Genomic DNA, 43,347 nt, shown 5'->3' with positions numbered 1-43,347 from the left:
GACTCGCCACAAATCACCCACCGACAAAACCCGGCGAACCATCAAAACAACTAACTCCAAGACCTCCCAAAACTCACCCTCACCACTCTCGGCCGCAACCCGCAGCTCTCGCCATTCGACTGCTTCTTCGAGCGCGAGCTCAGTCCACATCGACTCAGGCCCCGCACTCACAGCATCCGCGTGCCCATTGACCGACTGAAACAGAGATACTCCACATGACTCAGCGAACGATCGTCCACTCTGGCGCGAGCTACATGCAGCACGTCGTCGAACTGAAACAGGATTTCATCCACCCCCACTCCTGACGCCTGCAAACAGGCAGCTTGACGATCGGGTTCTACGCTGAGCAGGTCCAACACGGCGAGAGTCCACCGCCGAAAGTCGGCCAGCTTTCGCTCCCCGGTCATCGAATGATCCGTCCCAGATCTCCTTCACGTCCCACGACTCTCCAGTAGGCACCCTCGCCATGATGGCCACCGCCAGCATTCCACCTGAGCATCCGCCCGGTCGGGTCTCCTCGACCCGCGTATTCGCGAATCACCCACCCACCGCATTCTTGCCACGCCCCAGACCTTCTTCACCCATCCTGACTTACCCGCAAAGAACGGTGGATGTCGCTACCGTGGTATCACGTGCAGCCAGTACCAGGTCCGAGCGGGATGGCACGGGTGGTGGGCACTCCGACTCGAAGTCTCAACGTCCACTGTCACGCCTCTGTCGAGCCGTACCGCGCGTGTGCCGACCGGTGACGGCATCATGAGCCAGCCGTGGCACGAAACCGACGCCCCCGGCAGACGTCGCTGCCGCGTCAGTCGCCCACACGGGTCCGGACTCTCCCACCGTCCAGCGGGACGCCCTGATCGGCCGACGCGCCTCGTGGCTGGGAAGGGAGTTTCGCGGCCGGACTCGCAGGATGCCCTTGCGGCGACACCGCGGAGCGCGGGCTCTGCAGTGACGCCTCCGACCCCTGCTGTTGCCGCAGGCGGCCGGCGAGGTGCGCCAGGGCGTGCCAGCGGCGTTCGCTCACCAGCACCATCTCCGTGGCGATCATCGTCAGGGAGAAGAACGGCAGCCCCATCAGGACCGCGATGCCGCCGTGCAATCCGATCCCGCCGAGAACGGCGAGTCCTCTGGTCGTGCGGTTCAGCAGAAGGAAGGGGAAGGCGATCTGGAAGAACACCGTTCCGTAGGTGAGAGCAGTGATCAGCGAGGCGTGCGGGTAGAGGAGCTCAGACAGCCCCGGCCATGGTGAGAATTCGGCGACCCGGAGCGTGTAGTACAGCGCGGTGCCGTTCTGCCACATGGACCCCTGCACCTTGAACATGGCGGAGGCGAGGTAGACGTAACAGATCTGAACGATGACGGCCACGATCGCGGTGTTGTGCAGCACGGTGCACGCTCGCCAGAAGGAGCCGCCGGACGGGGCGCTGGTACCCGCCCTTCCCTGCAGCCGGCGGCGGCGAGCGTCCAGTGACCACACGGCGGAGCAGTCGGCCAGCAGCAGATAGACCAGAACCAGGCGGAGGACGTTGTCACCGCCGTCCACCACAAGCGGGTTGCGTTCGTGCCAGGACACCACCAGAACGAACAGCACCGGGGTGACCAGTCGGGTCCGCCACCCGAGGGCGAACAGGAGAGCGGCAACGACGGTGGCGGTGAGCAGCAGGGTGCTCCACCATGCGCTGTCTGACAGCGTGAAGAGCGTCAGGGCCCCGGCGTCGGTGAGGTACCGCTGCATCAGCTCCGAGGTGAAGGGGGATTGGGTGCCCCAGATCCGCTGCCAGTCGTTGAGGCTGCTGAGGAGGATGCCGAGGATGGCGAGTCCGTAGCCGACGCGGAGCACGGCCAGGCCGTGCGTGGCCCAGCGGCGCCCGGTGGCCGAATCGTAGACAGCATCGGCCTGTTCGCGCAGCCGTGCTGCGGCACGCGTCATCTCTTCCCGCAGGGCCTCGACTGCTGCCGCGCTCATGCGCTCCTCACTTCCTCGGCGTCCCACCAGGGCAGGGTGCGGTAGGCGACTTCGCCCATCCCGGGGTCGTCCCGCTGGGAGAAGCGCGGGAACGTGTGCTCGACGACGCGTAGTTGTACGGCCTCGACGTGGATCGGTGCGCCGTAGCGGCGCTCGAGGCCGTCGAGGGCGAGGCTGCCGAGCTGGTCGACCGTGCGGTCGTAGAACCGTGCCAGTACGGGCGGGGTGTCCGGGCCGATGCTGACGTCTGCCTCGGCCAGGGGGTCCGGGGCCTCCTGGTCCTTGCGGCCGGTGACCGGGGTTCTGGTCTCCTGTGTCTTGGGGCCCGCCCCGGCCTTGGTGAGCTGCCGAACGGCCTCGTCATACATCTGCAGTGCTCCGCTCACCTGGCGGGCCGCGCGGCTGGGAGCGGCATGGCCTTCGACCATGTCGAGCTCCGGCGAGGTCAGGTCGAGGTACGGCGTGATGGCGGTGCCGTCCGGTGTACGGATCTCTGCCCGTGCGAGGACCCCGCGGTCGGTGTTGACCGGCTCGGGAGCGAACAGGTGCCAGTTCTGCAGGAAGTAGGGCTGCACGTATCCATCGACGAGCTTCTGGTACCGGTGGGACACCGGATTGGCCGGGGCGACATGCAGGAAACTCAGCGTGAAGTGGACCAGCAGGGCACCCACGGCGGTCACAGCCAGGGCGGCGACGGCTCGTTCCCCTCGTCTGCCCGCGGTGCGGGGACGGGCACTCATATGGTTGTTCTCCTCTCGAAGGGCGGCGTCTTAGGGACCGAGGCGGGAAGAGCGGGGGAGGAAGAGCCGGGTGCGGAGGAGCCCCGGCCCCGGGACAGGCTGCGTCGGGCGCACACCCTGCCCCGGGAACCGACATGGCTCTGTGCCGTCAGTCGAAGAGCGTCTCGCCCGCGGTGTCCTCGGCCTGCGGTGTGGAGACCCCGGCGATGGCGCCCCGAGCGGCGTCCACGGCCCCAGCGCCGAGGGCGCCTGCCGCTCCTCCGACCGCCGCCGATGCCATGTCCCTGCCCCAGGCGTTCGGGCCGGCGGGGACATCGAAGGCCTGCTCGTTGACGAGCTCGGCGTCGGTGGGCGTGGAGACTCCGGCGATCGCACCGCGAGCGGCGTCCACGGCCCCAGCGGCGACTCCGCCCGCGAAACCGGCCGCCGCGGCCTTGCCCATGTCGCTGGCCCAGGCGTTCGGGGCTTCGCCCGGGGCCAGGCCGGCGCCGTCGCCGGCTGCCGCCGCCGCGAAGGCCTGGCTCGCCGGGCGGGCGTCGGCGGGCGCGACGGCATCCTTCGCATCGGCTGCTGCGGTCATGCCCAGAGGCCCGGTGATCAGGCCCAGCGAGCAGGCAACCACCGTGGTGGCCGTCCACAGTCTCTTGTTCCGCATGGGAACTCCTTCTGGGTGGGGGAACACGGGTGACGCAGGCGGTCGTGGCGCATCCGGACGCGCCGTGGGCCGCCCGCAGCCCACCACACTCCCGATCACCCGGCCCGACGAGAAGAGTGCACGGGCGGCCACAAGCGGCCATTGCCGGATCCGGACACCGGCGTGGCGGCGCCCGGTTCGGCGTGCGGCGGCCCCCGCCGCACCAGGCCCGCCGGGCCGGGGGCGACAGTTTCCCTGCAGCCGGCGGCACATGGGGTGTGTTGCCGTCTTGTACAACCGGCAGCCCACTGTGACACTGCGGGTGCGGAACCGGTCACTGACGGTGCCGCGCAGGACGTTCCTCGGCGGGGGCCGGGAGCCGTTCTTCGAGAACGGCGGTTCCAAACAAGTCGCTAGTCGATTCTGGCCACCCCGGAGGACACGGCATGCTGGACAAGTTGGGTATCGGTGCGCTGGCGGAATCCGTCTACCGCACCGCCCTCGTCCACCCCAACCGCACCGCTGCACAGATCGGTACCCTGCTCGGTCTTGGGGAGGCCGAACTGAAGAACGCTTTACACACACTGGCCGGGGCCGGTCTCCTCGTGCGGCCGACCGGCGAGGATCTGACGGAGTCCCCGGACCTCCGCCCGCCCCAGGACGCGGTGCTCACTCTGCTACGTGAGGAAGAGCGCCGCCTGAAGCAGCGACAGCATGTGCTGAAACAAGCTCAGGACGCCTTGGACGACCTGGTTCACGACTACGCATCCGCGCGCAGCCATCAGGTCGAAGCGGGTGTCGAGCTACTTCCGGATGCCACGGTGGCCACAGCGACGCTGTACCGACTCGCCCGTAGCGTCCGCCGCACGGTCCAGTCGATACTCCCCGACAACGGGTTGACCACCGACGAACCGTCCTCGGGATTCCGCCTGGACCGTGATGCCCTCGGACGGGTACCGGTGATCCGCACACTGTGTTCACAGACTGCTCTCGAGGCCACGCACCTACGCCGCCCGTGCGCGTCACTGACCGAGGCCCGAGCACAGGTGCGGACCGCTCCCGCCCTACCGACGCGGCTACTGATCCTCGACGAGCGGACGGCGGTGATACCGGCCGGCCCCCACCCGTCGAACGGTGCCTACCTGATAAACGGGACGGCGCTCGTGGCGCCGGCGGCCGCCCTGTTCGAGACCATCTGGGCCACCGCCCGGATCCGCCGACCAGAACTGGACGAACCACACAACAGAGCCCTGTCGCCCCAGGAAGCGAACACACCCGACACCACCGCGCATCCCCCCTCACCCCTGCCACCACAGGTACTGGACACCTTGATCCTCTTGGCCCGAGGACACAAAGACGCATCGATCGCACGCCGCACACGCGTATCCACACGCAGCGTCCGTCGCCGCATCACCCAGGCCATGAACCTCCTCCACGCCGACAGCCGCTGCGAACTCATCGCAACCGCCGCACACCAAGGCTGGCTCCCACCCCCCGCAACACCCCCCACCCCCGCACACCGACACGACAACCGGACCGCAACACGAACAAGCGACAGCGGTGACCTGCCCCACGTCCTGGGTTCCAGATGCGGTGGCTAAGACCGTGTCCTATGTGGTGAGGCGTCGTTGAGCTGGTCATGGGGCGGGGTAGGTGGAGTTGGATCGTTCCGGACGGGTTGTGGGAGATCGCGAAGCCGCTGATCCCTCCCTCGCGGGTCCGGCCGCAGGGCGGCGGGGCGCCGGACACACCTGATGAGACGGTGTTCGCCGCCATCATCTACGTCCTGGTCAGCGGATGTGCCTGGCGGGCGTTACCGCCGGCTTTAGGTTATTGCCGAAGCCGATGCAGTCGGGCTGGACCTCGAAGCCGAGTCCCAGGATGGTCTGCCGGCGGCCGTTGTCGTAGAGGCCGCCGCGGCGCCGCGCAGGACGTTGCGGCGGCTGGGGCGGCGCTCTCACCCACACAGGAAAGCCGAGAACACGACAACCCCACGCTGCACGAGACCGGCACGAATACAGGCACGAAGCGGGGCGCCGGGAACCCGCGCAGGAGCGGAGGCGTCTGTGGTGGCGAAGCCCGTGCGCACAGAGCGAGACGATCCGGGGTGAACGACGATGGAGAAGGTGCACATCTTCCCGCCCGGCGAACGCGCCCCGATGGCCGCCGCCTACACATGCACCGCGGCATGCAGACACCTGTGGCACTCGGCCGGGCCCTACGACCGATTCCCGCCCCTGCCCCGGCCGTGCCGGGCCCAAGGCTGGGAACTCGCCGCGACAGCCACCAACCCCATCCCCCAGAAACCAGCCCCCCGACAGAACCAGCGAGCGCCCGAACCCACGCCCTGACCCCCACCACACAGGGGCCACCTCGTGTGAGCGGTCGCGAACGGCGCCCCCGCCACCTCCGAACTTCGTGACGCAAGACCCCCACGCCGGCACTGCCCCCACCCCGAAAGAACCCGGCACCACACCCGGCCGCAAGGACACCGGCGCGGCCATCACGCCGGGCAGCCACGTACCGCTCGCGCGACGGGCGGGCGGCTGCTCCGGGGTACCCCGGGTGGGAGTCCCCGGTCAGAGGGCGGGAGGCGCCATGGCCCAGCGGATGCCACGCGTCACCGCCGCGCCCGCCGGAAGCACCAAGGCCCTCTCCACAGCGGGCACACCCGGAAGACGCAGCTCCCGGCGCGCCCACGGCGGGAGCAGCGCGACGGCACTCGCGGCCAGGAGACCGTACGGAGGCCGTGCCGCCAAAGGCAGCGGCGGCTGCAGGAGCAGGAAACGCGCCGCGTCCAACGCCGGGGCCGTAGCACGCAGTTCAGGCGCGAATCCGTCCAGCACGGCGCGGAGCTCGGATTGGCTGCGAGGAGGATCCCGGACACCCAGCGCAGCAGCGACACGGGCGGTGTCCGCGATGTACCCGTCACACCCGGCATCGCCGAGACGACACGCACCGAAACGACGGTACGCACAAAGGAAACTGTCGACCTCCGCGGCATGCACCCAGGCCAGCAGACGAGGATCACAGGCCGCATAGCACCGGCCCTCGGCCGTCCTGCCCCGCACACGCCGGTGCACGGCCCGGACGGCGTCGACCGCCTCACACGCGTCACCGGCAGTGCCGAACGTCGTGACAGCCAGGAAAGCACTGGTCCGCTGAAGACGCCCCCAGGGATCACCACGAAACCCCGAGTGCCCCGCAACCGCCGCCATGGCCAGAGGGTGCAACGACTGCAGCAACAACGCACGCAATCCACCCACGATCATCGACGCGTCACCGTGCACGAGACGGATCGGACTCCCCTCCCCGAACCAGCGCGGTCCCAGAGCGTCATGAATACGAGCACGCACACCGGGCCCGTCCGGCCCGGCCACACGCGCGAAGATCGCCCTGCGCAGTCGCGCGCGGAGCACCTCGAGGCCGGGTACGGCGCATACGCCGGTCCGGGAAACCGTCACGCCCACCACAGTAGAACCTCCCCGCCCGGGGACACAGAGCCCCACGCACGAGACCCCCACACACCATCGCATCCGCCATCCGCAACTCCCAGAACAGAAACCACCACAGACACCACCCACGCCCAACGGGCGGGCGGTACCCCTGGGGGCGCTTTTGCGGCACCGCCGCAGCCCCCTTCTCCAGTCCGAGAAGGACACCCCAGAACGTCCCTGACGCCTCCAGAAGGCCCCGGAGAGCGGGTGGAGACCGGGCCTCCCAGGCTCCCGGGGAGGCATTGCCAGGGAGAACTCGCCGTGCGTCTCTCGGCTGCCCTGGAACCTGGGAGGTGCCGCGCGCCGAACCAGCAAGAAGCGCCGACGAATGAGCAGCGACGCCCGAAGCCCGCTGCACATCAAAAGGCAAGACAGCGTGGCGCTGACGGTCCACGAACAGAACGAGGTGCTGCCTGACCTCGGTCCGCCAGCGACGGGATCGGCGACACCGTCCCTTCACACATGTGGAGTCGTCGCTCCGGCCACGGGCATGCGCACCGCAGCATGCGGCCGGTCGCCGGCACGGCCGCACCGGCTCCTGCGCCCCTCCGCAGACAACAGGTGTGACCTGCGCAAACAGTCATGACTTTCTCCGTTCCGCTTTCATGTCGCGCCGATTCGCACGATGCTTGACCCGGCACCACGCCGGGAGCCTCACCGGGTCCGCGGGGTGCGGCCGCGCGCACACCGCGGGCGGTCGGTGTGTGAATCGAGGAGAAGGTGTGGCTATGGCGAAGCACGATGCCGACGTACGCAACGCGGTGCTGCTGCTGGCGTTGACCGCCCTGGGTATCGGTCTCGTGGCGACACTGGCGGTCATGAGCTTCTGACCGGTGCTTCCGTGCGCCGTGTGAGCTCCGCTGTCTGCGGGGTGCCCCGGCTGGTTCGCTGCTCGCCGTGCCACGGGCACCTGCCTGTCGCCGGTCCAGCAGAAGGAGCCCCATGCAGCACGCCGACCCCGCTCACACCAGGCCGGTCTCGGTATGGCCGCCCGTGCCGCCGGGCGCCGAGTCGCCGGTGATCCCGGACGCCGCACCACCGGTCCGCGTCACCCTGTCCGACGGCAGCATGCACTGGCTGGTCAGCCGCTACGCGGACGTGCGCACCGTGCTGTCCGACAGCCGGTTCTCCGCGGACGACCAGCATCCGGGATTCCCCCGCCTGATTCCGCTTCCGCCGTTGTCCGGCGGCCTGTCCTTCCTGCGCATGGACCCGCCCCGGCACGACGTGCTGCGGCGGGTCCTGACCCCGCGATTCACCGTGCGCCGCATCGAAGCGTTACGGCCGGCCGTCGAGCGCACCGCGGAGGAGCTGCTGGACGGCATGGAGCGGGGCGGACCACCCGCGGACCTCGTGCAGGCGTTCGCGCTGCCGTTGCCCTCGCGGACGTTGTGCGAGTTGTTGGGCGTCCCGTACCGGGATCACGCGATGTTCCAGGAGCACAGCACGAACGTGGTCGCCACGGACACCGACCCGGACACGGCGACCGCGTCGTTCACGATGCTGGAGGAATACCTGGCGGAACTGGTCGAGGAGAAGCGGGCCCGTCCCACGGACGATCTCATCGGAGCGGCGCTGGCGCAGCAGGAGTCCGCCGCACTCACCGACGAGGACGTCGTCGCCCTGGCGCGGCTGATGCTGATCGCCGGGCACGAGACCACCGCGAACATGATCAGCATGTCCGTGCTGACACTGGTGCGGCACCCCGAGCGTGCCGCGGCCCTGCGTGGCGCCCCGGAGCTGCTGCGTCCGGCCGTGGAGGAACTGCTGCGCTACCTGGCCGTCGTGCGGGACGGCATCGCCCGTGTCGCCACCGAACGCGTCCGGCTGGGCGGGCAGGTGATCGAGGCCGGAGAGGGCGTGGTGGTGTCGCTGCAGAGCGCGAACCACGACGCCGCCGCCTTCCCGGACGCCGCGGAGCTCGACCTGGGCCGTGATGCCCGCGGGCACGTCGCCTTCGGGTACGGGGTCCACCAGTGCATCGGCCAGGCCCTGGCCCGCGTACAGCTCCAGATCGCCCTGACCGCCCTGCTCCGGCGCTTCCCGCGGCTGCGCGCAGCCGTGGTGCCTGAGGATCTGGCGTTCCGCGAGTTCTCCGTGGTGGTCGGCCCCCGCTCGCTGCCGGTGGCGTGGTGACGGGGGCGGCAAGGATGCGGGTGCGCATCGCCCCGGAGCGCTGCTGCGCGTCCGGCATGTGCGTGCTCACCGCGCCGGGGGTCTTCGACCAGTCGGAGGAGGACGGCTCGGTGCGGCTGCTGCGCGCGGTGCCACGCGCGGAGGAGGAGCAGGCCGTCCGGGACGCGGTCCGGCTCTGCCCCACCGGAGCGATCGGCTTCGCCGCTTCGCCGACGGCTCCGCGCCGCGGTTGAGGGCCGGGGCGGAGCCGCCCCGGGTCGGCCGCGGGCCGGCGGACCCGGCAGGGCGGTCCCCCGGCTCGCGGCGGGGCGTCTCGTCCGCCGCCGGCGGGGCGTGCGCGCGAACTGTGCGCGGCGGTCCGGGATGACCCGTGGCGGAGCCGTGCAAGGAGCTGCCGCCGCGGGCGGGCGGACCGCGTTCACGGACGGTGGCCCCCGGCCGCGAGATTCGGCCGGCCCGGATTCCCGGGCTGTCGTGCGCCCCTCGGGGACGACAGTCATGGAGACCGGCACGTGGCGTCGTCCGGTCGAGATTCCGGGGCGGTTGATCAGCAACCGCCTCTGCAACCCGTCGACGAGCCCTGTTCCCGAAGATGAACGAAGCCGGGTGGTCTACGGGCGGCGTGAGGGGTTACCCGCCCCGCGGTACGGCCGCGGGAGGACACATGGCGAGCACGATCGTTTCGGAACGGTTGACGCTGCGCCCGTGGAGGCTGGACGACGTGGAGGCCGCCTTCGCGATCTACGGGCGACCGGACGTGGCACGGTGGCTGAGTCCGGCGATGGACACGGTCAGCGACCGGGACGCCATGCGGCTGGTGCTGCAGCAGTGGATCGCCGAGGACCACCGGGGGTCACCGCCCACCGGGCGGTGGGCGGTGGAGCTGACGGCGGAGCGGCGGGTGGTCGGGGGCGTGATCCTGCTGTACCTGCCACCCGGCGGCGAGGACCTCGAGATCGGATGGCAGCTCGAGCCGGGCGCCTGGGGGCGGGGGTACGCGGCGGAGGCGGGGCACGCCACGGCTCACTGGGCGCTGCAGCAGGCGGGGGTCGACGAGCTGTTCGCCGTGGTGCGCCCGGCGAACGCGCGGGCGGCGGCCACCGCGGAGCGCATCGGCATGGAATGGGTGGGCGAGACCGATAAGTATTACGACCTCCGGCTCCAGGTGTACCGGCTGCGGACGGGCGACCTGGACCGTCCGCTGCCCGGCCGCGCCTACGGAGCAGACCGGCACTCACCGTAGCCGGGGGGCGCCGGCGGCGGGTCAGTCGAACCGGATGTGGCGCAGCCCGGTGTGGAGGCGGCGGAGCCGACCGCGCAGCCGTCCGTGGGTGCCGGGTGCCGGGCGGAGACCGGCGTGGCCGGTGACGTGGTCGGCGACCTGGGGGACGGTGAGGTGGTCGGTCCGCAGGTGCGCGGCGAGCTCCGTTCCTCGGAGGCGTTCGAGGCAGTGGTCGAGCCGGGAGACGGCGAAGCTCTCCCGGAGCGGCGCGATGTGATGCACTTCGTGGCCGCGTTCGCGCAGCCGGCCGACGGTCTCGGCGAGGTGGGCGGGCTCGACGACGGTCATGGGCACGATGACGGCGCCGTGGTGCTCGGCCAGGAGACGGTCGAGGACCTCGTACACGCCCTGCCGCCCGGCGGGGAGGTCCTGGAAGTCGCGCCGCAGAGCGGGCGGCAGCATGCGGTGCAGGCCGAACCCGGCGTGTTCCGGGTCGCTGACGACGCTCCCGGGGAGCCGGCGGCGCGGTTCGTGGGCGGTCTGCGTCTTGCCGCCGCCGAACGGGCGTTGATCCCTACGGGCATGCCCGGACCCTACGCCGCCTGTGGGGGGGGACACACCCGCCGAGGGCGCCAATACCGCCCGGGAGGAACGAAACAGAACATACTGTGCGGGTCCTGTTCCGTGGTGTGGGGGTGGTGTCCTTGCCCGAGCCCGGTGCCTGCGTGCCCGACGACGTCAATCCCCTCCGGCCGGACTTCTGGCGACTGCCGGGGCCGCAGCGGCAGGCAGCGTTCGCGCGCCTGCGCGCGAGGGAGCAGCCCGTGCTGGTGGAGGAGGGCGAGCGCGGCCGGACGTTCGCCCTGGTGCGCCACTGCGATGTCACGGAGGCCAGCAGGAGGCCGGAGGTCTTCCGCAGCGCGCCGGGGGCGACGACTCCCCCGCCGGCGAGGTGGGTGCGGGCGCTCTTCGGGGCGTCCATGGTGAACCTCGACGGCCCGGAGCACGCCCGGTTGCGCGGGGTCGTGGCGCGGGCGTTCACGCCCCGCATCCTGGCGCGCGCCGAGGACGACATCCGGCGCACCGCGGACCGTGTGGTCGACGGGATCGCGAGCACCGTGGGCGGGGACGGCACCGGGGACTTCGTGGCGGCCGTGGCGGCGCCGATGCCGTTCCACGTGCTGTGCCGGATGATGGGCATCCCGGAGGCCGAGCGGGAGAGCATCCAGGTGCTGATCGACCGGGCGTCCGAGCACGTCGGTCTGGACCGCACCCTGGCGCAGCGGCTGCGGACGCCCGGTCGGGGACTGCGGGCGCTGGCGGGGATGCACCGCATCGTCGCCCGGGTCGGGCGGGAGCGGCGTGAGCGCCCCGGTGACGACCTGATCTCCCGGCTGGTGGCGCCGGACCGGGACGGCCAGAGCCTGTCGGCACGTGAGCTGGGCGCTTTCTTCTCGCTGCTGCTGGTGGCGGGTGTGGAGACGACGCGCAACGCGCTGGCGCACGGCCTGCACCTGCTGACCGTGCATCCCGGGCAGCGGGAGGTGCTGCTCTTTGGCCTCGACGCTCACCTGGACACGGCGGTGGAGGAGATCGTCCGGCACAGCACACCCATCCACCAGTTCCGGCGCACCGTCGCCGGGGAGTACGGCGGCCCGGGCGGCTACCGGCCCGGCGACCGGGTGATCCTCTGCTACGGCTCCGCCAACCGGGACGAGCGGGTGTTCGCCGATCCGGAGGCGTTCGACGTCACGCGCAGCCCGAATCCGCATCTGGGCTTCGGTGGGGGCGGGCCGCACTACTGTCTGGGCGCGCATCTGGCGCGGCAGGAGATCCGGGCGGTGCTGCACGCCCTGCTCACGCGGTATCCGGACGTGCACACCACGGCGCCGCCGTCCGTGCCGCCGACGAGCTTCGACCACCGCGTCGCCCGTCTGCCGTTCCGCCTGTCGGCGCCGCGAGGGACGATGAGGGTATGAACGGCGAATCGCATGAGAACGGCCCTGCGGCCCGGCGTACGGGCGTCCCCCGCGACCTGCCGGACCAGGAGGCGGTCGGCGGCAAGGAGGCGCGGGAGGAGGGCACCGGCAGCACAGAGGGGCTCCCGGACACGGACGAGGCCGGGTCGGGCCCTCGCGGGTCCGGCACCCCGGGCGGCGGGGAGCTCGGCGACCGGGAGCCGCCGGAACCGGAGGAGCCCACGGACTGAGCCGCGCGGTGCGCGGCGGCGCGTCACGACGATTCCGTTAGGGTGGACTCCGACCCTGAGGCATTTGTCCATTTCTGTCAGCATACGGAAGTGAGGCGAGGCGGAGTGGCGGCGGCGAAGCGCCCGATTTCCGGCGCACCCTGCTGGGTGAGCCTGGCCACCTGCGACATGGAGGCGGCTCAGGAGTTCTACGGCCCGGTGCTGGGCTGGACCTTCCGGCCGGGACGGCTCGGGGAGGATTTCTGCATCGCCATGACCGACGGGGTTCCGGTCGCGGGAATCGGGGCCGTGAGCCGCAGACTCGGGGTGGCGGTGGCGTGGACGCCGTTCTTCGGCGTCGGCGACGCCGACACGGCCGCGGCCCGTATCCGGGAGCGGGGAGCGACGCTGGCCATCGGCCCGATCGCGCTGGGCGACGGGCGGGCGGCCCTGGCCGCGGATCCGGGCGGTGCGATCTTCGGGCTGTGGGAGGGGTCGGTGCACTCCAGCTGGCACGTCGCGCACGGCAGCCCGCCCGCCAGACTGGAGCTGCGCACCCGGGACGCGTTCGCCGCCGCGATGTTCTACGGCGAAGTCCTGGAGTGGGCGTCGGAACACCCTGAACGCTGCGAGGTGGACTACCGCGACGACGCGGTCACCGTCGAGTTCGGGCCGCACACGGTGGCGACGATCCGGGGCGGAGGCGTGGAGTCCGCCCCCGACCCGCACGTGCGGCCACGGTGGCACGTGTCGTTCTACGTGGAGGACGTGGACGAGGTGGTGCGGGTGGCGGTGGAGGCCGGCGGCACGGTGGCGGCCGCGCCGGAGGACTCCCCCAGGGGCCGCAACGCGATCCTCCGCGACCGGCAGGGCGGCTTGTTCACCGTGCAGGCCCGCAAGTAGCGCCTCGTGCGGGGCCGCCCGACGGCGCCGGGTGGTGTGGTCAGTCCGCGGGGCCGTACCAGACAGTGGTGATGTTGCAGAACTCCCGGATGCCGTGTCCGCCGAGTTCCCGCCCGTAGCCGGAGCGCTTGACGCCGCCGAAGGGCAGGCCGGGGTGGGACGCGGTCATGCCGTTGACGAAGACGCCGCCGGCCTGCAGGTCGCGGGCACAGCGTTCCTGCTCGGCGGGGTCGCGGGTCCAGACGTTGGAGCCGAGGCCGAAGGGGGTGTCGTGGGCGGTCTCCAGCGCCTCGTCGAGGCTGCCGACGCGGTAGAGGACGGCGACCGGCCCGAAGGCCTCCTCCCGGTGGATGCGCATGCGGTCGGTGACGTCCGCGAGCACGGTGGGCTGGTAGTACCAGCCGGCTCCGTCCGGCTCGGGCCGGGCGCCGCCGACCAGCACGGTGGCGCCCTGGCGGCGGGCGTCCTCGACGAGTTCCTCCACGTCGCGGCGGACCTGTTCGGTGGCGAGGGGGCCGATGTCGGTGCCGTCGGCCATCGGATCGCCGACCGTGAGGGCGTCCATGGCCCTCACGAAGCGCTGGGTGAAGTCGTCGTAGACCTCGTCGTGGACGATGAAGCGCTTGGCGGCGATGCAGGACTGGCCGTTGTTCTGGGTGCGGGCGGTGACGGCCGTCGCGGCGGCCTTGGCGATGTCGGCGGAGGGCAGGACGAGGTAGGGGTCGCTGCCTCCGAGTTCGAGCACCGTCTTCTTGACGACGTCGCCGGCGATGGACGCGACGGAGCGGCCGGCTCCTTCGCTGCCGGTGAGGGTGGCGGCGGCGACACGCGGGTCGCGGAGCAGGGTGGCGACCTCTCCGGAGCCGATCAGCAGGGTCTGGAAGCAGCCGTCGCGGTAACCGGCACGGCGGAACAGGTCCTCCAGGTAGAGAGCGGTCTGCGGCACGTTGGAGGCGTGCTTGAGCAGCCCGACGTTCCCGGCCATCAGGGCGGGGGCGGCGAACCGTACGACCTGCCAGAGGGGGAAGTTCCACGGCATGACGGCGAGGACCGGGCCGAGCGGGCGGTAGCGGACCACGGCGCGCACCGCTCCGGAGTCGGCGACGTCGTCCTCGGCCGGGTGCTCGTCGGCGAGGAGGGCGGGCGTGTGCCGGGCGTACCAGCGCATGGCCTTCACGCACTTGGCCGCCTCGGCACGGGCGGCGGCGAGGGGCTTTCCCATCTCCAGCGTCATGGTGCGGGCGACGTCGTCCTGCTCGCCCTCGAGGAGGTCCGCCGCGGCGCGCAGCAGTTCCTGCCGGCGCTCCATGGTGGTGACGCGGTGGTGCTGGAACGCTTCGTGGGCCGCCGCCAGCCGGTCCTCGATCTCGCGGGGGCCGAGGGCGTCGAAGGTCTTGAGGGTCTCCCCCGTTGCCGGGTTGACGGTCGCGATGGGCACTGCCGGGTCCCTCCTCCTGGGCTGGTTCTCGGGCTCCGGGTGCCCGGCGCGGCGGCGGCTAGTCCTCTCCGGGCGGAGCGGGTGCGGGCGGATGCCGGTCCCCGCCGCCGCGGGGTCAGGCCACGGTGCCCTGCGGGCTGCGGGTGGCCCAGCGCAGTACGGCGCCGCAGCCGCCCGCGGGGCCCGGGCCGCCGACGGGCACCCGGAGCACGTCCGCGTCGGCCGCGGCCGCGGCGCGCAGCAGGGCGTCGTCGGCGCGGGCCGACGAGGGGCGGCGCACCCCGGTGGCCTGGGCCTCGGTACGGCGGACGGCGACCTGGTCGGGGGCGGGGCCGACCCACACCTCGTGGGCGGGGTCGGGGCCGGACGCGGCGAGGAGCAGGGTGGCGAGCCGGTGGCTGCGTGCGGCGTCGACGACGGCGGGGATGCCGTCGGCGGCCTGTCCGGGCCAGGCTTCCCCGCCAGGGGCGAGGTGCGTGCCGGGGCGCCCGCGTCCCGCGCGGAAGAGATCGAGCGTGTCCTCCAGGTGGCGGTGGACGTGGGCGTCGCGTGCCTCGGCGACGGCCGCGTCCACCGCGTCCGGGGAGCCGCCGCGGTGACGGGTGCCGCGGTCGGCTTCGACGGCCCGGCGGCGGATGTGCTCGGGCAGGCGTTCGCGTACGGCTCGGCGTTCGCGGGGATCGCCGGCGAGGACCAGCAGGGCGGCGCCCGAGGGGCCCCAGTGGCGGGTGAGGGCACGGGCGGTCATGTCGGCGGTGCGGGCCCAGCCGTTCTCGATGCGGTGGCGGTAGTGCCATTCGTGACGGTTTGCGGGAAGGCTGCGGTGTCCGCGGCCCGGCATTTCGGCGCCGTCGGCGCGGCCGACGGCGCGGCGGCCTCCGGCGTCGCACAGTTCGATGTCGGCGCCGGTGTGGTCGACGCGGGCGAGGAGGCAGGCGGGTGCGTGGTCGAGGTGGTCCAGCAGCGGGGCGAGGCGCGGCAGGGGGGACCAACTGGTGAGGACGGCCGAGGGGGACGTGACGAGGGGGACGTCGAGGACGACCTCGGCGCCGGTGGCGAACAGGGCCCGTCCCGGGGGTGCTCCGGCGGCGGGTTCGGCGGCGAGGTGCCGCGCGACGGCGTCGCGGGTGTAGTCGTCGGCGCCCTGGGCGGTGAGCTGTCCGCCGGCGGCCCGGGCCCGCAGGCGCAGCCGGTCGGCGGCGTCCTGGGTGGCCCGGGAGGTGTCCAGGTAGACCGAGGCCCACGGGCCGGGACGGTCCAGCAGCGGGGCGAGGAAGCGGGTGTCCATGGTGTCCTCCGGGAGGTGGGAGGTCAGCGTGTGTTTCCCGTTCCGTCCAGGTGACGGAGGAGGCGTGGCAGCGGCCAGGTGTTGATGACGTCGTCGGGGGTGAGCCAGCCGCGTTGCGCGGTGCCCACGCCGAAGCGGTGGTATTCCAGGTCGCGGACGGAGTGGGCGTCGGTGTCGATCGCGAACTTCACGCCGTGGCGCTTGGCGCGGAGGATGTTCTCGTCGTTCAGGTCGAGCCGGTTGGGGTGGGAGTTGATCTCCAGCGCGGTGCCGGTGCGGGCGGCGGCCGCGAAGACGGCGTCCAGGTCGGCGTCGACGGGCTCGCGCTTGCCGAGGATGCGGGTCGTGGGGTGGCCGATGATGTGGACGTGGGGGTTCTCGCAGGCGCGGACGAGGCGGCGGGTGAGGGCGTCGCGGCTCTGGCGGAAGTGGGAGTGGACGGAGGCGACGCACACGTCGAAGCCGGCGAGGAACTCCGCGTCCCAGTCGACGCCGCCGTCGGGGTCGATGTTGAGCTCGGTGCCGTGCAGCAGGCGCATGCCGCGGTGGCGCTCGTCCAGCGCGCGGACCGCGTCGCGCTGTGCCAGCGCCTTCTCGTCCGTCATGCGCTGCATGACCAGGTCGGGGGCGTGGTCGGTGACGGCGTAGTACTCCAGCCCGCGACGGGCGGCGGCGTCGACCATGTCCTCCAGGGAGGCCAGGCCGTCGGTGAGGTCGGTGTGGGTGTGCAGGTCGCCGCGGAGGTCGGCGTCGGTGACGGTGGCGGGCAGTTCGCCGCGCAGGGCCGCGGCGACCTCGCCGCGGTCCTCACGGAGCGTGGGCGGGATCCAGGGCAGGCCGAGGCGCCGGTAGACGTCCTCCTCGGTGCGGGCGGCGATCTTCCGCCCGGTCTCGGCGTGGAAGAGTCCGTACTCGGAGAGTTTCAGCTTGTGCCGGACGGCGCGTTCGCGGATGCGGATGTTGTGCGCCTTGGAGCCGGTGAAGTAGATGAGGGCGGCGCCCCAGGAACCGGGCGGGACGACGCGCAGGTCGATCTGGAGGCCGTCGGTGGTGCGAACGGAGGTCTTCTTGGTGCCGTGGGCGAGGGTCTCGGCGACGTGGGGCAGCCGGGTGAGGGCGTCCATGAAGGGTGCGGAGCGGCGGGCGGCGACGAGGATGTCGAGGTCGCCGACGGTCTCGCGCATGCGGCGCAGGGAACCGGCCCAGGTGCACCGTTCGCAGCCGTCGATGGCGGTGAGGGCGGCGACGACTGCTTCGGCGGTCTCGGCCGCCTGGGCGAGACGGACGCGGCCGCCGGAGGCCTGCAGGACGTCGATGCCGTGGAGGATGTTCTCCTCGGTCCTGGGCCCGAAGCCCTTGAGGTCGCGGAGCCGTTCGGCCTCGATGGCCTCCCGGAGCGCGGGGACGGAGGAGATGCCGAGCGTCTCGTAGAGGGTGAGCGCCTTCTTGGGGCCGAGGGTGGGGATGGCCATCAGGCGGCGGACGCCGTCGGGGATGCGCGCGCGGGCCTGTTCGACCTCGGGCATGGTGCCGGTGGCCAGGTAGGCGGCGACCTTGTCGGCGATGGACCGGCCGACGTTGGGGATGTCGCGCAGGGCCCGGGCGTCGAGGGTGGAGACGTCCGTGTGGTGGCCGCCGATCGCGCGGGCGGCCTTCTCGTAGGCGCGTGCCTTGAACGCGTCTCCGCCGCTGATCTGGACGAGGTCGGCGTACTCCTGGAGCAGTGCCGCGACGTCGTCGTTGGGTCGGGCCACGAGGCCAGTGTAGGGAGGGGCGCGGGGTCTCGCCGGGCCTGCGCCCGGTGCGTGGCGCCTCAGGGGGTGGTGGGGCGGGAGAGGATGCCGACGACCTCGTCGTCGGTGGTCTGGGAGAAGTCGCGGTACCACTCCCCCACGGCGAAGAACACCTCCGGCACGGACAGGCAGACGAGTTCGTCGACGGTCTTCTCGAGGCGGGCGGCGGTGTCGCGGGGCGCCACGGGGACGGCGAGGACGACGCGGGCGGCGCCGTGGGCGGCGGCGACGCGGCACGCGGCGGAGGCGGTGGCTCCGGTGGCGATGCCGTCGTCGACGAGGATCGCCGTGCAGCCGTCCAGGGGGACGCGGGGGCGGTCGCCGCGGAAGCGGAGGGCCTGGCGTGCGAGTTCCGTCTCGGCGGCCCGCTCGGTGTGCTCCAGTTCACCAGGGCCGGCGTGGGCGGCCGCGAGGACGTCCGGGTTGAGGACGCGGACGCCGTCCTCGCCGAGGGCGCCGTACGCCACCTCGGGGTGGCTGGGGACGCCGAGCTTGCGGACGAGCACGACGTCCAGGGGCGCGTCGAGGGCGTGCGCCACGGGGTGGGCGACGGGCACGCCGCCGCGCGGCAGGGCGAGCACCACGGGACGGTTGCCGCGCTGGTGGCCCAGCCGTTCGGCGAGCAGCCGGCCGGCTTCGGCGCGGTCGGTGAACAGCATGCCCCGCTCCTTCCTCGCTCCCCTCCGCGTCGGGCGCGGCGGGCGCGGTGAGTCCGGTGGGCGCGGGCGCCCGGGCGGGGTCAGCCGGCTGCGGCGGCGAGCGCCGCGCGGAGCCGGGCCGCCACGTCCTCCGCTTCCGCCTCGTCCGCGTACCGGGTACGGGGCCAGAAGAAACCTCGCAGGCCGTCCTTGCGGTTCCGGGGGACGACGTGGACGTGGAAGTGGGGCACGGACTGGCTGACGCGGTTGTTGGCGGCGACGAAGGTGCCTGCCGCGCCGAGCGCGTCCTCGACGGCGGCCGTGGTGCGGCGGACACGGGCGAAGAACGGGCCGAGTTCGTCCTCGGTGAGGTCGGTGAGGGTCTCCGCGTGCCGGCGCGGGACCACCAGGACGTGGCCGTGGAACAGGGGGCGGGTGTCGAGGAACGCGACGGCGGTGGCGTCCTCGAGGACGCGGTGTGCGGGCGCGTGGCCCGCGACGACACGGCAGAAGACGCAACCGGGTGAGGCGACGCTCCCGCCGACGACCGGTGAATCACCCATTTGCGGCTTTCCTCCCTATAATACTTTCTGTGATGGTGGAACAGCTCATGGTGAAAGTCCCCTAGTCCAGGAGTCTCCATGATTCTGTCCATCTCCGGTGTGGTGCTGCTCGGCATCGTCATCTTCCTCTTCTTCAAGAAGGACGGGATGAAGCTGTCGCACTTCGCGGTGTGCGCGCTGTTCGGTTTCTACCTGGCGGGCACGGCCATCGCGCCGGGCATCAAGGCGGGCGGCGAGACGCTCGCGGGCCTGATCGGCGGCCTCCAGCTCTAAGGGCCGGGACGGTGGACGCGGTGAGGTGCCGGCGGCGCATGAGGGAGGAGAGGCTGTGGGTCTGCTGCCACTGCCCGGTCTGACGGGGCTCGGGAGCGGAGCGATGCAGGCGGTCCGCAGGAGCCGGGACGCGGCGCGGACCGGCGCGGACGGCGCCGCGGACGTCCTCCAGCCGCTGGTGGTGGTCGGCCGTGGCCTGCGCAGGCTGGCGTACGGCGGCCGCGCCTGGTGGCAGGCCGCGCCGCAGGAACGGCGGGGTCCGGTGGGCGCGCTGGTCTTCGTGGGTCTCCTGTGCGTGTACCTGCTGCCGTACGGGCCGGCGCTCGCAGTCGGGGCGCTGCTCGTCGTCGCGGGGTGGAAGGGCCGGGGCGGCGACGCCGTGGAGGCACCGGCCGAGACGGGTCCGGGCCCGGAGGAACTGGCCCGGCTGCAGTCGCTGTACGAGGCGCTGGTGCCGTGCTTCGCGCGCGCGGACGAGCCGGGTGAGGAGCCGCTGTACGCCCACGACGGGACCTACGAGCGCAGCTTCGAGGAATTCTCCTTCACCGGGGAGGGCCGCATCGAGCGGCTGCTGCTGCGCTATCCGGCGCACTTCGCCGACTGCGACGCCGAGCAGCGGCAGCGGGTCGAGCGGGTGCTGGACGCGAAGGCCGGGCGGGGCCGGGAGTACCGCTTCGGATGGGACGAGGAGCGCAACCGGCTGGAGCTGTCGGTGCTGCCGCCGCTGCCGGCGGACGTGGTGGCGCAGCCGTTCGTCACTTCCCCGGGCGAGACGGTGCTGGGCTTCACCGACGAGGGGGCGGTTCCGCGGACGCTGCCGGTGACCGACGGCTGGGGTTCGCGGGACGTGCCGCCGGTGGTCTGGCGCACCGGGCCGCGTTCGACCGAGACGCACCTGCTGGTGCTGGGCAATCCGGGGTCGGGGGCCAGCACGCTGCTGCGTTCGGTGGCGGTGCAGGCGCTGCGGCACGGGGACGTGCTGGTGGTGGAAGGCGGCGGGGCCGGCGAGTTCGCGTTCCTGACCGGGCGGCCGGGGGTGCCGGCGGTCGAGTCGTCGGTGGTGGGAGCGCTGGCGGCGCTGGAGTGGGTGGTGCACGAGACGGAGCGGCGGCTGCTGACGGGGCACCGGGCGCGGCAGGCGGGTGACCCGGTCCCGGCGGACGTGCGGCGGCCGCTGTGGGTGGTGGTGGACCGGCCGGCGCTGCTGAGCCATCTGGCCCGCGCGGAGGGCCGCCGCGACCCGCAGGAGCTGCTCGAGGTGCCGCTGCGGCACGGGCGGGCCGCGCACGTGACGGTCGTGGTGGCGGAGCAGTTCGAGGGGGCGCAGACGCTGGCCCAGGCGGTACGGGCATACACGCGGGCGCGGGTGGTGCTGGGGCCGGAGTCGGCGGACCAGGTGCGTGCGGTGCTGGGCGAGGGACCGGCTGCGGCGCCGGCGCCGCAGCCGCCGCGGGGGCGCGGGTACGCGCGGCTGGGCGGTGGTCCGGTGCTGCGCCTGCAGGTGCCGGCGACGCCGGACCCGCACGACGAGGAGACCGACGAGGGGCAGCGGCAGGCGGTGCTGGCGCTGCTGCCCGAGCGGGGGCAGCCGGCAAGTGCGGCGCGGACGGCCGCACAGGCCGCTGGACCGCCTCCGGCGGGCCCGGTGACCGCGGGCCGGTGACCGCGGGCCGGGCCGGGCGGGGGCGGGTCAGGCGACGTAGCTGCGCGGAGTGGGGCTGCCGCCGACGGCTCCGGAGCGCACCAGGTCCGCGGCGGCGGCCAGCCGGGCGACCGCTTCGGTGGCCAGCGGGTCGGCGAGGGTGAACGGCAGCCGTACGTACGCCTCGAACGCGCCGTCCACGCCGAACCGGGTGCCGGCCGGGACGCGCACGCCGAGGCGTTCGCCGGCCTCGGCGATGCGCGAGCCGGAGAGGCCGCCGGTTCGCGCCCAGAGGGTCAGGCCACCGTGGGGCAGGGCGAACTCCCAGTCGGGCAGGTGCTGCCGGAGGGCGCCGGTGACGGCGTCGCGGTTCTCCCGGGCGCGGTCGCGTCGCAGCCGCATCGCAGGCTCCCAGTCGGTGTCCAGCAGGTGGGCGACCGCGAGCTGTTCCAGGACCGGGCTGCCCAGGTCGGCGTAGGCGCGGGCGGCGGTCAGGCTCCGTACGGTCTCCGGTGCGGCGCGGATCCAGCCGATGCGCAGCCCGGCCCAGATGGTCTTGCTGACGGAGCCGACGGTGACGACGGTGGAGCCGCCGGTGTCGAAGGCGGCGACCGGCCGCTGCGCCGGCACGTCGTCGAGGGTGAGTTCGGCCATGGTCTCGTCGGCGACCAGAAGGGTGCCGGCGGCCCGCGCGGCGGCGACCAGGTCCCGGCGCTGCTCGTCGTCGACGAGGACGCCGGTGGGGTTCTGGAAGTCGGGGATGACGTAGGCCATGCGGGGTGCGGAGTCGCGGAGCACCTGGCGCCAGGCGGTCAGGTCCCAGCCGGGGCGGCGGTCGGACAGGGCGACGGGCACCAGGCGCACGCCTGATTCACGGAGGAGCTGGAGGATGTTGGCGTAGGAGGGGTGTTCGACCGCGACGCGTTCCCCGCGGGGGGTGAAGAGGCGGGTGAGGGCGGCGAGGGCGCCCATCGCCCCGGTGGTGATCATGATCTGTTCGGGCATGGTGGCGACGCCGCGCGCGGTGTAGTGGCGGGCGACGGCCTCGCGGAGCACGGGCAGACCGGCCGGGTAGTCGCCGTGCGTGTGGGTGTAGGGCGGGAGTTCGGTCAGGGCGTGTTCGAAGGCGGCGGTGAGGTGGGGTTCGGGGGCGGGGAGGGCGGCGCAGCCGAGGTCGATCATGGTGTCGGCGGCTTCGGGTGGGAGGGGTTCGAGGCCACCGGTGGGCAGCGGGCTTCCCTCGGGCAGGGCGGTCCAGCTTCCGGCGCCGCGCCGGGAGGCGAGGTAGCCCTCGGCGCGCAGGGCCTCGTAGGCGGTGGCGACGGTGGTGCGGGAGACCTTCAGCGCGGCGGCGAGTTCGCGTTCGGCGGGGAGGCGCGCTCCGACGGGCACGCGGCCTTCGAGGACGAGGATGCGGATGCCGTCGCACAGGCGCCGGTAGGCGGGCCGAGCGGCGCCGGTGCGGCCGGAGGCGCCGGTGTGCTGGGAGGTGAGGAGGCGGGCGAGCTGCGGCGCACCCACCGCCGATGTCCAGGGAGCCATCCGGATTCCAGTCCACTCGTCGTTGATTGGCCGTGTTTTTCTCGGCCTTCCAGGCCACATGCTGCCACGGTCGGTCCATGGTCGCCAGAAAGGGGTTCCCCGTGTCCGTCTCCCCCGGGTCGGGACGTCGTCTCACGCGCCGGTTGGTGCAGCTGTACGTGGGCCTGGTGCTCTACGGCGCCAGCGCCGCGTGGATGGTGCGGGCCGAACTGGGCCTGGGGCCCTGGGACGTGCTGCACCAGGGCGTTGCGGAGCTGTCGGGGATGTCCATCGGCATCGTGTCGGTGATCGTGGGTGCGGTGGTGCTGCTGCTGTGGGTGCCGCTGCGGCAGCGGCCCGGGCTCGGCACGGTGTCGAACGTGTTCGTGGTCGGGCTGGCGATGGACGCGACGTTGTGGCTGAGCCCGGAGCCGGCGGCGCTCGCGGTGCGGATTCCGCTGCTGGTGGGCGCGGTGGCGCTGAACGGCGTGGCGACCGGTCTGTACATCTCGGCGCGGTTCGGGCCGGGCCCGCGGGACGGGCTGATGACCGGCCTGCACGCCCGGACCGGGATGTCGGTGCGGCTGGTGCGTACCGGCATCGAGGTGGCGGTGCTGGCCACCGGGTGGCTGCTGGGCGGTGCGGTGGGCGCGGGCACCGTGCTCTACGCGCTGGCGATCGGGCCCCTCGCACAGGTCTTCCTGCGCGTCTTCGCGGTGCCGGCCCCGGACGGCGGGCGGAGCCGGGTGGCGGCAGCGGACCCGCGCGGGGCGGCGGACGGTCCGCGCGGGGTGCGCGCGATACTGCGTCGGTGACCGCGATACGACACCCCTTCCTGGACCGTCCGCTGCCCCTGGCCTTCGCCCACCGCGGCGGGGCCGCCGAGGGCCTGGAGAACACCGTGACCGCGTTCCGGCGGGCGGTGGACCTGGGATACCGCTACCTGGAGACGGACGTGCACGCGACCGCGGACGGCCGCCTGGTCGCCTTCCACGACGACACCCTGGACCGGGTCACCGACGGCCGGGGTCGGATCGCGGACCTGACGTGGGAGGAGGTGCGGCGGGTGCGGGTCGCGGGGAAGGAACCGGTGCCGCTGTTCTCCGACCTGCTGGAGACGTTCCCCCGCGCACGGTGGAACATCGACGTCAAGGCGGACGCCGCGCTCGCCCCGCTGCTTGCGGAGCTGGAGGCGGCGGACGCCTGGGACCGGGTGTGCGTCGGCGCGTTCGACGAACGCCGGGTGGCGCGGGCGCAGGAGCTGGCGGGTCCGCGGCTGGCGACGTCGCTGGGGACGCGGGGGGTGCTGGGGCTGCGGCTGCGCTCGTGGGGCCTGCCACTCTCGGTGCGACGCGGTGCGGTGTGCGTGCAGGTGCCCGTGCGGCACGGGGTCCGGGTGGTGGACGCGGCGTTCGTGCGGGCGGCCCACCGGCTGGGGATGCAGGTGCACGTGTGGACCGTGAACGACGCGGACACGATGCGGGCGCTGCTGGATCTGGGCGTGGATGGCATCATGACCGATCACATCGAACTGTTGCGTGAGGTGCTGACCGAGCGGGGGGCCTGGCAGGGCTGACCGCGGCGCCGCGCGACGGGACGTCCCCCCTGTCGAGGCGGCGGGGGCCGGCGTGGAGGGGACGAGGTATCCGGATGGACGCGGTCGCGGAGCGGGCGGCGGAGGGCGGTGCGGCCGAGCGCCGCCGGGAACAGCGGGGCTGGTACTTCTACGACTGGGCGAACTCGGTCTTCTCCACCAGCGTGCTCACGGTGTTCCTCGGCCCGTACCTGACCGAGGTGGCGAAGGCCGCGGCGGACCCCGAGGGCTTCGTGCACCCGCTGGGCATTCCGGTGCGCGCGGGCTCCTTCTTCGCCTACTCGGTGTCGGCGTCGGTGCTGCTGTCGGTGCTGGTGATGCCGGTGGCCGCCGCGCTGGCGGACCGTACGGGGAGGAAGAAGCCGATCCTGGGCTTCTTCGCCTACCTGGGAGCGGGCGCGACCACGGGGATGTTCTTCCTGTCCGGCGACAGGTATCTGCTGGGCGGGGCGCTGCTGATCCTCGCGAACGTGGCGTTCGGCGCGGCGGTGGTGGTCTATCACGCGTTCCTGCCGCAGATCGCGCTGCCGCACGAGCGGGACAAGGTGTCCTCGCGCGGCTGGGCGTTCGGCTACGCCGCGGGGGCACTGGTCCTGGTGGCGAACCTGGCGGTCTTCCTGGGGCACGAGTCGCTGGGTGTGGACGAGGGAACGGCGGTGCGGATCTGCCTCGCCTCGGCCGGCCTGTGGTGGGGGCTGTTCACGCTGGTGCCGCTGCGCCGGCTGCGGGAACGGCCGGTGACGGGTGCGGGGGGCGGTCGCCGGATCTCGCTGGGCGGCGGCGGACGGCAGCTGCTGGCGACGCTGCGGGACCTGCGGCGGTACCCGTTGACGCTGCTCTTCCTGGGCGCCTACCTGCTCTACAACGACGGGGTGCAGACGGTGATCACCCAGGCGTCGGTGTTCGGGGCGGAGGAGCTCGGCATGGAGCAGACGACGCTCATCGCCGCCGTGCTGCTGGTGCAGGTGCTCGCCGTGGCCGGGGCGCTGCTGATGGGCCGGCTGGCCCAGCGGTACGGCGCCAAGCGGACGATCCTGGGGTCGCTGGTGGCGTGGACGGCCACCGTGGGGGCGGGCTGGTTCCTGCCCGCCGGGGCGCCGGTGTGGTTCTTCGCGCTGGCGGCGGCGATCGGCCTGGTACTCGGGGGAAGCCAGGCGCTGTCGCGCTCGCTGTTCGCCCAGCTGATCCCGAAGGGCAAGGAAGCGGAGTACTTCGCCCTGTACGAGATCAGCGACCGTGGCACCAGCTGGCTCGGTCCGCTGCTCTTCGGGCTGACATACCAGCTGACCGGCAGCTACCGGGACGCGATCATCTCGCTGGTGGTCTTCTTCGTGCTGGGCTTCGTCCTGCTGGCACGGGTGCCGGTGGCGCGGGCGGCGGCCGCGGTGGGCAACCCGGAACCGGACCGGATTTAGCCCGGGGCGGTGCGGGGCGGTAGTGTACGCCCTTGGCCCGCCGGATGGACCGTGACCGCATACACCGTGGCGAGCAACGCCGGGTGACAACCTCTGTCACATGTGACAAACCGGGCGTCGGCGGGTATCGCAACATTCGACGCGGCACGACGGGCGACGCATGTCCCCTTACGGGAATCTTCACCGCCGACGAGACGTTGACTTCGATGACGACGACAGCGACACCTGTCCTGTGGGCGACCAGCCCGGGAGGCACGATTCATGAGTGAGCGAGCTCTTCGCGGCACGCGACTCGTGGTGACCAGCTACGAGACGGACCGCGGTATCGACCTGGCACCGCGCCAGGCCGTGGAGTACGCATGCCAGAACGGCCATCGTTTCGAGATGCCGTTCTCGGTTGAGGCCGAGATCCCGCCGGAGTGGGAGTGCAAGGTGTGCGGAGCACAGGCACTCCTGGTCGACGGTGACGGGCCCGAGGAGAAGAAGGGCAAGCCGGCACGTACGCACTGGGACATGCTCATGGAGCGCCGCACGCGCGAGGAGCTGGAGGAGGTGCTGGCCGAACGGCTGGCCGTCCTGCGCTCCGGCACCATGAACATCGCCGTGCATCCGCGCGACAGCAAGCGCAAGTCCGCCTGAGCCCAGGCGGCACGCGCACGGGCAGGGGCGGGCCGCACCTTCACGGTGCGGCCCGCCCCTGCCCGCTGTCGTGTCCGCTTCGTGTCCGCTCTCCACCGGTCGCGGGGTGCCGGGTGCCGCGCCCCTGGTCGCGCAGCTCGCCGGCGACGCGTGCGACGACCGTAGGCCGCCGCACGCGGGAGCGGGTCAGCGCGCCGGGGGGCCGTCGTCGTCGCGGAGGACCTCGCCCTGCACGATCCGTCCGTCCGGGCGGTGCATGCGGGCCTGTTCCTGTGCGCTGCGCGCCTGCCGCATCGCGTCGCCCAGATCGCCGCCGGCCAGGCCCGACAGCCGTCGCTCCGCGCCCCGGCGCAGCAGCCTCGCGGTCGGCGGGAAGAGGCACAGCAGGGCGGCGGCGTCGGAAACCAGTCCCGGCACCATCAGCAGCAGGCCGCCGAGCATCGCGAAGGTGTTGCCGCCGCGGGGCCCCGCCCCCTCCCGGGCCTCCCCGGGCCCGCCGGGCGTGGCGAAGGCCGCGGACAGCTGCCGCCAGGCCCGCCGCCCCGCCCGGCGCACCACCAGCGCGCCGAGCACGAAGCCGCCTGCGAGCAGCAGCAGGACGGTGAGGCCGCCGGCCGCGTCGGCGACGACGGTGAGCAGCCAGATCTCCAGCACCGCCCAGGCCGCGACGATCAGCGGGGTCAGGGTGCGGGCCGGGGAGCGGCGCCGGGCCGTCCGCCCCCCGCCGTCCGGGCCGCCGGGACGGCCGGTGCCCTCCTGTGGGGCCTCGTGGCGGTCACGGGGCGGTGGCTCAAACGGGTACGGTGCGCCGTTGCTCATGTCTCAAGTGTGCCTGCGGCCGAGAGCGCGCTTCACCCTGCCCTCGACACCCCAGGCGGTGACGCGCCACAAGGCTTCGGCGACGATGTCGCGGCTCATCTTGGAGTCGCCGCGTTCGCGCTCGACGAAGGTGATGGGCACCTCGACGACGTGGTAGCCGGCGCGGACGGCACGATGGGCGAGGTCGACCTGGAAGCAGTACCCCTGGGAGGCGACGGCGTCCATGGTCAGGCCGCGCAGCGTCTCGGCGCGGAACGCGCGATAGCCGCCGGTGACGTCCCGGATCGGGACGTCCAGCAGGGCGCGGGAGTAGAGGCTGCCGCCGCGGGAGAGGAACTCCCGGGTGCGGGGCCAGTTGACGACGCGTCCGCCGGGCACCCAGCGGGAGCCGAGGACCAGGTCCGCGCCCTTGAGGGCGTGCAGCAGGCGCGGCAGTTCCTCGGGCTGGTGGGAGCCGTCGGCGTCCATCTCGACCAGCACGCCGTAGCCGCGTTCCAGACCCCAGCGGAATCCGGCGAGGTAGGCCGCTCCGAGCCCCTCCTTGCCGCGCCGGTGCAGCACGTGCACGTGGTCGTCGGAGGCCGCGAGTTCGTCGGCGAGCTTGCCGGTGCCGTCGGGGCTGTTGTCGTCGGCGACCAGGACATGCGCCCCGGGCACGGCCTCACGCACGCGTTCCACCACGGGCGCGACGTTGTCGGCCTCGTTGTAGGTGGGAATGATCACGAGCACGTCCCCCAGGGGGCCGTAGCTCCGCTGTCCGCCGTGTGTCACTGCTGCCGTCCCTCCGCCAGGCGTGCCGTGCCGCGTGTCCGGCGGCGGAGGACGAGCGCCCACGCGCAGGACAGGAGGCCCACGATAGCGAGTGCCCATTCGGGTGCCGCGCCCACACGGTCCGCGAGCGTGATGTCGTCGCGCAGGGGGAGTTCGGCCAGCAGCACGTCCTGGGTGAACTCCTCGGTGCGCTGCTCGACGGTGCCGTCCGGGGCGACGATCGCGCTGATGCCGCTGGTGGCGGCGGTCACGATGGCCCGGCCGTGTTCGACGGAACGCAGCTTGGACATGGCCAGCTGCTGCTCGGGCTGGCCGGTGCGGCCGTAGGTGGCGTTGTTGGTCTGCACGACCAGGGCGCGGGCACCGTCGTCGACGGTGTCGCGGACGATCTCGTCGTAGGCGATCTCGAAGCAGATGACGTCGCCGAGGCGGGCGGGCCCCACCTGGAGGACGCCGGTGTGGTCGCCGGGCCAGAAGTCGCGGGGGACGCGCTGGAGGCGGGTGATGACCGTGCTCAGCACGTCGCGGAAGGGCACGTACTCGCCGAACGGCACGGGGTGCTGCTTGGTGTAGGAGGCTCCGGGGCCGGTCCGCGGGTCCCAGACGATGCCCTGGTTCTCGACGTAGCCCTCCTGAGTCGGGTGGTCGACCAGGGCGCCGACGAGGATGGGGACGCCGACCGCGTCGGCGGCCTCGTCGATGCGGTCGTAGGCCGCGCGGTGCTGGTGGGGGTCCAGGTCGGAGGCGTTCTCCGGCCAGATCACCAGGTCGGGACGGTCCACCTCGCCCTTGTCGATGCGGTCGGCGAGCTTCAGGGTGGCCTCGACGTGGTTGTCGAGGATGAGCATGGGGCGGCCGAGGAAGTCCATTCCCGGCTGCTGGACGTCGCCCTGGACCACGGCGATGTCGACGGTGTCGGCGGCCTTGGTGGGGACCGGGACGGCGTAGCCGGCGGCGGTGAGGAGCGCCGCGAGGGCGCACGCGGCGGCGGACTGGAGAGCGGCGCGGCGGCGGGAGCCGGCCGGTGCGGCGTCCGGTGCGGGGGCCCGGTCTGCCGGTGCGGCGGTGCGGACGGGGGCGGCGGTGCGGCGCAGGCGCCAGGCCCCGAGGGCGGCGGCGGCGAGAAGGGAGCCGGCCAGCGCGACCGCGAACGTGACGAGCGGGGCTCCCCCGAGCGCGGCCAGCGGCGTGTAGGGCGAGCCGGTGTTGGCGAAGGCGAGACGGCCCCAGGGGAAACCGCCGAAGGGCACCCGGTCGCGGGCCCATTCCTCCGCCACCCACAGGCAGCCCGCCCACAGGGGCCAGGCGGGGAGGCGGGAGGTGAGGGCGAGGCCGGCGCCGAGCGCGGCGAGGAAGAGCGCCTGGAGGAAGGACAGCCCGAGGACGGCGTCCCAGCCGATGACGCTCAGCCACTTCAGCAGGCCGACGAAGAAGGCGATGCCTAGGACCAGTCCGGTCCAGGCGCCCTGGCGGGCCGTACGGCGGTGGGTGAGGACGGCGAGGGCGCCGACGGCGACCAGCGAGAGCGGCCACAGGTCGTACGGCGGGAAGGCCAGGGCCAGGGCGAGGCCGGCGAGCAGCGCGGCCGCCGTGCGGAGGGCCTCGCGCCGGACGAGGACGCCGGCGCGGTGCAGCCTCCCGGGGCGCGGGCCGGACGCGGGAGGTCCGGCGGAGCCGGGGGCGGCTGTTCCGGCGGGCCTCTCCGCGGCGGAGGAGGGCGCCGGGCCGGAGGGAGGGTGCGTGGCCCCGGGGCGGCGGCCGGGGGGCGGCTCGGCGGGCCCGCTCCGGGCGGTGTCTTCGGTGGTGTCGGGGCCCGATGGCACGGTCGCGTCTTCCCTCGTGGTCGTGGGGTTCTCGATGTGACCCGACGGTACATCGAAGGGGGCGCGTCGCGGGGCCGCGGGTGGGGACGTGCGGAGGCTGCGGATGGGGGCCCGGCGCCCTTCGGGCCGACCTGGGGCCCGCTGGCTGCGGGTCGACCGAGAGCCGTTGTCTACTGAGCGCCCGGGCCCCACCCGGGTCACACCTGCCGACCAGGCGAAACCTTCCGCCCCCGGGCTGCGAACGCTGGACCTGGCTCCCAGTGGTGGTGTGCCGGTGCGACGCACCACCCCATGGCCCAGCGGCGCTCGGGGACCGTGTGCAGGATCCCCGGTCGGACGTCCTGTGGTGGACTCGGCCGAACCTACCGGGCGGGATGCGCGGTGTGTCAACATCCCCCCGGCCTGCGGCGTTTCGCCGTCGCACCAGGTGGGTGCCGGGTCTCCACGGGCCTGCCGGGGGCTTCGGGGGCGCCGTTCGGCGGTATCGGGCGCCCGCCCTTCACTCGTTCGGACGCGTGTACACGGTGCGGCCGGCCACGGCGGTGCGCAGGCAGACGGGAAGCGGGACGCCCGGGGTGAGGTCGGGCAGACCGGGGGTGCCGGAGCGCGGGTCAGTGGACCAGTTCGCGACCCGGGTGTCGGGGGCCTGGACGACGAGTTCACCCGTGCGCCACACGGCGTAGTCCGCGGGAGCGCCGGCCACGAGGGTGCCGGCGTCGTCGCGTCGGGTGGCGCGCCAGCCGCCGCGGGTGTGGGCGGCGAACGCGGCGCGGGCGGAGATGCGGTGCTCGGCGGTGCGGTGGAAGGCCGCGGCGCGGACGGTTCCCCAGGGGTCGAGCGGCGTGACGGGGCTGTCGGATCCCAGGGCGAGGGGAACGCCGGCGCGGAGCAGCGCGGCGTACGGGTTGAGGGTGCGGGCGCGCGCGGTGCCCAGGCGGCGGGCGTACATGCCGTGTTCGCCGCCCCAGGCGGCGTCGAAGGCCGGCTGGACGGACGCGGTCAGGGCGTGTGCCGCGAACGCGGCGATGTGGTCCTCGTGCAGCATCTCGGCGTGCTCGATGCGGTGCCGTGCGGCGCGCACGCGGTCGGCGCCGAGTCGTTCGGCGGCGCGCAGCACGCCGCCCGTGACGGCGGTCAGGGCGGCGTCGCCGATGGCGTGGAACCCCGCCTGGAGTCCGGCCTCGGTGCAGGCGGCGACGTGGGCGGCGACGGCGTCCGCGTCCAGGTGGGCGGCGCCGTGGCCGTGCGGCGTGTCGTCGTAGGGGGCGTGCAGGTGCGCGGTGTGCGAGCCGAGGGAGCCGTCCGCGAACAGGTCGCCGGCGGCGCCGACGGCGCCGAGATCCCGGACCCGCGCGGCGTCCTTCGCGGACGTGACGGGTTCGGCCCAGTAGCCGGTGACGCGCGGGCCGTCGCTCCCGGCGGCGAGGCGGAGCAGGCCGGTGAAGTCGTCCTCGCTGGAGATGTCGGGGCCGCCGCACTCGTGGACGGAGCCGATGCCGAGGGACGCGGCGCGGTCCAGGGCGGCGCGCTGAGCCTCGGTGCGCTGAGCCTCGGTCAGCGAGCCGTGTGCGGCGGCCCGGACGGCATGGTGGGCGGCGCCGGTCAGGGGCGCGTCGGGGGCGTAGCCGTCGAGGCCGGTGACGCCGGGCACGAGCTCCAGCATGGCCGTGGTGACCAGGGCGGAGTGGACGTCGACGCGGGTGAGGTAGAGGGGACGCCCGCCGGTCGCGGCGTCGAGTTCGGCGCGGGTGGGGTGGCGCTGTTCGGGCCAGGCGGTGGCGTCCCAGCCGGTGCCGAGCAGGACCGTGTCGGCGCGGCGGGCCGCGGCGTGGGCGGCCACGCGCTCCAGGGCGTCGGCGAGGGTGGCGGCGGTGCTCAGGTCGAGGCCGGTGAGGGCGAGCCCGGTGGCCGTCGTGTGCACGTGTGCGTCCGTGAACGCGGGGGTGACGAGCGCGTCCTCGAGGTGCAGGACGTCGTCGACGCCGTCGGCGAAGGAGTCTGCGGCCCCCTCGGAGCCGACCCAGGCGACGCGGTCCCCCTCCACGACCATGGCCGTGGCGAAGGGGTCGGCCGGGCTGTGCACGCGGCCGCCGCGCAGCAGGACGGTGCGGGGACGGTCGGCTTCCCGCGGAGGCGCGGAGTGGTTCACGGCGTTCCTCGATCCCCGCCCCCGGTCCGGGGATGCGGCGCGTCGTTCGGGTCGGTACGGCCTCAGTCTCGCCCGTGCGGCGGAGTGCCGTGCGCCCGGGGGTCCTGCGTGGGGCCCGGGGCGATCACGGCGGGACCGGTCAGACCCGCGGCGGGCGGGCCTCGTACGGCGTGGAGAGGACCACCGTGGTGCGGGTGGAGACGCCGGAGCGGGACCGGATGCGGGCCAGCAGGTGCTCGAGCTCGATCGGGGTGCCGACACGCACCTTGAGGATGTAGTTCTCCTCTCCGGCGACGCTGTGGCAGGCCTCGATCTCGGGGACGTCGGCGAGCCGGTCGGCGATGTCGTCGGGGGCGCTGGGGTCGAACGGCTTGACCGAGATGAACGCGGTCAGCGGCAGGCCGACCGCCTCCGGATCGACGAGAGCCGCGTACCCGCGGATGACGCCGCGCTGCTCCAGACGGCGCACGCGCTGGTGCACCGCCGAGGTGGACAGGCCGGTGGCCCTGCCCAGGTCGGTGTAGCTCATCCGCCCGTCCGTGACGAGCAATTCCACGATCTGCCTGTCCAGCTCCTCCACAGCAGGTCAACCTACTGCGCCGGGCACGCTCCGGCACAGTGGGCGCAGCCGCCGGTGCACAACCGGACGCCGAGTGTGACCAACGCCACACCTGTGCGCCCTCGTCCTGGGGGACGGGGAGATTACGTGGGAGTCACGGAGGGAAGTGCTTCGCTGGTGGCCGGGGGGAGACGCCCGGCCTGCTCACCCGAGGGGGATTGCATGCGCACAGCGAAGTCGCTCGAACCGGTGCGGTTCGACGAGGCCGAGGCCGGCGACGTCGAGGAGGGGGACGAAACATACGAGATCTTCCGGGTGGACTGCCCGGAGTGCGGGCAGTCGATCGCGCTGTTCGCGGAGGAGCGTGCCCTTCCCCAGCACGCACTGTGCCCGACGCGGTGGAACCCGTTCGGTCTGACGGTGTGTCCGGGGTCGGCCCGGCCGGCCGCCGATGCGGCGCCGACGGCGGGCGCGGAGGGGGCGCACGAGGAGGAACTGGCGGCGCTGCTCACGCTGCCGGCGGGTCTGGACTGGCGGCGGCAGCCGTTCTCGCACGTGGGTGGACCCGGCACGCGACCGGTGGGTCGCGCCGTTCCGGCCGCCCGCGCGTAGCGCGCGGGCCGAGCGTCCGGGCCGGGCGCGCCACCGACGGCGGGACGCGTCCGCCGACGCACCCCGGCCCGCACGGATTCCCTGCTCGCGGGTGCTGAGGTCGCCCGCGGGCGGGCCCGGGGCTCGTGGCTCCCGGGCCCGGCGTGTCAGCGGCTCTCGGGACCCAGCAGGTCGCGGGCGATCACCACGCGCTGCACCTGGTTGGTCCCCTCCACGATCTGGAGGACCTTGGCGTCCCGCATGAAGCGCTCCACCGGGAAGTCGACCGTGTAGCCGTAGCCGCCGAGGAGCTGCACGGCGTCCGTGGTGACGCGCATCGCGGCGTCGCTGCAGAACAGCTTCGCCATGGCGGCCTGCCGGGAGAACGGGCGGCCCTGGTCGCGGAGCCGGGCGGCAGCCAGGTACAGGGCGCGGCCCGCCTCGATCTGGGTGGCCATGTCGGCGAGCATGAACCGCAGGCCCTGGAAGTCGGCGATGGGCCGCCCGAACTGCTGCCGCTGCCGGAGGTAGCCCGTCGCCTCGTCCAGGGCCGCCTGGGAGATGCCGACGGCGCAGGCCGCGATGCCGAGGCGCCCGGAGTCCAGGGCGTCGAGCGCGATGCGGAAGCCCTGGCCCTCCTCGCCGATCCGGCGCGAGTCCGGCACCCGCACGCCGTCGAAGTGCAACTGGGCGGTGGGCGAGCCGGTCATGCCCATCTTCTTCTCCGGGGCGGCCGCGGTCAGCCCGGGCGCGTCCCCGGGAACCAGGAACGCGGTGATGCCCTTGGCACCCTCTCCCCCGGTGCGGGCGAGGACGGTGTAGAAGTCGGCCACGCCGCCGTGCGTGATCCACGCCTTGGTGCCGTCGATGACCCAGTCGTCGCCGTCCCGCACGGCGCGGGTGCGCAGGGCGGCCGCGTCCGAGCCGGAGGCCGGTTCGGAGAGGCAGTAGCCGCCGAGGAGGCCGCCGCCGAGCATGTCCGGCAGGTGGCTGGTGCGCTGTTCCTTGGTGCCGAACGTGGCGACGGCGTGGCAGGCGAGGGTGTGCACGCTGGTGCCCACGCCGACGGTCAGGCCGGCCGCCGCGAGTTCCTCGACAGCCTGGAGGTAGACCTCGTAGGGCTGGTCGCCCCCGCCGTACTCCTCGCTGTAGGGCAGGCCGAGCAGGCCGGAGCGGGAGAGAAGGGTGAAGACCTCGCGCGGGAACCGGCCCGCGAGTTCGTCCTCGTTCACCGTCGGGGCGATCTCCCGCTGCGCGACCTCGCGCACCAGGGACATCAGGTCCCTGGCCTCCTCGGTGGGCAGGCTGCGTTCCACCGGCTGGGGACCGGACTCGGGCATGGCGGCGGCTCCTTCTGTCGCGCGCTGCGGCGACGGCGCCGGGGTGTGCGGCGTCGCCGGGGGTCGTCACTGCCCCTGCCGCGATGCTGCCGCGTCGGGTCGCGACGGCGGCTGACCAGCGGCTGTGGCGCTCAGGAGTATGCCCGATCGGCGGGCGCGCGTCACTTGCGGACGGCCCCGGCTCCGCAGTCGTGACGGGATTGTCGGTGCCGCATGCCAGACTCGCCGTTCATGTCCGGTGTGACGGGTGGTGACGGGGCGGAGCAGGACCGCGGGCCCTCCGCGGTCCGCTGGGCGCTGGCCGAGACCCGGGAGGGGCGCGCCCTGGTCTGCCCGCTGGACGCCGGGGGCATCCCGGCGGGCCCGGTGTGCGAGGAGAGCTCCGCGGTGGCCGCGGTGCGGGCCCGGCCCGGGGTCGGACGGTGGGTGTGGCGGGCCACGGCCGGCGTGTACCCGCGGCTGCTCGCGGCCGGCGTGCGGGTGGAGCGGGCGTACGACGTGGAGGCCGCCGAGGGGCTGCTGCACGGCTACGAGGGCCACGGCGGGGAGCCGCATTCGCTGCCCGCGGCATGGGCGCGGCTGCACGGGCTGCCGGTGCCGGACGATCCGCCGCCCCGGGTACGGGACGGCGATCCGCAGCCGTCGCTGTTCGAGACGGGCCCCACGCCGCTCCCGGACGAGGCGGACCCGCTGCGCGCCCTGCTGCAGGTGTACGCGGCGCAGACGGAGCGGGCCGGACGGACGGCGCATCCGGGCCGTATGCGACTGCTGCTGGCGGGCGAGTCGGCGGCGGGTCTGGTCGCCGCCGAGATGTCACGGGCGGGGGTGCCCTGGTCCGCCGAGGCGCACCGGGCGCTGCTGACGGAGCTGCTGGGCGAGCGGTACGCCGGCGGCGGCGAGCCCCGCCGGCTGGCGGAGCTGGCGGAGGAGGTCTCGCGGGCGTTCGGGCCGGGCGAACGGGTCCGGCCCGACCTGCCGGCGGACGTCGTGCGGGCCTTCGGCCGGGCCGGGATACGCCTCACCTCCACCCGCGCCTGGGAGCTGCGCCGCGTGGACCATCCGGCGGTGGAGCCGCTGCTGCGGTACAAGAAGCTGTACCGCCTCTACACCGCGCACGGCTGGACGTGGTTGCGCAGCTGGGTGCGGGACGGCCGGTTCCGTGCCGAATACCAGCCCGGCGGCACGGCCACCGGCCGCTGGACGACCAACGGGGGCGGTGCGCTGCAGATCCCGAAGGTGGTGCGGCGCGCGGTGCGGGCCGAGCCGGGCTGGCGACTCGTCGTGGCGGACGCCGGCCAGATGGAGCCCCGGGTGCTGGCGGCCGTCTCCCGCGACCCGGGGCTGATGGAGGTGGCGGCCAGCGGCCGCGACCTGTACGCGGTGCTGTCCGAGCACGGGTTCTCCGGCGACCGTGAGCAGGCCAAACTGGCCCTGCTGGGCGCGGTCTACGGGCAGACGAGCGGTGACGGGTTGCGTCATCTGGCGGCGCTGCGCCGACGGTTCCCGGCCGCGGTCGGCTACGTGGACGCGGCCGCGCGGGCGGGTGAGGAGGGCCGCCTGGTCCGCACCTGGCTGGGGCGCACGTGCCCGCCGCCGGGGGCTGACGGCCACACGCTCGGCGAGGAGTCCGGAGGGGACGGTACCGGGGGCGGCACCCCGGCCGCCCGCGCCCGGGGCCGCTTCACCCGCAACTTCGTGGTGCAGGGCAGCGCCGCGGACTGGGCGGTGGTGATGCTGGCGACGCTCCGTCAGGAGCTGGTCGGTATGCGGGCGGAGCTGGTCTTCTTCCAGCACGACGAGGTGATCGTGCACTGCCCGGCCGAGGAGGCCCCCGCCGCGGCGGAGGCGGTGCGGCGGGCGGGCGCGCGGGCCGGGGAGGTCGTCTTCGGTACGACGCCGGTGCGCTTTCCCTTCGGCGTGGCGGTGGTCGAGTGCTACGCGGACGCCGCGTAGACGACCGCCGGGCGCCACCACGGTGGTCGCCCACGGGCTTCCTCCGCGGAGGCGGACACCGGGACACACGCTGCCGCCGAGTTCCGGCCTCCCCTTCCCGGCGCCGCTCCGCACCACGTCGTCACGCCGGCCGGTCGCAGGGCGTTTGCAGCCGCTGCGCCCGGCCGGCGGCGTGGTCAGCGGATGCCGAGGTCGCGCAGGACGCGGCGCTGCCTGCCGGTGGGACGGGTCGGGAAGTAGACGTAGCAGACGCCGCCGGTGCCGCTGCGGACCTCGCCCTCCTCGTTGTAGCGCTTGGTGCGCAGCCAGATGTTCTCGAACTGGCGTCGCTTGTAGATGTTGCGGACCGACGGGTTGTCGGAGGAGGCGGGGTCGTTCGCGATGACGTCGCCGTTCTGGGTGAAGCCGACGATGGTCATCAGGTGGCCGGCGGTGCCGTAGCCGGCGCCGTCGAGTTCGGACTCGATGAAGGACTGCGAGGTGATCAGCGGGATGCCCGCGGCGATCAGGCGTTCGGCGTCGTGCAGGGAGGTGCAGCGGGTCACGACGGCCTGCATCCGGCGGTACGTCGCGGCGTACGCGGCGTTGAACGGCCAGTTGCCGCAGCCCTCGTAGGCGTAGTCGTAGGTCATGCGGGCGGCGTGACAGACCTGCGGGTCCTGGTAGTCGGGGTCGACCCACGCCAGGTCTTCCTCGGTGGGCTTCCGTCCCCAGTACTCGATGATCATCTGAGAGGAGGTGGGGCTGCACCACGCCTCTCCCCCGCCGTCGTACTGGGGGTACTGGCCTTCGTGGATGTTCTGCGAGTAGCGCGGGACCTCGAGTTCGACGCCGCGTGCGACGCCCGGGCGGGTGGCCGGGACCTCGAAGCGTTCGGGCACGTCGGAGGCCATGGCGCCGAGGCGCCGCACCGTGGGCGTGGCGTCGCCGCCGGGGGCGCGGTAAAGGGTGGCGCGCAGCCGGTAGGAGGTGAGGCGCAGCCCGCTGCCGAGGTCGGAGATGGAGAAGGTGTCGGTCCAGATGTCGCTCTTGCCGTCGCTCTGGTCGTCGACCGAGGTGCGGCGGGGCACGTCGTCGCCGTCGCCGGCGGTCCAGATCCCCATGGTGTACCAGGGGGTGCGGGTGCCGTCGGAGTAGGTGCCCTGGAGTTCGGTGCGCACCCACGTGCCGCCGGGGGTGTCGGCGTTCCAGGAGGCGATGACCTCGCCGGCGGGGACGCGCGGGGTGTGGAGGGGGGAGGTCCAGGTGGCGTACTCCCAGGCGTTGGTGCGGCCGGTGTGCGGGTCGGTGTAGTCCACGGTGCCGGCCGGGTTGGCGAGGACGAGTCCGGGCCGGGCGCCGGGGAGCGGGCGGGTGCCGGAGCAGTCGCCGCTGCGGAAGTCCCGGTAGGAGGTCCAGGCGTGGTAGTCGATGAGGTCGTCTCCCCTGCGGGCGCGCGGGCGGACGCCGGTGGCGGCGGGGGTGTGCGCCGGGGCGCCGGTGGCAAAGGCGGCGGGTGCACTCGCGGCCGCGGCGGCGACGGCCGCCGCCGTGAGCACGGTACGGCGGGTGGCTGGTCTGCTGTGCATGGGCGGGGGACCCCCAGTCGGTCGCTGCGGTGGGCGGCGGATGAGCACGCGCGACCAACTATCGCCGGACCCGGCCCGTTCCTGCCAGGCATTCGCCTGTGCCGCACGCCGGTCGGAGGAAGAATCATTGGGCCGACCGGTGGCGGTGGCGTTCCGTCGGCACCTCGTCACGGCGGCGGGGCGGGTGTCTCGTGCTGTGACCGGAAAGCTCCACCGGCTCGCCAAACCCCTCCCGGCCACAGCACTAGTCTGGCGGCATGGATGCCGAGGGAGAGCTGCGGGCGCTGGCACGTCGGCTGCGGGCGCTGCCTCCGTCGTGCGGTCCGGTGCGGCTGGTGGCGGTGGACGGGCACGCCGGGTCGGGAAAGTCGACGCTGAGCGGGCGGCTCGCCGCGGCGCTGGGCGGGGCACCGGTCGTGCATGTGGACGACCTCGCCAGTCACGCGGCCCTGTTCGGGTGGATGGACAGGCTCACCGCGCAGGTGACGGCGCCCTTCTCGCGTGGGGAGACCGCGCGTGTGGAGGTGTACGACTGGGAGCGGCGGGAGTTCGCGGGGACGGCGGAGGCGGCGCCGGAGGAGGTCGTGCTGCTGGAGGGCGTGGGTGCCGGGCGGCGCGAGCTGAGGCCGCGGCTGGCGTGTCTGGTGTGGACGGACATGCCGGAACGGGAGGCCTGGGCCCGGGGGCGCCGCCGCGACGGGGAGGCGCTGTCCGGATTCTGGGACGACTGGACGGCTGCGGAACGGGCCCACTTCGCGAGCGACCCGTCGCACGCCTTTGCCCATGTTCTGGTGCGGGAGAGTCCGGGGGGATACCAGGTGCTGCCGGGACCGGCTGGGCAGCCTCGTGCGCTACGGAGCGTCACGGTGGGTGAGGGTGCGAACGAAGCCGCAGTACGCGGGCCGCGCGGCGGTCCCGGGCGGGCTTGACCGGGGCGCTGCGCAGGAATTACGTTTCCCGTACGCGGCCGATGCGGCCGCCCCCGACGCGAAGCCCCCGGTTGTTCCCCCGTGACCGGGGGCTTCGTCCTGTCCGGAGCGCGTCTCCGCGGGTGTCCCCCGCACCTTCCCGCTGGTCACTTTCCGTCACCTCTCGCTGGCGGTGTGCGGCGCCTGGAGTCCGGCGCGGGACGGCTCGCGCTGTTCGAGTGTGGGGAAATCCGCGCAGGTACGATGCGCAACGGCGTGGAAATGCGGGTAATCCTCTCGGGTACGGCCGCAACTCCCGGTGCGAGGGCGGCCGTTCGCACGAACGGCGCCGGTGTCCGCCGGTGTGCCGTCGAGGGACGGGGGTGGAGGTTCTCGTGGGGGATGTGACGGGTTTCGGCGGCCGGGGCCTCCCGGGGCCCGGCGCGCCTGCCGACCTCGCGTGGCTGCGGGGTGTGGACGCCTACACCATGGGGGCGTACGCGCAGGCCGAGGAGGAGTTCCGGGCCGCGGTGCGGTTGGACCCGGGCATGGCGGACGGCTGGCTGGGGCTGCACGCGCTGCGCGCCGACACCACGACGGCGCTGCTGCGCATGTACCACCACCGGGAGCGGTTCGGGGAGCAGCGGTCCCGGCACCGCCGCCAGCTCAATTCCTGGTACTGGCTGGGCTGGTGGGTGCAGCCGGTGCTGGAGACGCGGCGCGATCTGTTACTGGCGCACGCCTCCCACTGGCTGGACGGCCGGCACGTCGCGGAACTCGACCGGGCGCTGGCGGACTGTCCTCCGGTGGAGGCGGACGCGCAGGCACGCTTCCTGCACGCCTGCCGGGCGTATCTGGCGAAGGACTGGGACCGTCTGGTGCGGCACACCGAACCACTGGTGCAGGACGTGCTGCTGGGCATCGAGGCCGGGTTGTTCGCGGGGATGGCGCGGGTGCGGCTGGAGATGTACGCGCAGGCGGAGCCGCTGCTGGCGGCCGCCCTGATGCGGTGCCGCAGCGAGCAGCCGCAGCGCAAGGAGCTGCGGTACTGGCTGGCGCGTGCGCGGGAGGGGACGGGGCGGACCGCGGCGGCGCTGCCGCTGTACCGGGCGGTGCACCGGGTCGATCCGGCGTTCATGGACACCGCGGCCCGGCTGACGACCATCGCGGAGGGAGACGGGCTGGGGGACGGTGTGGGGCTGGCCACGGCGGTGAGCCTGAGCGGAGGCGGCCCGGGCGGTGGCCTGGACGGTCCGGACGGTTTCGGGGCGGACGGGGTCACCGGCCTGCCGGGGTTCCCCGGCGGGCTGGACGTCCCGGACGGGGATCCGGAGTACGACCCCGGTGCGGACGCGCTGCGGCTGGAGGATTCGGGTGATCCCGCCGAGCCGGTGCGGGTGGACGGCGACTGGGCGCGGGAGCGGGCTGCGGCGCGGACCGCCGGTGGCGGCGGGCAGGGGCCGGTGGGTCCGGCGGACCCGGTGCTGCTGGCGCAGGCGCTGGAGGAACTGGAGCGGATGGTCGGGCTGGAGCCCGTCAAACGGCAGGTGCGGGCGCTGTCGGCTCAACTGCGGATGGCACGGCTGCGTGCGCGGCAGGGCATGCCGGTGCAGCCTCCGAAGCGGCACTTCATCTTCTCGGGGCCGTCGGGGACGGGGAAGACGACGGTGGCGCGGATACTCGGCCGGGCGTTCTACGCGCTGGGGCTGCTGGGCGGCGACCATCTGGTGGAGGCTCAACGCTCCGACCTGGTCGGGGAGTTTCTCGGGCAGACGGCGGTGAAGGCGAACGAGCTGATCGATTCGGCGCTGGGCGGGGTGCTGTTCGTCGACGAGGCGTACGCGCTGGCCGGCAGCGGCTACAGCAAGGGCGACGCGTACGGCGACGAAGCGCTGCAGGTGCTGCTGAAGCGGGCCGAGGACAACCGGGACCGGCTGGTGGTGATCCTGGCCGGCTACCCGGAGGGCATGGACCGGCTGCTGGCGGCCAACCCGGGGCTGGGATCCCGTTTCACCACGCGGGTGGACTTCCCCAGCTACCGGCCGCTGGAGCTGACGGCCATCGGGGAGGTGCTGGCGGCCGAGAACGGCGACGCGTGGGACGCCGAGGCGCTGGAGGAACTGCGCAGCATCGGCGGACACGTGGTGGACCAGGGCTGGATCGACGAGCTGGGCAACGGGCGGTTCCTGCGGACGCTGTACGAGAAGAGCTGCGCGTACCGCGATCTGCGGCTTTCCGGCTACGCGGGCACACCGACGCGGGACGACCTGGCGACGCTCCGGCTGCCGGACCTGATGCAGGCGTACGGCGAGGTGCTGTCGGGGCGGGGCCCGGAGGGTCCGCTTCCGGGTGACCGTCAGGGGTGAACCCGCCCCGCTCGGCCGGACGTCGCTCGGCCGGTCGTTCAGCGCGCAGCGGAGCCGCCCGTCCCGTCGCCGGTGCCGTGGCTCTCCGCGAGGGCGCGCAGGGCGCGGGCGTCGGCGATCGCCTGATCGCGGGCGATGCCGGGCTGGATGCCCATGGCGGGAAGGCTGGTGCCGTCGGAGAGGTCCAGGCGCACCCAGGGGTCGCCGGGCCGGAGGTTGACGCGGAGCACCTCGGCCCACTCCAGGTGCCGGGTGGTGGTGAGGTTGACGACGGTGAGGCCGTCCTCGGTGGCGGTGACGCGGGGGCGGCTGAGGAGCGCCAGGACGCCGAGGAAGAGGGCAGCGACGAACACGAAGCTGAGACGCTCGGCCGTGTCGAGAGTGTCGAGGACCATCGCGATGACGGTGATGGCGGTGAACGCCAGCACCCCGGACCCGAGGAGGACGATCCGGGTCCGGGTGGGGCGGAAGGTGACGGGGAGCGCGGGCGGCGGGGTCACGTGCGGTCCGTTCCTTGGTTCCCTCGGGAGTTCCTTCTGGTCCTGCGTGCCGGCCTCCCCGTGCGTCCCACGGGTCGCACGGGCGGTCAGATGCGGCAGGCGTGGATGCCGGTGGTCAGGATGGCGCGGGCGCCGAGCTCGTACAGGTCGTCCATGATCCGCTGGGCCTCCTCGGTGCGCACCATGGAGCGGACCGCGACCCAGCCCTGGTCGTGCAACGGGGAGACGGTCGGCGACTCCAGGCCGGGGGTGAGGGCGACGGCCTCCTCCAGCCGTTCGGCGCGGATGTCGTAGTCCATCATCACGTAGCGGCGGGCGACGAGGACGCCCTGCATGCGGCGCAGGAACTGGGCGACCTTGGGGTCCTCGCGGGCCGGGTCCTCGGCGGTCTCCCCGGCGCGCCGGATGACGACGGCCTCCGAGTGCAGGATGGGCTCGCTGATGATCTCCAGGCCGGCGTTGCGGAGGGTGGTGCCGGTCTCCACGACGTCGGCGATGATCTCGGCGACACCGAGCTGGATGGCCGTCTCCACGGCGCCGTCGAGACGGACGACGGAGGCGTCCACGTCGTTGTCGGCGAGGTGGCGGGTGACCAGCCCGGCGAAGGAGGTGGCCACCGTCATGCCGCCGAAGTCGCGGACGTCCTTGGCGGTGCCGGGGCGGGTGGCGTAGCGGAAGGTGGAGCCGGCGAAGCCGAGCTGCATGATCTCCTCGGCCTCGGAGCCGGAGTCCAGCAGCAGGTCCCGGCCGGTGATGCCGATGTCGAGCTTCCCGGAGCCCACGTAGACGGCGATGTCGCGGGGGCGGAGGAAGAAGAACTCGACCTCGTTGTCGTTGTCGACGAGCACGAGTTCCCGGCGGTCCCTGCGCTGCCGGTAGCCCGCCTCATGGAGCATCTCCGACGCAGGCTCGGCGAGTGAACCCTTGTTGGGGACGGCGATGCGCAGCATGAACGGGCTTCCTTCACGTGGTGGTGTGCGGGTGGTGCGGGCGTTCACCGGTGGTGCGGGGACGCGCTCACAGGCGAGCGTATACGTCGTCGAGGGTGACGCCGCGGGCGATCATCATGACCTGCAGGTGGTAGAGGAGCTGGGAGATCTCCTCGGCGGTGCGGTCCTCGCCCTCGTACTCGGCGGCCATCCACACCTCGGCGGCCTCCTCGACGACCTTCTTGCCGATCGCGTGCACGCCCTGGCTCACCAGTTCGGCGGTGCGGGAGGTGATCGGGTCGCCGTCGGCGGCCTTCTGCTGGAGCTCGGTGAAGAGCTCCTCGAATGTCTTGTTCGCCATGGTGCTCTCACCCTACGTGGTCGCGGTGCGTGGCCTGCGCCGGGTTCCGCGATGTGGGCGGCGTCCCGGTTCAGCGGTCAGCGCCAGGGTTCGGCGACGGTGCGCAGGGTGGTGGCGGTGGCGACGGCGGCGGTGACAGCCTCGTGGCCCTTGTCCTCGCTCGAGCCGGGCAGCCCGGCCCGGTCCAGGGCCTGCTCCTCGGTGTCGCAGGTGAGCACGCCGAAGCCGACGGGGACGCCGGTGTCCACGGAAACCTGGGTGAGGCCGTGGGTGACACCCTGGCACACGTAGTCGAAGTGCGGGGTGCCGCCGCGGACGACGACGCCGAGGGCGACGACGGCGTCGTACCCGCGGCCGGCCAGCACCTTGGCGACGACGGGCAGTTCGAAGCTGCCGGGGACGCGCAGCAGGGTGGGCTCGTCGATGCCGAGCTCACGCAGGGCCCGCAGGGCACCCTCGACCAGGCCGTCCATGATCTTCTCGTGCCACTGCGCCGCGATCACGGCGACGCGGAGGTCGCCGCAGTTCCTGACGGTCAGTTCGGGTGCGCCCTTGCCGCTCACGTTCTCTCCTGGTCTTCGCTGCTGTCTCGTCGGGGTGGGGGGGGGACGGTCGGG

General features: G+C 73.4%; 39 protein-coding genes and 2 pseudogenes. 18 read left to right on the top strand and 23 right to left on the bottom strand.

Going from position 1 to position 43,347, the window contains the following annotated elements; genetic code table 11:
* Positions 1-167: 167 nt before the first annotated feature.
* The 4 genes from K304_RS0118895 to K304_RS0118880 form a co-directional block, all read right to left on the bottom strand.
* Positions 168-407, bottom strand: a complete 240-nt coding sequence (locus K304_RS0118895; RefSeq protein ID WP_027765026.1) for a hypothetical protein — start codon at positions 405-407, stop codon at positions 168-170.
* Between the two features lie 401 nt (positions 408-808).
* Positions 809-1,969 (bottom strand): HTTM domain-containing protein, encoded by a 1,161-nt coding sequence (locus K304_RS29910; RefSeq protein WP_051308622.1) that lies wholly within the window; start codon positions 1,967-1,969, stop codon positions 809-811.
* Complete coding sequence (locus K304_RS31760) at positions 1,966-2,709, bottom strand: DUF5819 family protein (RefSeq protein WP_158687365.1); 744 nt, start codon at positions 2,707-2,709, stop codon at positions 1,966-1,968. The genes K304_RS29910 and K304_RS31760 overlap by 4 nt, the downstream gene beginning before the upstream one ends.
* A gap of 148 nt (positions 2,710-2,857) precedes the next feature.
* The gene (locus K304_RS0118880) at positions 2,858-3,364 is read right to left on the bottom strand and encodes a hypothetical protein (protein ID WP_027765025.1); all 507 of its coding nucleotides are present in this window, start codon (positions 3,362-3,364) and stop codon (positions 2,858-2,860) included.
* A 425-nt stretch (positions 3,365-3,789) separates the two neighbouring features.
* Between K304_RS0118880 and K304_RS33430 the strand changes: the two genes are divergently transcribed.
* Together K304_RS33430 and K304_RS32335 are read left to right on the top strand one after the other, a co-directional pair.
* The gene (locus K304_RS33430; RefSeq protein ID WP_158687364.1) at positions 3,790-4,944 is read left to right on the top strand and encodes a hypothetical protein; all 1,155 of its coding nucleotides are present in this window, start codon (positions 3,790-3,792) and stop codon (positions 4,942-4,944) included.
* Between the two features lie 38 nt (positions 4,945-4,982).
* A pseudogene (locus K304_RS32335) lies at positions 4,983-5,240 on the top strand (transposase); the annotation flags it as partial.
* Between the two features lie 682 nt (positions 5,241-5,922).
* On the opposite strand, the gene K304_RS0118865 reads toward K304_RS32335, so the two are convergent.
* Complete coding sequence (locus K304_RS0118865) at positions 5,923-6,807, bottom strand: oxygenase MpaB family protein (protein ID WP_051308625.1); 885 nt, start codon at positions 6,805-6,807, stop codon at positions 5,923-5,925.
* Positions 6,808-7,782: 975 nt separating this feature from the next.
* Here K304_RS0118865 and K304_RS0118855 point away from each other — a divergent pair.
* The 3 genes from K304_RS0118855 to K304_RS0118845 all read left to right on the top strand — a co-directional run bounded on the left by K304_RS0118855 (position 7,783) and on the right by K304_RS0118845 (position 10,219).
* Positions 7,783-8,976: a cytochrome P450 gene (locus K304_RS0118855; protein WP_027765023.1), complete on the top strand. Its 1,194-nt coding sequence runs from the start codon at positions 7,783-7,785 to the stop codon at positions 8,974-8,976.
* A gap of 20 nt (positions 8,977-8,996) precedes the next feature.
* Positions 8,997-9,209 (top strand): ferredoxin, encoded by a 213-nt coding sequence (locus tag K304_RS0118850; RefSeq protein WP_486591729.1) that lies wholly within the window; start codon positions 8,997-8,999, stop codon positions 9,207-9,209.
* Between the two features lie 431 nt (positions 9,210-9,640).
* A complete protein-coding gene (locus K304_RS0118845) occupies positions 9,641-10,219 on the top strand; it encodes a GNAT family N-acetyltransferase (RefSeq protein WP_027765021.1) in 579 nt (192 codons plus the stop codon).
* A 21-nt stretch (positions 10,220-10,240) separates the two neighbouring features.
* Here the strand turns inward: K304_RS0118845 and K304_RS29895 are convergent, their stop codons facing one another.
* Positions 10,241-10,816, bottom strand: a complete 576-nt coding sequence (locus K304_RS29895; RefSeq protein WP_051308620.1) for a TmrB — start codon at positions 10,814-10,816, stop codon at positions 10,241-10,243.
* 80 nt (positions 10,817-10,896) lie between these two features.
* On the opposite strand from K304_RS29895, the gene K304_RS0118835 reads away from it, so the two are divergent.
* The 3 genes from K304_RS0118835 (at position 10,897) to K304_RS0118825 (ending at position 13,289) form a co-directional block, all read left to right on the top strand.
* Positions 10,897-12,177 (top strand): cytochrome P450, encoded by a 1,281-nt coding sequence (locus K304_RS0118835; protein WP_486591728.1) that lies wholly within the window; start codon positions 10,897-10,899, stop codon positions 12,175-12,177.
* Entirely contained in the window at positions 12,174-12,407 is a 234-nt protein-coding gene (locus K304_RS29890; RefSeq protein WP_051308619.1) for a hypothetical protein, read from the top strand. Before K304_RS0118835 ends, K304_RS29890 begins: the two co-directional genes overlap by 4 nt.
* Positions 12,408-12,554: 147 nt before the next feature.
* Positions 12,555-13,289: a VOC family protein gene (locus tag K304_RS0118825; protein ID WP_486591727.1), complete on the top strand. Its 735-nt coding sequence runs from the start codon at positions 12,555-12,557 to the stop codon at positions 13,287-13,289.
* Positions 13,290-13,329: 40 nt separating this feature from the next.
* On the opposite strand, the gene K304_RS0118820 is transcribed toward K304_RS0118825, so the two are convergent.
* The 5 genes and pseudogenes from K304_RS0118820 to K304_RS0118800 form a co-directional block, all read right to left on the bottom strand.
* On the bottom strand, positions 13,330-14,727 hold the full coding sequence (locus tag K304_RS0118820) for an NADP-dependent succinic semialdehyde dehydrogenase (RefSeq protein WP_027765018.1): 1,398 nt from the start codon (positions 14,725-14,727) through the stop codon (positions 13,330-13,332).
* A 115-nt stretch (positions 14,728-14,842) separates the two neighbouring features.
* On the bottom strand, positions 14,843-16,015 hold the full coding sequence (locus tag K304_RS0118815; protein WP_027765017.1) for a baeRF2 domain-containing protein: 1,173 nt from the start codon (positions 16,013-16,015) through the stop codon (positions 14,843-14,845).
* 23 nt (positions 16,016-16,038) lie between these two features.
* Complete coding sequence (gene polX / locus K304_RS0118810; protein WP_027765016.1) at positions 16,039-17,769, bottom strand: DNA polymerase/3'-5' exonuclease PolX; 1,731 nt, start codon at positions 17,767-17,769, stop codon at positions 16,039-16,041.
* Between the two features lie 74 nt (positions 17,770-17,843).
* Positions 17,844-18,467, bottom strand: a pseudogene (locus K304_RS0118805) (phosphoribosyltransferase); the annotation flags it as partial.
* 80 nt (positions 18,468-18,547) lie between these two features.
* Positions 18,548-19,009 (bottom strand): HIT domain-containing protein, encoded by a 462-nt coding sequence (locus K304_RS0118800; RefSeq protein WP_027765014.1) that lies wholly within the window; start codon positions 19,007-19,009, stop codon positions 18,548-18,550.
* Between the two features lie 78 nt (positions 19,010-19,087).
* On the opposite strand from K304_RS0118800, the gene K304_RS0118795 reads away from it, so the two are divergent.
* Together K304_RS0118795 and K304_RS29885 are read left to right on the top strand one after the other, a co-directional pair.
* Positions 19,088-19,282: a hypothetical protein gene (locus K304_RS0118795; RefSeq protein WP_023531621.1), complete on the top strand. Its 195-nt coding sequence runs from the start codon at positions 19,088-19,090 to the stop codon at positions 19,280-19,282.
* A 55-nt stretch (positions 19,283-19,337) separates the two neighbouring features.
* Positions 19,338-20,945: an FtsK/SpoIIIE domain-containing protein gene (locus tag K304_RS29885; RefSeq protein ID WP_106965625.1), complete on the top strand. Its 1,608-nt coding sequence runs from the start codon at positions 19,338-19,340 to the stop codon at positions 20,943-20,945.
* 27 nt (positions 20,946-20,972) lie between these two features.
* On the opposite strand, the gene yczR is transcribed toward K304_RS29885, so the two are convergent.
* Complete coding sequence (gene yczR, locus K304_RS0118785; RefSeq protein ID WP_027765013.1) at positions 20,973-22,466, bottom strand: MocR-like transcription factor YczR; 1,494 nt, start codon at positions 22,464-22,466, stop codon at positions 20,973-20,975.
* A 77-nt stretch (positions 22,467-22,543) separates the two neighbouring features.
* On the opposite strand from yczR, the gene yczE reads away from it, so the two are divergent.
* From yczE to K304_RS0118765, 4 genes are all read left to right on the top strand, one after another.
* A complete protein-coding gene (gene yczE / locus K304_RS33680) occupies positions 22,544-23,260 on the top strand; it encodes a membrane protein YczE (protein WP_051308618.1) in 717 nt (238 codons plus the stop codon).
* Positions 23,257-24,021 (top strand): glycerophosphodiester phosphodiesterase family protein, encoded by a 765-nt coding sequence (locus K304_RS33675; RefSeq protein ID WP_027765011.1) that lies wholly within the window; start codon positions 23,257-23,259, stop codon positions 24,019-24,021. Before yczE ends, K304_RS33675 begins: the two co-directional genes overlap by 4 nt.
* 74 nt (positions 24,022-24,095) lie before the next feature.
* Positions 24,096-25,454 carry an MFS transporter gene (locus K304_RS0118770; RefSeq protein ID WP_027765010.1) on the top strand — a complete coding sequence of 453 codons (1,359 nt, stop codon included), beginning with the start codon at positions 24,096-24,098 and terminating at the stop codon, positions 25,452-25,454.
* A gap of 261 nt (positions 25,455-25,715) precedes the next feature.
* Positions 25,716-26,093, top strand: coding sequence for an RNA polymerase-binding protein RbpA (locus K304_RS0118765; protein ID WP_027765009.1), 378 nt, complete (start codon positions 25,716-25,718; stop codon positions 26,091-26,093).
* Positions 26,094-26,279: 186 nt separating this feature from the next.
* Here K304_RS0118765 and fxsA read toward each other — a convergent pair whose 3' ends face one another.
* From fxsA to K304_RS0118740, 5 genes are all read right to left on the bottom strand, one after another.
* Entirely contained in the window at positions 26,280-26,912 is a 633-nt protein-coding gene (gene fxsA / locus K304_RS29880; protein WP_027765008.1) for an FxsA family membrane protein, read from the bottom strand.
* A gap of 3 nt (positions 26,913-26,915) precedes the next feature.
* Positions 26,916-27,683, bottom strand: coding sequence for a polyprenol monophosphomannose synthase (locus K304_RS0118755; protein WP_027765007.1), 768 nt, complete (start codon positions 27,681-27,683; stop codon positions 26,916-26,918).
* Positions 27,680-29,506: an apolipoprotein N-acyltransferase gene (lnt, locus tag K304_RS29875; RefSeq protein ID WP_037791060.1), complete on the bottom strand. Its 1,827-nt coding sequence runs from the start codon at positions 29,504-29,506 to the stop codon at positions 27,680-27,682. The genes K304_RS0118755 and lnt overlap by 4 nt, the downstream gene beginning before the upstream one ends.
* Positions 29,507-30,005: 499 nt before the next feature.
* The gene (locus K304_RS0118745; protein WP_106965627.1) at positions 30,006-31,556 is read right to left on the bottom strand and encodes an amidohydrolase family protein; all 1,551 of its coding nucleotides are present in this window, start codon (positions 31,554-31,556) and stop codon (positions 30,006-30,008) included.
* Between the two features lie 238 nt (positions 31,557-31,794).
* Positions 31,795-32,235, bottom strand: a complete 441-nt coding sequence (locus tag K304_RS0118740) for an Lrp/AsnC family transcriptional regulator (RefSeq protein ID WP_027765005.1) — start codon at positions 32,233-32,235, stop codon at positions 31,795-31,797.
* A 201-nt stretch (positions 32,236-32,436) separates the two neighbouring features.
* Here K304_RS0118740 and K304_RS0118735 point away from each other — a divergent pair, with 201 nt between their 5' ends.
* Positions 32,437-32,826 (top strand): hypothetical protein, encoded by a 390-nt coding sequence (locus K304_RS0118735; RefSeq protein WP_027765004.1) that lies wholly within the window; start codon positions 32,437-32,439, stop codon positions 32,824-32,826.
* Between the two features lie 146 nt (positions 32,827-32,972).
* Here the strand turns inward: K304_RS0118735 and K304_RS0118730 are convergent, their stop codons facing one another.
* Positions 32,973-34,145: an acyl-CoA dehydrogenase family protein gene (locus K304_RS0118730; protein WP_027765003.1), complete on the bottom strand. Its 1,173-nt coding sequence runs from the start codon at positions 34,143-34,145 to the stop codon at positions 32,973-32,975.
* 231 nt (positions 34,146-34,376) lie between these two features.
* Here K304_RS0118730 and K304_RS0118725 point away from each other — a divergent pair, with 231 nt between their 5' ends.
* On the top strand, positions 34,377-36,098 hold the full coding sequence (locus tag K304_RS0118725; protein WP_051308617.1) for a bifunctional 3'-5' exonuclease/DNA polymerase: 1,722 nt from the start codon (positions 34,377-34,379) through the stop codon (positions 36,096-36,098).
* Positions 36,099-36,274: 176 nt separating this feature from the next.
* Here K304_RS0118725 and K304_RS0118720 read toward each other — a convergent pair whose 3' ends face one another.
* Positions 36,275-37,666 (bottom strand): C39 family peptidase, encoded by a 1,392-nt coding sequence (locus K304_RS0118720; RefSeq protein WP_027765001.1) that lies wholly within the window; start codon positions 37,664-37,666, stop codon positions 36,275-36,277.
* A gap of 257 nt (positions 37,667-37,923) precedes the next feature.
* On the opposite strand from K304_RS0118720, the gene K304_RS0118715 reads away from it, so the two are divergent.
* Together K304_RS0118715 and K304_RS0118710 are read left to right on the top strand one after the other, a co-directional pair.
* On the top strand, positions 37,924-38,595 hold the full coding sequence (locus tag K304_RS0118715) for a hypothetical protein (RefSeq protein WP_027765000.1): 672 nt from the start codon (positions 37,924-37,926) through the stop codon (positions 38,593-38,595).
* Positions 38,596-38,969: 374 nt separating this feature from the next.
* Positions 38,970-40,940 (top strand): AAA family ATPase, encoded by a 1,971-nt coding sequence (locus K304_RS0118710; RefSeq protein WP_027764999.1) that lies wholly within the window; start codon positions 38,970-38,972, stop codon positions 40,938-40,940.
* 38 nt (positions 40,941-40,978) lie between these two features.
* Here K304_RS0118710 and K304_RS0118705 read toward each other — a convergent pair whose 3' ends face one another.
* The 4 genes from K304_RS0118705 to ribH all read right to left on the bottom strand — a co-directional run bounded on the left by K304_RS0118705 (position 40,979) and on the right by ribH (position 43,293).
* Positions 40,979-41,440 (bottom strand): PH domain-containing protein, encoded by a 462-nt coding sequence (locus tag K304_RS0118705; protein WP_027764998.1) that lies wholly within the window; start codon positions 41,438-41,440, stop codon positions 40,979-40,981.
* Positions 41,441-41,526: 86 nt separating this feature from the next.
* Positions 41,527-42,390 carry an ATP phosphoribosyltransferase gene (hisG, locus tag K304_RS0118700; protein WP_027764997.1) on the bottom strand — a complete coding sequence of 288 codons (864 nt, stop codon included), beginning with the start codon at positions 42,388-42,390 and terminating at the stop codon, positions 41,527-41,529.
* Between the two features lie 67 nt (positions 42,391-42,457).
* Positions 42,458-42,730 (bottom strand): phosphoribosyl-ATP diphosphatase, encoded by a 273-nt coding sequence (locus tag K304_RS0118695; RefSeq protein WP_027764996.1) that lies wholly within the window; start codon positions 42,728-42,730, stop codon positions 42,458-42,460.
* 77 nt (positions 42,731-42,807) lie between these two features.
* On the bottom strand, positions 42,808-43,293 hold the full coding sequence (gene ribH / locus K304_RS0118690; RefSeq protein ID WP_027764995.1) for a 6,7-dimethyl-8-ribityllumazine synthase: 486 nt from the start codon (positions 43,291-43,293) through the stop codon (positions 42,808-42,810).
* Positions 43,294-43,347: the final 54 nt, after the last annotated feature.

It is taken from the genome of Streptomyces sp. CNS606 (assembly GCF_000426325.1).
The sequence above is the reverse complement of the archived record's forward strand: the minus strand, read 5'-3'. Positions and strand labels throughout refer to the sequence as shown.

Bases quoted from the DNA above. Each gene is read 5' to 3' on its own strand.
- K304_RS0118895 (WP_027765026.1), bottom strand. From the start codon at position 407: ATGACCGGGGAGCGAAAGCTGGCCGACTTTCGGCGGTGGACTCTCGCC.
- K304_RS29910 (WP_051308622.1), bottom strand. From the start codon at position 1,969: ATGAGCGCGGCAGCAGTCGAGGCCCTGCGGGAAGAGATGACGCGTGCC.
- K304_RS31760 (WP_158687365.1), bottom strand. From the start codon at position 2,709: ATGAGTGCCCGTCCCCGCACCGCGGGCAGACGAGGGGAACGAGCCGTC.
- K304_RS0118880 (WP_027765025.1), bottom strand. From the start codon at position 3,364: ATGCGGAACAAGAGACTGTGGACGGCCACCACGGTGGTTGCCTGCTCG.
- K304_RS33430 (WP_158687364.1), top strand. From the start codon at position 3,790: ATGCTGGACAAGTTGGGTATCGGTGCGCTGGCGGAATCCGTCTACCGC.
- K304_RS0118855 (WP_027765023.1), top strand. From the start codon at position 7,783: ATGCAGCACGCCGACCCCGCTCACACCAGGCCGGTCTCGGTATGGCCG.
- K304_RS0118845 (WP_027765021.1), top strand. From the start codon at position 9,641: ATGGCGAGCACGATCGTTTCGGAACGGTTGACGCTGCGCCCGTGGAGG.
- K304_RS29890 (WP_051308619.1), top strand. From the start codon at position 12,174: ATGAACGGCGAATCGCATGAGAACGGCCCTGCGGCCCGGCGTACGGGC.
- K304_RS0118815 (WP_027765017.1), bottom strand. From the start codon at position 16,015: ATGGACACCCGCTTCCTCGCCCCGCTGCTGGACCGTCCCGGCCCGTGG.
- K304_RS0118800 (WP_027765014.1), bottom strand. From the start codon at position 19,009: ATGGGTGATTCACCGGTCGTCGGCGGGAGCGTCGCCTCACCCGGTTGC.
- K304_RS0118795 (WP_023531621.1), top strand. From the start codon at position 19,088: ATGATTCTGTCCATCTCCGGTGTGGTGCTGCTCGGCATCGTCATCTTC.
- yczR (WP_027765013.1), bottom strand. From the start codon at position 22,466: ATGGCTCCCTGGACATCGGCGGTGGGTGCGCCGCAGCTCGCCCGCCTC.
- yczE (WP_051308618.1), top strand. From the start codon at position 22,544: ATGGTCGCCAGAAAGGGGTTCCCCGTGTCCGTCTCCCCCGGGTCGGGA.
- K304_RS0118770 (WP_027765010.1), top strand. From the start codon at position 24,096: ATGGACGCGGTCGCGGAGCGGGCGGCGGAGGGCGGTGCGGCCGAGCGC.
- K304_RS0118765 (WP_027765009.1), top strand. From the start codon at position 25,716: ATGAGTGAGCGAGCTCTTCGCGGCACGCGACTCGTGGTGACCAGCTAC.
- fxsA (WP_027765008.1), bottom strand. From the start codon at position 26,912: ATGAGCAACGGCGCACCGTACCCGTTTGAGCCACCGCCCCGTGACCGC.
- K304_RS0118745 (WP_106965627.1), bottom strand. From the start codon at position 31,556: ATGGTCGTGGAGGGGGACCGCGTCGCCTGGGTCGGCTCCGAGGGGGCC.
- K304_RS0118735 (WP_027765004.1), top strand. From the start codon at position 32,437: ATGCGCACAGCGAAGTCGCTCGAACCGGTGCGGTTCGACGAGGCCGAG.
- K304_RS0118730 (WP_027765003.1), bottom strand. From the start codon at position 34,145: ATGCCCGAGTCCGGTCCCCAGCCGGTGGAACGCAGCCTGCCCACCGAG.
- K304_RS0118725 (WP_051308617.1), top strand. From the start codon at position 34,377: ATGTCCGGTGTGACGGGTGGTGACGGGGCGGAGCAGGACCGCGGGCCC.
- K304_RS0118720 (WP_027765001.1), bottom strand. From the start codon at position 37,666: ATGCACAGCAGACCAGCCACCCGCCGTACCGTGCTCACGGCGGCGGCC.
- K304_RS0118715 (WP_027765000.1), top strand. From the start codon at position 37,924: ATGGATGCCGAGGGAGAGCTGCGGGCGCTGGCACGTCGGCTGCGGGCG.
- hisG (WP_027764997.1), bottom strand. From the start codon at position 42,390: ATGCTGCGCATCGCCGTCCCCAACAAGGGTTCACTCGCCGAGCCTGCG.
- K304_RS0118695 (WP_027764996.1), bottom strand. From the start codon at position 42,730: ATGGCGAACAAGACATTCGAGGAGCTCTTCACCGAGCTCCAGCAGAAG.